Origin of the sequence: Falsibacillus albus (genome assembly GCF_003668575.1) — a bacterium.
In the GTDB taxonomy this organism is placed as follows: Bacteria; Bacillota; Bacilli; order Bacillales; family DSM-25281; genus Falsibacillus; species Falsibacillus albus.
The window spans coordinates 179,753-237,423 of record NZ_RCVZ01000003.1 but is presented as its reverse complement, the minus strand read 5'-3'; the positions used below and the strand labels follow the sequence as shown (position 1 = coordinate 237,423).

Below are 57,671 nucleotides of genomic sequence, written 5' to 3'. Positions count from 1 at the left end.
ATACTTATTGCCGATGGCAATGATGAACAGGAAGCAATCGATAAATTGGCAGCTTTCGTGGAAGAAGAAAATTAATCAATGATAATTTGGAAAACCCTTTCATTTATGTGAAGGGTTTTTTTGTTTGTCTAAGGAGAATACAGTGTCCGTTTCTTTGCGCTGCAATCTAATAAGGCATTTTCGTAATTAGGCATTGGCATTTATCAAAGGATGTGCAAAGTTGATTGTAGCGGAAGGATGCTCGCATTCCGAGGGGCCTCACAGGAAGTGAGGTCGTTCGATGTTGGCACACGAAGTGCCGAACTTAATCGAACATCGGCCAAATATCTCCTCGCTTCGCTGCGGGGTCTCACCTAGCCCGCTGATCCCTCAGGAGTCTCGCACCTTTCGCTACAATCAACCACAAATGATGAATAGTCTTAAAAAAGGATAACAAACATTTTCAATCGATTGATAAAGGATTGTATATAGTTTATTTCCGTTGCAAGTTGCTCGCTATTCGAGGGACTCACTGATCTGCTGATGCCTCCGGAGTCTCGTACTTCACGCCCCATTAACAAACATTCCATTTTTTCTTTTAAGGTTTTGCAGGAAAAGCAAACAGCAAAAAAACCTCCCCGGTTAAAGGGAGGTTTCGGATATTCTTACTTATTATTATTTTCAAGTTCGTTCTTTTGGATGATTTGATCGATCAAACCGTATTCTTTGGCTCTTTCAGCTGTCATGAAGTTGTCGCGGTCTGTGTCTTTCGCGATTACTTCAAGCGATTGGCCTGTGCGGTCGGCAAGGATCTGATTTAGTTTTTCACGAAGGAATAGAATGCGTTTTGCCGCGATTTCGATTTCCGTCGCTTGGCCTTGTGCTCCGCCGAGCGGCTGATGGATCATGACTTCTGAATTTGGAAGGGCATAGCGCTTGCCTTTTTCACCGGCTGCCAATAGGAATGCACCCATTGATGCTGCCATTCCGATACAGATTGTTGATACTTTAGGCTTGATGAATTGCATCGTGTCATAGATTGCCATACCCGCAGTGATGCTTCCGCCAGGGCTGTTAATGTAAATGGAGATGTCTTTTTCAGGATTTTCCGCTTCCAAGAATAAAAGCTGGGCAACGATTGAGTTTGCCACATTATCATCGATTGCGCTTCCCAGCATAATGATGCGGTCTTTCAAAAGACGTGAATAGATGTCATATGCACGCTCACCGCGGTTTGTTTGTTCAATAACCGTAGGAATTAAATTCATCCTTGTTCCTCCTTTGATATAAATGTTCATGTACTATTAGAAGCAAAAGCTTCAATGGTGAAACTTATGTACTGTAATCATACACTGATGGTCAATAAAGGTCAAACGAAACACTTATGTTTTTTTCGACAGTTTCTTTGCTTCTCCCCTATCCATCATACCCAATCATACCCAAATTAAACAAGAAAAGTTGTTGCAAACGCACCGATTCTCAATTATAATGATTTATCGTACGACACTTTCCCGCGTGCCCTCGTGGTGTAATGGATAGCACGTAAGATTCCGGTTCTTGAAATGGGGGTTCGATTCCCTCCGAGGGCGTTAAAAAACGGTTCTAAAACATCAACTGGCTCCATATTTTGCAGTATCTGCATATATGGAGCCAGTTTTTTGCATTTTTAAAAGGGAGGGTAATGGTTTACTAATTGATGAACTGCGGTTTGTTTCAAGTCGATATTGCAAACTTCAGTGAGGAATAGAGGAGTCAGAAAGTTTATCTTGCACGCCATATATTTATTGTTGACGATTGGAGTGGAAGGTGCGAGACTCCGGAGGGATTAGCGGGCAGGGTGAGACCTCGCAGCGGAGCGAGGATGAATTAGGCGGATGTCCGATTAAGGTCGGCACGTCCTCGAAAAATGCCAGGTATTTTTCTTCGTGCGATGTGTCGCTGTCGAAGCTTTCCTTGTCCTGTGCCAACATCGAACGACCTCACTTCGTGTGAGGCCCCTCGGAAAGCGAGCATCCTGCAGCGGAAATCGACATCGCACAACTTGTGAAGAACAGAAACTGTTTCCTGGAACAATTTATTTCCATACCCGAAAGGCATAAACTGTTGTAAAATGGTGAAAGGGGTGAAAAATGATGAATTTGAAAGCAGGCTTATGGCAGCAGCAAACATTGAAATTAAGCATGACGCAAGAGCTCTCACAAGCCATTGCACTTTTACAATATTCCACACAGGAGCTCGTTTCGTTCCTTGAACAAAAGGCTCTTGAAAATCCGTTCATTCAAATGGAGGCACCTAATATCCAATTGATGGACCCGCGCCACGACCGCCTTCGCAAAACCAGAATTCATAAACCTGATAAAACAAAACAAGAATGGCTTGAGCAAGTAGCCAGGAAAACTACCTCCATACAAGATTACCTTTCTTCACAATTAATAATGAAAGCGTTGTCAAATAAACAAAAGATGATCATTAACCAATTACTGTATAATTTAGATTCGAATGGATATTTGGCCGCTAGCTTGGATGAAATTGAAAGGGCAGCTGATGCAGCGCCTGCGGAAGTGAACCAGTGCTTAAGGATGATTCAGCAATTAGAGCCGGCAGGGGTGGGGGCAAGAAGTCTCCAGGAATGCCTGATGCTGCAGCTTGAAAGGAAAGGGGACGTCCCGCCTTTAGCGGCAGCCATCATCGAGGATCATTTCCAGGAATTCGCCGAAAAGAAGTGGAAACCTTTGAGCAAAAAGCTTTCTTGCAGTATGGCGTCCATTCAGGAAGTTTCAGATTATATTCGGACGTTGTCGCCAAGACCAGGGGCAGAATATTCAACGGAACCTTCCCCTTATGTCATACCTGAATTGATAGTCCAAGTCATTGGCGGTTCGATAGAATTGAGGATGAATGATGGGACAATCCCCGCCATTCAATTTCAAAAAGAATACTACCATGAGTTATCCAAAATACGCGATCCGCAGCTGAAATCCTTCATCAAAGAAAAATCACAGGATTTTCGATTTTTAATGAAAAGTCTTCGGCAACGGCATGAGACAATGATGAAGGTCGGAATGGCACTGGTCGAATTTCAGAGCGAATTCTTCTTGAAAGGATCGAAGTATTTGAAGCCGCTGACAATGAAGCAAATGTCGGAGGAAATTCAAGTTCACGAATCGACAGTCAGCCGGGCAGTAAGAGAAAAATATATTCAGACGCCATTCGGGACATTTGAATTAAAATACTTTTTCTCTGCAGCGCTTGAGACAGATGCTGACCAAACCTCATCCAACACGGTTAAAAACTTGATATCCGAATGGATTGATCAAGAGGATAAAGGCAAGCCAATTTCAGATCAAATGATTGCCGATCAATTGAAGCGGGAAGGAATAAGGGTCTCCCGCCGGACGGTTGCAAAGTACCGTGATCAGCTTGGGATCCTTTCTTCCTCCAAACGAAAAAGATTCGATGAATAGAAGGTGTATGGGTTGAAGCAGGAGATTACTTTTTATACAAGGGAACAATGCTCTTTATGCAGGGATGCAAAAGTGATTTTGGAGCTTTTGAAAGATCACCATGATTTCAATATAAATGAAGTGGATATCGAAGGAAGCGATGACTTGACAGAACGATTCGGGTTGTTGATCCCTGTAGTGGAAATCGAAGGGGAAATTATCCAGTATGGCCAAATTGACCCAATTGTTATAAGTAACCGTTTACATCAGAAATGTTGATATTTCTTAGTTGAATTACGTTTTTATCCTTGCTAGAATAAGAATTGAAGCAGGGATAAATTTTTTTTGCAGTAAGCGGGACATAATATGTCTTGCTGGGACTTTTTTAGTCCAACAGGAAATATTAAAGGAGTTTTTGCATGTATCAAATCATTGACATTCAAAAAAGATTATTGCCTGACCTGCTCTCAACTATGCAAAAACGCTATCAAATTTTAAGGACCATCCATTTCATGGCCCCGGTCGGAAGAAGGAGCTTGGCTCAAACGCTTAGCCTGACTGAAAGGGTGCTAAGGTCCGAAGTTGATTTTCTCAAAGATCAAAATCTTATCGAAGTGAAAACATCAGGAATGTCAATGACACCAGATGGATTGATGATTTTGGAGAAAATGGAAGACATAATGAGGGAAATTTCGGGTATTAACGAAATGGAAGCTCAAATCAAAAAACGGATGCAGCTTCAAGATGTTGTCATCGTTCCCGGTAATAGTGATTCCACGCCATGGGTGAAAGAAGAATTAGGAAGAGCTTGTGCAGTAAGTATGAAAAAACGGTTGATTGGAAAAAATATCATCGCTGTAACAGGCGGGACGACAATGGCGGCGGTCGCCGAAACATTGACTCCTGACTTCACTCAAAAAGAAGTCCTGTTTGTTCCTGCAAGAGGCGGGATCGGCGAGGATGTCAAAAACCAGGCCAATACGATCTGCGCCAAGATGGCAGAGCAGACTGGCGCCAAACATCGGGTGCTCTATGTACCGGATGAGGTCAGCAAGGAAGTCTATCAGTCATTTATGAGAGAGCCGGCCATCAAGGACGTCCTGAATTTAATTTCATCGGCCAACATGGTTTTACATGGAATTGGTGATGCTATCACTATGGCTGAAAGAAGGAAAACCAACCAGGAGAACATGAACAAGATTATCGAAGCAAAAGCTGTTGGAGAAGCGTTTGGCTATTATTTCAATGAAGAAGGGGAAGTCGTCCACAAAGTGAAGACGATCGGGCTCCAACTCAAGGATTTAGCCAAGACAGAGCATGTCATTGCTGTAGCGGGCGGCGCCTCTAAAGCAAAGGCAATTCGTTCATACTTAAGAAGTGCTCCACATGCTTCGGTGCTGATCACCGATGAAGGAGCGGCAAGAGAGCTTTTAAAAGGGTAATCCCTTTTGAAATAGATTTAAACAAAATACATCCTTAAACATTTGAAGGAGGAAGTTATTCATGGCAGTAAAAATTGGTATTAACGGTTTTGGACGTATCGGACGCAACGTATTCCGCGCAAGCTTAAACAATCCTAACGTAGAGGTTGTTGCAGTTAACGATTTAACTGATGCAAACATGCTTGCTCACTTACTTCAATATGATACAGTACACGGGAAATTAGACCAAGAGGTTACTGTTGACGGTGATACATTAGTAGTCGGCGGCAAATCAATCAAAGTTTTGGCTGAACGCGATCCAGCTCAACTTGGTTGGGGAGACCTTGGTGTAGAAGTAGTGGTTGAATCTACAGGCCGCTTCACTAACCGTGCAGATGCAGCGAAACATCTTGATGCAGGTGCGAAAAAAGTTATCATCTCTGCTCCGGCTAAAGAAGAAGATATCACAATCGTAATGGGTGTTAACGAAGATAAATATGATGCTGCAAGCCATCATGTTATCTCAAACGCTTCTTGTACAACTAACTGCTTAGCACCATTCGCGAAAGTATTGAATGAAAAATTCGGTGTAAAACGCGGAATGATGACGACAGTTCACTCTTACACAAATGACCAGCAGATCTTAGACTTGCCACATAAAGACTATCGTCGTGCTCGTGCGGCTGCTGAGAACATCATCCCTACAACTACTGGTGCTGCAAAAGCTGTTGCGCTTGTATTGCCTGAACTTAAAGGCAAATTGAACGGTATGGCTATGCGTGTACCAACTCCTAACGTTTCTGTTGTTGACTTGGTTGCTGAGCTTGACAAAACTGTTACAGCTGACGAAGTAAACGCAGCATTCAAAGAAGCGGCTGAAGGCGACCTTAAAGGAGTTCTTGCTTACAGCGAAGAGCCATTAGTATCTGTTGACTATAACGGCAACAATGCTTCTTCTACAATCGATGCACTTTCTACTATGGTTCTTGAAGACAACATGGTAAAAGTTCTTTCTTGGTATGACAACGAAACTGGCTACTCCACTCGTGTAGTAGACTTAGTTGACTACATCGCTAAAAAAGGTCTGTAAGAAACGACTTTCAAAGTGTTATCCTAATCTCACGAATGTGACACCATTTTAGGGTTTTTGTTGGATAAAAGCTATCCCAACATCTATAATGAAAGGGATAAAAGGGGAGCGGGGAGGATTCCCCTCTCTCCTTTTTCTCATTTAATCAGGGGAAAGCCCCCGTATAAGGAGGTCCTTCAGCAATGAATAAGAAATCAGTCAAAGATATTGATGTGAAAGGTAAACGCGTTTTTTGCCGTGTCGATTTCAACGTTCCGATGAAAGATGGACAAGTCACGGATGAAACAAGGATCCGCGCAGCAATCCCAACGATTCAATACTTATCAGAGCAAGGTGCAAAAGTTATTCTTGCCAGCCATTTAGGACGTCCAAAAGGGCAGGTTGTCGAAGATTTGCGCCTTACACCTGTTGCAGCACGTTTAGGCGAGTTGATGGGGAAAGATGTGAAAAAAGCGGATGAAGCCCATGGACCATCCGTTCAATCCAAAATCGACGAAATGAGCGAAGGAGATATCCTTCTTCTTGAAAATGTTCGTTTCTACCCTGGTGAAGAAAAGAATGATCCGGAGTTGGCGAAGGCTTTTGCTGAGCTTGCGGATGTATATGTCAATGATGCTTTCGGTGCAGCCCACCGTGCACATGCATCAACTGAAGGTATTGCAAATGATCTTCCGTCCGTTGCAGGCTTATTGATGGAGAAGGAGCTGGATGTGCTCGGCAAAGCACTTTCCAACCCTGAGCGTCCATTCACAGCCATCATCGGCGGGGCAAAAGTAAAAGATAAAATCGGCGTCATCGATAATTTGCTTGAAAAAGTGGATAACCTCATCATCGGCGGCGGCTTGGCTTATACATTCGTAAAAGCACAAGGCCATGAAGTGGGTAAATCCCTTTTAGAAGAAGACAAAATCGATCTTGCGAAATCCTTTATGGAAAAAGCGAAGGAAAAAGGCGTCAAGTTCTATATGCCGAAAGATGTCGTTGTAGCTGATGACTTCTCAAACGATGCAAACAAGAAGGTTGTCGCAATCGATCAAATCCCTTCCGACTGGGAAGCATTGGACATCGGACCAGAAACAAGCGAGCTTTATAAAGATGTGATTCAAAGCTCTAAATTGGTCATCTGGAATGGACCAATGGGCGTTTTCGAACTGGAAGCATTTGCAAACGGAACGAAAGCAGTCGCTCAAGCTTTAGCTGATGCCACAGATACATATTCTGTCATTGGCGGAGGAGACTCAGCAGCAGCTGTAGAAAAATTCGGCCTTGCAGACAAAATGAGCCATATTTCAACAGGTGGTGGCGCATCCCTTGAATTTATGGAAGGGAAAGAACTTCCTGGCGTTACGGCTCTTGACGATAAATAATATTCCAACCAGAAAGGATGATTTCACCCATGCGTAAACCTATTATTGCTGGAAACTGGAAAATGAATAAAACGTTATCCGAAGCGAAATCCTTTGCTGAAGAAGTAAACGGATTAGCTCCATCCAATGAACAAGTGGACACAGTCATTTGTGCGCCTGCTCTGTTTTTAGAGCGATTGGTGGATATCACAAAGGACTATCCGGTGGAAATCGGCGCTCAAACGATGCATTTTGAAGAGAATGGTGCCTTCACTGGCGAAATCAGCCCGAAAGCACTTCAAGATCTTGGTGTTAAATATGTCATCATCGGACATTCAGAGCGCCGAGAAATGTTCAACGAAACGGACGAGACGGTAAACAAGAAAGTCCTAGCTGCATTTAACTATGACTTGACTCCGATTGCATGTGTCGGTGAAACGCTTGAGCAAAGAGAAAATAATGAAACTAAAGAAATCGTCGGCTCACAAGTGAAAAAAGCATTGGCAGGCCTTTCAGAAGATCAAGTGAAACAGACTGTCATCGCGTATGAACCTATCTGGGCAATCGGAACTGGAAAATCCTCCACTTCAGATGATGCCAATGAAGTTTGTGCACATATCCGCCAAGTTGTGGCTGAAAGCTTTTCTCAAGAAGCAGCTGATGCACTCCGTATCCAATACGGCGGCAGCGTAAAGCCAAACAACATCAAGGAATATATGGCACAATCCGATATCGATGGAGCTTTAGTGGGCGGCGCAAGCCTTGAAGCACAATCCTTCCTGCAATTATTGGAGGCAGGTAAGAATGAGTAAATCTCCTGTAGCATTAATTATCCTGGATGGATTTGCATTCCGCGATGAAGAAAAAGGAAATGCAGTCGCACATGCAAAAAAACCGAACTTTGACCGTTATTGGAACAACTATCCGCATAACACATTGACGGCATGCGGTGAAGCGGTCGGCCTTCCGGAAGGACAAATGGGCAACTCCGAAGTCGGCCATTTGAATATCGGCGCCGGACGCATCGTGTATCAAAGTTTGACAAGGGTGAACCTGGCCATTCGCGAAGGCGAGTTTGCCGAAAATCAAACATTCCTCGATGCGATCAATCATGTGAAGGAAAAAGGAACAGCTCTTCACTTGTTCGGTCTATTATCGGACGGAGGCGTCCACAGCCATATTGAACATTTATTTGCATTGCTGAGACTAGCTGCAAAAGAAGGCGTTGAAAAGGTATATGTGCATGGATTCCTTGATGGCCGGGACGTCGGACCGCAGACTGCAAAAAAATACATCAAACAAACGCAAGAAAAATTCGAAGAATACGGTGTCGGTGAATTTGCCACATTATCCGGGCGCTATTATTCCATGGACCGCGACAAGCGCTGGGAGCGTGTAGAAAAATCCTACCGCGCGATGGTGTATGGTGAAGGCCCTGATTACAAAGATCCAATCGAGCTTGTCGATGATTCCTATGAAAATGGCATCTACGATGAATTCGTACTGCCATCTGTAATGACGAAAGACAACGGTGAGCCGGTTGCAACGATCAAGGACGATGATGCTGTTATTTTCTATAACTTCCGTCCTGACCGTGCCATTCAAATTTCCAATACGTTCACGAACAAGGACTTCCGTTCATTCGACCGCGGTCCGAAGCATCCAGAGAACTTGTTCTTTGTCTGCTTGACGCACTTCAGTGAAACGGTGGATGGATATGTTGCATTTAAACCGGTGAACTTGGATAATACATTAGGGGAAGTCCTTTCTCAAAATGGATTGAAGCAATTGCGCATTGCCGAAACAGAGAAATATCCTCACGTCACATTCTTCATGAGCGGCGGACGTGAAGAGAAATTCCCTGGCGAAGAAAGAATCCTGATCGATTCTCCAAAAGTCGCAACGTACGATTTAAAGCCTGAGATGAGTGCATATGAAGTCAAAGATGCCTTGGTGAAGGAAATTAAGGAAGATAACTTTGATGCGATCATCCTGAATTTCGCCAACCCCGATATGGTTGGACACTCAGGGAAGCTTGAACCGACAGTAAAAGCGATTGAAACGGTCGACGAGTGCCTTGGCGAAATTGTCGACTTGATCAATGAAAAAGGCGGAACTGCGATCATTACTGCCGACCACGGAAATGCAGATGAAGTGGTGACAGTCGAAGGTGATCCAATGACTGCCCACACGACTAACCCTGTTCCTGTCATTGTGACGAAGGAAGGCATAGAGCTCCGCGATGGTGGAAAACTGGGCGACTTGGCCCCGACAATGCTTGATTTATTAAAAGTTCAACAGCCAGAAGAAATGACTGGACAAACACTTATCAAAAAATAAATTTTAAAAATCAAAGGAGAGAATTTAAATGCCATACATTGAACAAATTTATGCACGTGAAGTATTGGATTCCCGCGGTAACCCAACAGTAGAAGTTGAAGTATTGACGATGTCAGGCGCATTCGGTCGCGCAATGGTTCCATCCGGGGCTTCCACTGGTGAATACGAAGCAGTTGAGCTTCGCGACGGCGACAAAGACCGTTTCTTAGGAAAAGGTGTCCTTAAAGCAGTTGAAAACGTAAATGAATTGATCGCGCCTGAACTTATCGGCTTCGACGTAACAGATCAAGTAGGGATCGACAAAGCGTTGATCGAGCTTGACGGGACAGAAAACAAAGGAAAATTGGGTGCGAACGCAATCCTTGGTGTTTCCATGGCAGCAGCTCGTGCAGCAGCAGATTTCTTGGGAGTTCCTTTGTATCAATACCTTGGCGGATTCAACTCCAAGCAGCTTCCAGTACCAATGATGAACATCATCAACGGCGGAGAGCATGCTGATAACAACGTTGATATCCAGGAATTCATGATCATGCCTGTAGGAGCACCTACATTCAAGGAAGCTGTACGCATGGGCGCAGAAATCTTCCACAACCTTAAAGCGGTATTAAAAGAAAAAGGCCTAAACACTGCTGTAGGTGACGAAGGCGGATTCGCTCCAAACCTTGGTTCTAACGAAGAAGCACTTCAAACAATCATCGAAGCAATCGAAAAAGCCGGCTACAAGCCAGGCGAAGAAGTTATGCTTGCTATGGACGCAGCATCTTCTGAATTCTACAACAAAGAAGACGGCAAATATCATCTTGCGGGCGAAGGCAAAGTCCTTTCATCTGCTGAAATGGTTGACTGGTACGAAGAAATGGCTTCTAAATACCCAATCATCTCCATCGAAGACGGTTTGGATGAAAACGACTGGGATGGCCATAAATTATTGACTGACCGCCTTGGCACAAAAGTTCAGTTGGTCGGTGACGATTTATTCGTAACAAACACAAATAAATTGTCTCAAGGAATCGAGCAAGGTGTAGGCAACTCCATCTTGATCAAAGTGAACCAAATCGGTACATTGACTGAAACTTTCGATGCAATCGAAATGGCGAAGCGCGCTGGCTACACTGCAGTCATCTCCCACCGTTCCGGTGAAACAGAAGACAGCACAATTGCCGACATCGCTGTAGCGACAAATGCCGGCCAAATCAAAACTGGTGCTCCATCACGTACAGACCGCGTTGCGAAATACAACCAACTTCTTCGCATTGAAGACGAATTGGCTGATTTGGCACAATATCTTGGCGTGAAAACATTCTATAACGTAAAACGCTAATAAGATTGAACTTAAATAGACCAATCCCTGGGCCCGGGGATTGGTTTTTTGTTTTGCTGGGAAGATGCGGGAAGTATAAGAAAGGGAACATTGCGCAATAAAGGATGAAAAGGACGCAAAAAATAGGATTTAGGCGCAAAAAACGAAAGTTACGCGCAATAATCCTGATTTAGGCGCAAAAAATCAAAATTGCGCGCAATTAAGGAGGCGGCAGCCAATTTGTCCGTCTGCCGCGGCTCGCCACGGCAGTTTTAATAATATTGTGCCCTCAATCGCTTCATGCACAAAATAAGAGAATCGCTCGCAAATCTAAATAATCTCTCTAAGGAGAAAGACTTCAAACTACAGATTTCGCACACAACTTCACCAAAGGACTTGCATAATGTTCTGCCTTCGCTTTTGTTATTGTACTAGAATTATCTGTATGTTAAGATTAGACTATCATTATGTTCGTTTCAGGAGGAGTAACTCGTGCATACTTTATTAACGGTATTATTGGTTATTGATGCAATCAGTTTAATTGTCGTTGTTCTATTGCAATCTGGAAAGAGTGCAGGATTGTCCGGCGCCATTTCCGGTGGGGCGGAACAGCTTTTCGGCAAGCAAAAAGCTCGTGGTCTTGATTTGGTCCTTCATCGAGTGACCGTTGTACTTTCTGTGTTATTTTTCGTTTTGACCATTGCAGTTGCATACTTTGGATTGTAAGGTTTACGCGATTTAAAATAAGGCTGACTCAAAAGTGCCTGGCACCCTCTTGCCATTTCTCATCATGGACATGATCCATGGAGAGACAAGCGGTGTGTCCGGCTCTTTGTTTTTGAGTCGGCCGTTTTTTCTATCCACCACCATTAAGCGGATTGGTGGAATGTTTTCTTACACTCTGTTAAAAATAAGTTAAGAGTGGTTCGTCCGATTTCAATTTCTAATCTTCATACATATCGATTAATTTTAAAAGGCAAGGAGAGGTTTTACATCATGAAAAAAGTCACACCAAAACCATTTACATTTGAGGGCGGAGAGAGGGCCGTCCTGCTGCTTCACGGATTTACAGGAAGCTCTGCCGATGTCAGGATGATCGGCAGATTTTTGGAGAAAAAAGGGTATACATGCCATGCCCCTCAATATAAAGGGCATGGGGTGCCGCCGGAGGAACTCGTTCATACAGGTCCTGAGGATTGGTGGAAGGACGTCATGGAAGGCTATGAATTCCTCAAAAGCAAAGGGCACAATGAAATTGCGGTCGCAGGACTGTCGCTAGGCGGGGTATTTTCCTTGAAATTAGGTTACACTGTACCTGTAAAGGGTATTGTACCGATGTGTGCACCGATGTATATCAAAAGTGAAAAAGTCATGTATGACGGGGTCGTTGAATACGCAAAAGAATATAAAAAATTTGAAGGGAAAAGCCCTGAACATATAGAAGAAGAAATCAATGAATTCAAGAAGACGCCAATGAATACGCTCGAAGCACTTCAAGGCCTGATCTCAGAGGTGCGGGATAATGTCGATATGATTTACTCCCCAACTTTTGTGGTACAGGCAAGGCATGACCATATGATCAATACCGATAGTGCCAATATCATTTATAATCAAGTGGAATCAGATGAGAAAGAGCTCAAATGGTATGAAGAATCCGGTCATGTCATTACGCTTGATAAAGAAAAAGAACAACTGCATGAGGACGTATATCAATTTTTAGAAAAACTTGATTGGACTGTGTAGCCCTATTCAAAGGAGGGATTATGATGGAAGAAAACATTGAAAAGCATGTAGAAAGACTGCTTACCTATATGAAGGACGAGGCATATAAGCCGCTTACCGTCCAAGAGCTGGAAGAGGCATTTGGGATCAAGGATTCCAGCGCATTCAAGGACTTTGTGAAAGCATTGGTCCATATGGAGGAAAAAGGACTTGTCGTCCGGACTCGCAGCAACCGCTACGGGCTTCCTCAAAAAATGAATTTGGTCCGCGGAAAGCTGACTGGACATGCGAAGGGATTTGCGTTTGTCATACCGGATGAGCCTGGAATGGATGATATTTTCATCCCGCCGAATCATACGAACAATGCCATGCATGGGGATATCGTCCTTGCCCGTGTCTCGTCTGAGAGTTCAGGAGCGAGAAGAGAAGGCGAAGTTGTCCGCATCGTGGAGCGCGGTGTTGAAGAGACGGTTGGAACTTATACGGAAAGTAAGCATTTTGGCTTTGTCGTGCCTGATGATAAAAAATTCGGCAATGATATTTTCATCCCGAAGAATGCCAGCATGGGAGCTGTGGAAGGACATAAAGTAGTCGTCAAAATCACCTCCTATCCGGAAGGCCGCAAAAATGCAGAAGGGGAAATCATACAGATCCTTGGACATAAAAATGATCCTGGTGTCGATATATTATCGATCATCCATAAGCACGGCCTGCCGCAGGAATTCCCTGATGAAGTCATGGACCAGGCGATTCAAACACCAGACTCAATCGATGAGTCTGAAATAAAAAATCGCAGGGACCTTCGCGATCAAACGATCGTAACCATTGACGGTGCAGACGCAAAGGATCTTGATGATGCCGTCACGGTGACAAAACTGGATAACGGAAATTACAAATTGGGTGTACATATCGCGGATGTCAGCTATTACGTTCAAGAAGGTTCACCGATCGATCAGGAAGCGGCCGAGAGAGGAACGAGCGTCTATCTTGTCGACCGTGTCATACCGATGATCCCGCACCGGTTATCCAACGGGATTTGTTCATTGAATCCAAAGGTCAATCGATTGACGTTATCGTGTGAAATGGAAATCACAGAACAAGGCGACGTCGTCCATCACGAAATTTTCCAAAGTGTCATCAAAACGACCGAACGGATGACATATTCCGATGTAAATAAAATATTGGTCGATAAGGATGAAGAACTGATCGATCGCTACAAGCCTCTTGTACCGATGTTTGAAAAAATGGAAGAGCTCGCTGCCATCCTTCGCCGCAAGCGGATGAACCGCGGCGCCATCGATTTTGATTTCAAAGAAGCAAAAGTGTTGGTGGATGATGAAGGGAAGCCTTCTGATGTCGTGCTACGTGAGCGTTCCGTTGCGGAAAAGCTGATCGAGGAATTCATGCTGGCAGCCAACGAAACCGTGGCTGAGCATTTCCATTGGATGGATGTCCCATTTATCTACCGTATTCATGAAGATCCAAAGGAAGATAAGCTCCAGCGGTTCTTTGAATTCATTACGAATTTCGGGCTGATTGTCAAAGGTACCGCTAATGCTGTCCATCCTCGTGCACTTCAGGAAATCATTGAGTCGGTTCAAGGGCAGCCGGAAGAAATGGTCGTTTCAACCGTGATGCTGAGATCGATGCAGCAGGCAAAATACGATCCTGATTCATTAGGACACTTCGGGCTTTCAACGGAATTCTATACACATTTCACGTCGCCGATCCGAAGATATCCCGATTTGATCGTCCATCGATTGATTCGAACATATCTAATCGAAGGCAAGCTCGATGAATCGACAAGGGCAAAATGGGATTCCCACCTGCCTGAAATTGCTGACCATTCTTCTAAAATGGAAAGAAGGGCAGTAGATGCAGAGCGTGAAACGGACGATTTGAAAAAGGCTGAATACATGGAAGACAAAATCGGTGAGGAGTACGATGCCATCATCAGCTCCGTCACAAACTTCGGGATGTTCGTCGAGCTTCCGAATACGATTGAAGGCCTTGTCCATGTCAGCTATATGACTGATGACTACTACCGCTACGATGAACGACAATTTGCGATGATCGGGGAAAGAACTGGCAACGTCTTCCGAATCGGCGATGAAATCACGGTCCGCGTCATTAACGTAAACAAGGATGAATACTCGATCGACTTTGAAATCGTCGGCATGAAAAATACGAAGCGCCGGGAACGCGGTGGAGAAGCAAAGGTCTTAAAAGCAAAGACAAGAGCGCGTAAGCCTAGGGAAAAACAAGGCAAGGCGAAGGGGCCGCAATCAGAAGGAACTTCAGATGGATGGTCAACACGTCCGCCAAAGGCCAAGAAGAAAGGCCGAAAATTTTACGAAGGCGCCCCAAATGGAGGAAAGCCAAACAAAAAACGCCGTAAAAAAAGATAAAGGAATGGCGTCGAGGTGAAAAGGCTTATACTTTTCACCTCGCTCAACTCCTTGTATAATAGTGATTCAGAGAGACAGAAGGGGGAGTCCGCATGCCAAAAGGGGAAGGAAAACTCATAGCACAAAATAAAAAAGCAAGGCATGATTTTTCAATAGAAGAAACATACGAAGCAGGCATGGTGTTGAAAGGTACAGAAATCAAGTCGATCCGCAACAGCCGTGTCAATCTAAAGGATTCTTTTGCCCGCATCCAAAAGGGTGAAGTATTTCTTTACAATATGCATGTCAGTCCGTACGAGCAGGGAAACATCCATAACCATGATCCACTTCGTACAAGAAAGCTATTATTGCATAAAAAACAAATCAGCAAGCTGATCGGCGAGACAAAGGAAGCAGGCTATTCTTTGATTCCATTGAAGCTCTACATCAAAAATGGTGTTGCGAAAGTACTCATCGGCTTGGCTAAAGGGAAAAAGAAATACGACAAGCGCGAAGACCTCAAAAAGAAAGAAGCCAAACGCGACATCGAGAGAGCCTTCAAAGCCAGGCAGCAAGACTGATTACAGTTATTTACAATTGAAAAATTACGCTTATGTGTTATAATAATAAACGTAGCAACAAAGTAACTTAAAGCTTATCTATCTAAGCTTTCCTAACGTCAGATAGCGCGGACAAGCTGATGCTGAAATAATGCTGAGTGCACCGGAGCGTATTTTAATACGTGAGGATGCGATCAAGCAAGCTGACGCCGAGATTCGCCGCCGATTTTTTCACAATGGGGACGTTACGGATTCGACAGGGATAGTTCGAGCTTAGGTTGCGAGTCGGAGGGATCGGCTCCGTCATCAACGTCAACGCCAATAATAACTGGCAAAACTAACAATAACCTCGCTTTTGCTGCCTAATTAAGGCCTAAAGCGGATCCTCCCTCCATCGCCCATGTGGTAGGGTAAGGGTCTCACTCTTAGTGGGCTACGCCGGATTCCACCGCCTGAGGATGAAGGAAGAGAACAACCAGGCTAGCTGCCCGGCCGCCTGTCGGTAGGCAAAAGGAGCAGCGAAACGCTAATATGCCGACTACACTCGTAGATGCTTAAGCGGCGTTATTTCTGGACGTGGGTTCGATTCCCACCGTCTCCACCAAATACATATTTGGTGGTTTTTTATTTTTATGCGAATTTTTTGCATTATTTGGTTATAATTTATAGATGATCCTCATTCATGCACCATAAAGAACACCACGAATTTTCTCAGCAAAAACAACTGGCTTCTCGATTTGCTGAACATAAATATAAGAAAGCATTGGCTGACTGCAAGGAAATCCCTCGACAAAATTACTGTAGAGTCCTTCTCGTGTTAATTTCAACATTACCTCATTTGCATCTTTAAGCTGAACAGGTATGCGTCCAATATTAAGCGCGCACCCTTGTGAATCCATACTGACAAAACTAAAGATTCCATCCGTCACCGTAGGCGATTGGGTGGCGCATCGACCTAATATTGTTATGGGATGGTATTGGGATAATGCGATACTACAGAAACTCTGCTGGGGGGGATAAGGTATTAAAAAACCACCGAGGATGTTACTTACTTGATTACATGTCTCATGCATATATATAGTAGTTGGCTTATTTGACTGATGGACTGGAATAGTCGGCAATGTGTTCAGAACAGGTAACAATCTATGGGCAAAGGAAATAGGGCACTCAATACTAGCCACATAAATGATTGGAAGATCTGGTTCACTAAATGAATATCCATTTACAACTTTGTATAAAATGCCTTGTCTTGCCAAAATCCCTGTGACTGTGGGGATTTGGCGGATTTCTACTGGGATGCGTCCAATAATAAGTGCTCTCCCTTGCGCATCGAAATTCCCAAAGTCAAAATATGCATCCGTTACCATAGTGGAATCAGCTGCCGATCTCCCTAGCATATTTACCTCAATGCATTGGGATAGCCCGATTGTGCAGAAGGGAAATTGCGGCGAAATGGGGAGAATTGTGTAGCCCCCAATGATGGATGCAAACGAGTGACAAAGTGATTGTGTTTCTATAAAATGATCCATTTTCACACCTCACATTTTCTGTATATCAATCAATAAGTGCAAAATTCACCTAACAGAAAAATCAGGATACATTTAATCTATTCATCTTCCAATTTCACTGTTCATTTAATTGTTATTTAATAAAGCACATGTGGAGTCTTAAAAACCACATGTGCTTTATTAAATAATTCATTACAGGAATTCACTCCCGCAGCGAACCTCTCGGGTGAGGAGGACCCGGGGTGTATATGGTTGAGACTCATTCATGTATTGATAATTAATATGCATATATAGTGCAAATAGTTCTACCGGCTGGAAAACCTATTATAAAAAACGGGATGTAGAGAGGGCCACCCTATGATATTTGCACTCCTTAAAAAGGCATCAATCGGTGTTTTATCCAGCTATGCAGAAGCAATGATTCGTAAATAGGTTATCCTCTTATCGAGATGGTTTAAAGATTAACTTGGACAAATACCGCTTATAAAAGTATTTTATAAAATGGATTATCCTGCTTGGAAAAAGCAAGAGCACAATGGGCAAATTGCTTTGAGTGAAAAGTCGATTCGTAAAATAAATGTAAAAGTAAACATTAAGAACACAGGAAAACTGCGTGAAAAACCAGCAACGTCAAGGTAAAGCGAAACCACATAATGGGGCTTGGATAGGATTGCTCTATGGTTTTATTGTCAGGCCATATTATTGCAATTTTGCAGTAATATGGCTTTTTTCTATTCATACTTGAATGGTAAATTCCAATATTCAAGCATCACTTGATAGGAAAACCACCAACGATTAGTTACATTTAATTTATACTAATGAAAGAGGTGATGGGCATGTTCGATATGAAAAAAGTAGGGAAGCAAATTGCGATGCTTAGAAAGGGACAAAAGATAACACAGATGGCGCTTGCAGATCAATTAGGGGTTAGCTTTCAAGCTATAAGCAATTGGGAACGAGGCGAAACGATGCCGGATATTTCTAAGCTCCCTGACCTTGCAAGAATATTCGAAGTCAGTATTGATGATATTTTGGATGAAGGAAAAGGAACGCGAATCGTCAAGGGGCTTATTGAAAATGAGACATTGATGGAGTCAGAGCCGATTGATGTAGATGAATTTATAAATGCAGCACCAATTATTACAATCGATCAGGCAGACAGAGTCTATCAAAATATACAGGGAGAAATATCTTCAAAAGAGCTCTCGATGATCGCCCCTTTCATCAGCCAAGAGTTATTCGATTCCTTGGCACGGAAGGAATTTGAATCGAGTGGTCTAGAAGGATTATCATCCATAGCCTCGTTCATCGGTCAGCATGTGATCGATCAATGCGCACGAATGGAGTTTGAAACAAACGGTTTGAAGGGTTTGACGGCTGTTGCGCCTTTTATCAGCCAAGAGGTCATCGATGAAAGTGCAAAAATAGAGGCTGAAGCAAATGGCATCGAAGGGCTGACATCCATGTCGCCGTTTATCAGTCAAGATATCTTAGACTTGTTCGCAGAAAAGGAATTCGAGACAAACGGTTTGCAAGCTTTATCATCGATGGCGCCATTTATTAGTGAAGATGTATTGAGTAGTTGTACGAAAAAAAGCTATGAATCAAAAGGAATCCATTCCATTGCTCCTGTCGCCCCGTTTATCAAGACAGAGCTCATTAATGAACTGGCGTTGGACGCTATTTCCAAAAAGGGTATCAAAGAAATAATGCCGATTGCTCCGTTTATTGATAAAAATTTGCTTGAGGGTGTTATCTCCAAGGAATTAATAACAATGTCTGTGAGTACATCAATATCGTTGACGTGATAGTCAATTCCCTTGAACTGTTGGAGGCGGGACTGCCGCTCTAACTTTTTGCCGCTTCATACAGATACAGCCTCCATGTTGTCATGGAGGCTGTTTTCGTAAAGATTATGGTTAAAATCTTACTGCCGGTTTTAACGCGTAAATAATGTTTAGCGCGTTGAAATATCGGATTTGCTGTATCCAGCTGTTGATTAAGCTGATTTCGTTTCTTTTTTCGGTTCGGCAGCTTTTGATTTAAAGCTGATGAAAAACAGGAAGCCCAAGATGAGAATGACGGCTGCGAAAACGGTCATATTGGATTTGACTATGTGGACAAGATTACCCAGTAATATTCCAACCACACCGAAGTCTGCATCTCCAAACGTTGTTCCCTGGAACCCCAATGAGCCTAAAACGGGCAGCAAGAGAGCAGGCAGGAAGCTGATAATTACCCCATTCGCCATTGAGCCGAAGATCGCCCCTCTTCGACCGCCGTTTGCATTGCCGAAGACTCCAGCTGCTGCACCTGTGAAGAAGTGGGGGACTAAGCCAGGTACGATTACTTTCAATCCTAATAAAGGTAAAAAGAGCATGCTCACAAGACCGGCGATAAAGCTGAATAAAAATCCGATGATCACTGCGTTACCTGCGAAAGGGAAAATGGCCGGGCAGTCAAGTGCCGGTTTGGCATTCGGGACGATTTTATCGGCGATTCCCTTGAATGCAGGGACAATTTCACCAAGGAGCATACGGACCCCTGCCAATATGATATAAACACCAGCGGCAAATGTAATTCCTTGCATAAATGCAAAGACCAGGAAGTTCTGTCCACCGCTTAACTTGCTTTCAACGAAGGCAGGACCTGCCGCACATGCAACGACAAAGAATAGGATGACCATGGTCAGCGATACAGAGACGGATGTGTCCCTGAGAAAACTGAGTGATTTCGGAACTTTGATTTCTTCTGTTGATTTTGATCCCTTGCCGACCGCTTTAGCGACCAGCGCAGAAGTCAAATAACCAATCGAACCGAAGTGACCGATGGCAAAATCATCCGACCCGGTGACTTTTCGTGTGAAAGGCTGGAGCATCGCGGGAGAAAGGACCATTAAGGCACCAAGGATAATCGAGCCCAAAATGATCAACGATATTCCGGAAAACCCTCCAGTGGTTAAGATTACAGCGATTAAACAGGCCATGAACATGGTATGATGTCCGGTTAAAAAGATATACTTAAAAGGACTGAATCGTGCAATGAGAATATTGACGATCATACCGAACAGCATGATCATCGCAGTCTCTGTTCCAAAGCTTTTTTGTGCAAGGGCGACGATCGCTTCATTGTTCGGAATCACTCCGTCCACTTCAAAGGCTTTATTGAACATGCTGCTGAATTGCCCAAGCGATTGGACAAGGACATTCGCACCTGCCCCTAGGATCACGAACCCCATTACTGTTTTAAGGGTTCCGGACACGACATCTCCTGAATTTTTACGTTGTACAAGGAGCCCGATTAAGGCGAATAGACCGACAAGGATTGCGGGTGTACCTAGGATGTCCTTCATAATGATATCAATCATTTGTATCGCTCCTTCCTTTTAAGTGGACTACATATTTTGTTCTAATGCTTCACGGAGTTCGTTTTTATCCACTAAGTTCTTCAATTTCACAATTTGTTTGCGGCCATCTTCCAGACTGCCTACAATATCCTCTGAACCGATGAAGAGGTCCGCCTGTTCTGTTTTGGCTGTTGTCAAATCGGTGTGGGAAACCTCGGCTTCTTTCCCCATTTCTTTCAGTGCCGCTTTCACATTCATTTCTACAATCATGCTGCTGCCTAGACCATTACCGCATACAACTAATACTTTTTTCATTATTTTTTCCTCCTCAATTTTAAACTTCTATTGTTTGGTTGATTAATTCAATTACGGTTGTACGATCACTTGCTGAGATTAACTGCTCCACATTGTTTTCATTTGATAGCAGTTCTGTAAGCTGTGCCAATGCTTTTAAATGGGTTTGATTATCAATCGCCGCCAGCACGATGATTAACTGAGCGCGATGTTTATCTTTTTCTGAGAAAAATACGGGTTCTTTGAGTCGTAAGAAACTCATACCCAGCTGTTCGACACCAGCCTCTGGACGGGCATGGGGGATGGCGATGTTTGGGGCGATGACAATATAAGGCCCCAACTCCTTGACGTTATCAATCATGGCCGCCACGTAATCCTGCCGGATCGATTGCTGGTCGATCAAGGGCTGGCTGGCTACCTTGATCGCTTCCTCCCAATTGGTTACCTGATCTTTGAGCTGTATCGTTTCTTCTGTCAAAAGTTCGTTGAGCATAGGCTTTCTGCGCTCCTTTATCCGGGAAGTATTTTGTTCTAATAGATGGATCAATTCTTTTTTCAGTGCATCTTCATGATGGATGGTCGCATGGCTTTTGATCACATCCATTAGGTGATCGGTCATATTCTTTTTCGATGGCTTAGAGTCGAAAAGCTCATTCATCCTTTGTATGACCCGTTCCTTTTCATGGTTGGTCAAGATGGCTGGCACATGGATAACTGGAATGTCCTTTTCTTTTATATAATTGGTGGAAAAGATGACATCTGCCTCGTAATCAGTTTTTCGATATTCCCTCATTGATAGCGTGGTGATGACACTTAACCCAGCAATCAAGTTTTCTAATTGGGTTCGGAGCATATTGGAAGTCCCGATGCCGTTTTCACAAACAATGATGGCTTTGAACTTCGTCTCAACCTTCTTTTTCTCTTTCGATAACCAGCCTCCGAAGTGCATGGTGATATAGGCAACTTCTTCATCGGGAATGGCCTTCCCGACATACAGTTCCAAATGGGTCATCACCCGTTTTGTCAAATGGAAGATGTCTGGATAGTTCCTTTGAATGCTGTCTGCAAGGTCATTCGCGATGTGCAATCCGTATTTGAGCCGATAAAACGTCGGTTTAATGTGGGAAATCAGATTTTCTTCCAGCCCATTTTTATCATCGAACACTATACAGGAATATAATTGAAAATCATCAATCATCCGTTGAACGACTTCTTTCAGGCCTGATAGTTCTCTTTCGGTATAGCGGGTAAAGTTATCATGTTGGACTTTGGATCCCAACAGATTCATGGTTATGAAACAAACTTCATCATCAGGAAAAGAGACGTTCTTTACATTTTTAAGTTTATTTGTGATATGGAGGGCTGCTTTGTATGCTTCTGTTTGCTGAAGGACCTGCTTTTCTTCTTCCGGAACAAGAATATACTTGTGCAGCTCTATACGCTTCAGGATCATCAAAATTTGCAGGGACAGAATCGCTACCATTTCATCTGTCAATGTTAATCCTAATTCGTTCTCAGCTTCAAAAAGAATCTCTCTAACCAAGCTTCTTTGAGCCGTTTCATGTGACCACGTGGAAGCTTCCGGCTGGATCATCTTATAAACTTCATTCCGAACGTTTTGCCAATCCGGATGAGAGAAGATGGTGGCCAGTATATTAGAGAGCATCGTTCTTTTTGCATCCTCCGGACCGCTCAAGCAGTATCCTGATCCTTTCTTGTAGTACAACTGTAATCCAGCTTCGTTGAACTCTTGCTTGATTACTTTAATCACCTGCGCAATCGTCCCTCGGCTCATGCTCGTTAGTTCCATGAATCTTTGCATGGAAGCGTCTTTTTCTTCTAATAGGATATTTGCTTTAATCAAAACTTCACGTTCCTGCTTCGATAATTGATACTGCCAATCTTCAAAACTTTGATCCCGATAATCGATCAGCTTCTCTTTCGATGCAGGAGGCAAATATAATCCATCTCCATGTTTACTTTCAATCGGTTCTAATTTCTGATTTCGCAACCAACTATTGATTTGATCGAGATCGTAATAAATAGTCCGTTGCGACAAGTGCATTTTCGCAGCTAGATCTTTCGTTGGGACCGGAACAGTCGAATGCTGAATGATGGATAATAAGTGTGCACGTCTTTTATCCAGTACCATGAGGATCCTCCTTGTTTTATCTCGTCAGTGCATTTTTGCATCTTTATATCATTGTTAATTTGATGATCATCTTATGAGTCTAGTATATAGGCTATTTGAAAGCATTGAAAGGGGTTTCAGTGTGCAGAGTTTGTATGGTTCATTTTTGCAAAATTGAACAGATGGAAAGATAAGCATCAGAATGAGGACTGATAACGCTAAAAAGCCCTTCAAGCAAATTTTTAGCTTAAAGGGCTTTCTCATGGATTATTCTGTATCTTATCTGGTTGCTCTATCGACATAAGGATAAATTGGATCTTTCAGGCTGAACTCATACGAGTATCCATCCACGATGCCCACTACCTTATCGCTGTCATAAAGGTCGAGCATGAAGCCGGCCATTTCTTTTGCAGTGTGGTATTGAGGAATAGTACCTTCGTATTTAAACTCGTCCAAGTCCATGGATCGTTCGGCAAATTCCGTTTCAGTAGCAGCAGGAGCCAATACTTTCGCCTGCATCTTTGCCCCTTGAGCTTTGAGTTCATTTGCCAAACCTTCAGTAAATGCACTCACATAGAATTTCGTTGCACAGTATGTGACGGCATTGGCGACGATCGTATAGCCGCCTCCGGATGAAACGTTGACCAGCTGAGTACCCTCAACTTGTGCATAATCGCGGACATATAGTGAGGATAGGACGGTCAGTGCCTCGATATTTAAATGAAGCATCGTTTGAATTTTGTTCAAATTTTGTTCTCCCACTGGGTCGAAGTTGCCGAAACCAGCGTTGTTGATCCAAGTCTCAATGTCATATTCCTTCAAATCATCATAAAACTGATGGACCTGGTCCATGTTCGATAAATCGACTGTTCGGACGATTATATCCAAATCAGCATTCAACTCGGCGATTTTTGCTTTCAATTCCTCAAGCTTCTCTTCTCTCCTGGCGGCAATGATCAAATTCTTTCCGCGCGCCGCAAATGCCAATGCCGTTTCATATCCGATCCCTGAGCTTGCTCCTGTAATCACAGTGTATTTCATATGAACGCCTCCTAAAATAATGAATGATTTAATTCTATATGGTGAGTATAAGGCTTAGAGTTTACTCTAAGTCAACTATTAACTTATAATAAATGTATCATTTGAAAAAGGAGATCGATTTATGTACGCCATCAGGGATGTTTCCAACATGTTGAATGTCAGTGCACATACGCTTCGATACTATGAAAAAGAAGAGATATTGGCTCCTGGGAGAAATGAGTATGGGGAACGTGTATACAATGATACAGATGTAAAGTGGCTGCGCTTTGTCATGAAGCTTAAAGAGACTCATATGCCCATTGCTCAAATAAGGGAATATGCCCGGTTGGTAAAAGAGGGTGACCATACTTCACAAGAGCGTCTGGAGCTGTTGGAAAAGCATCAGCAAGCCATCCAATCCCAAATCGAAAACTTGATCTCCACTGAAAAAATGCTTGAGGATAAAATTTCGTCCTATAAAAATTTTCTGATGGAAAACAGCAGAGGGGCAAAATAAGCGTTGGTCAACAAATTCCTATCATTTAGTCCATGAAATTATAGGTCGTCCAGCAGCGATTCATCGTGATCCCTTGCGTCTGTGCATACTCGTCTCCCCATTTACACATTTCAAATAGGGTGGATTGCAGTTTTTTTCCCATTTCCGTGGTTGCATATTCCACTCTTGGGGGAACTTCCTGATAAACGGTCCGTTCGACCAATCCGTGCTCCTCCAATTCACGCAGCTGCTGCGTGAGCATTTTTTGCGTGATATTTGGCAATGAGCGCTTCAGTTCATTGAATCGTTTGACCCCTTCATTTAAATTCCACAATATCAAGACCTTCCATTTTCCGCCGATGACGTCAATGACGAGGTCGATTGCACATTGGTAATCTGATTTTAATTCCTTCATTATTTATTCCTCCTGTAGGTCACCAGGTTTCCAAACGGTGACTAGGGCACAAAATAGTGCCTTCTTGTATGAAACAGTTACAGTATATATTATATACCGTATAAAGAAAATCAATTAATAGGAGCTGTTATAAATGAAAGCACTATTGCTTAATGATAAAGGACTTTGGAAGGAAATGAAGGTGGAGGAAATCGAAGCGCCGAAGCCGAATGAAGGGGAAATCCTCATCGAAGTCCATGCAGTCGGTCTGAATCCGGTTGACTATAAAACAGCAACCGGAGGAAATCCCAATTGGTCGTATCCACATATTATAGGTTTGGATGCAGCGGGAGTTGTGGCTGAAGTTGGTGAAGGCGTGACCCAATGGAAAAAAGGAGATCGAGTCGTGTATCATGGCGACCTAACGAAGAAAGGTGCATACGCGGAATTTGCCATTACGAAGGCTCATATGGTTTCGGAAATCCCTGATTCTGTATCCTTCGAAGATGCTGCTGCTATCCCGACTGCCGGGTACACCGCTTATCAATCCTTATTCCGTAAGCTGCCGTTCGACCAAATAGAAACCATCTTGATTCACGGAGGTGCAGGCGGCGTCGGAGGGTTCGGCATCCAATTGGCAAAGCTGGCGGGTAAAACCGTCATCTCAACCGCTTCTGCCCATAACCATGATTATGTGAAGTCGCTTGGTGCAGATTATGTGATCGATTATCGCGAAGAAGACGTTAGAGCCTGCGTTATGGAAATTACAGATGGACGCGGAGTCGATGCAGTCGTGGACGCCGTCAGCAGACAGAGCGCAACAGATTCGCTTGACTGCCTTGCTTACATGGGGCACATCGTTTACATTGCAGGAGCACCGGACTTTACGAAAATCAAATCATTCACGAAAGTTGTGTCGTACCATGAAATTGCGCTCGCTGCCGCTTATCAATCAGGTGATATGAGGGCGGAACAAGATCTTGCCGTCATGGGAGACGAAATGCTCTCGTTGATGGCTGAAGGAAAACTAGACTCCATGCTGAAGGAAGTCATCTCGTTGGAAGAAGCACCTGAAGCTTTAGTACGTCTATCAGAACGCCATGTAAAAGGAAAAATCGTTGCGAAATTAAAGTAATCATATATTTGTGGAAAAATGACCTGCCAGGTTGGCAGGTCATTTTTGATGGGGGAGAGTGAGGATCGAGATTGTGGAGGAAATCGTCTATCACGCTAAAAACTCGGGAATGGCGCAAAAAATCAGAGTTACGCGCAAAAAAAGTGGAGAATGGCGCAAAAACCCGAGTTGCGCGCAAAAAAAGTAGAGAATGGCGCAAAAACCGGAGTTACGCGCAAAAAAGTAGAGAATGGCGCAAAAACCGGAGTTACGCGCAAAAAAAGTGTAGAATGGCGCAAAAAATTAGAGTTACGCGCAAAAAATTGGGGAATGACGCAAAAAATCAGAGTTACGCGCAAAAAAAGTGGAGAATGGCGCAAAAACCCGGAATTGCGCGCAAAAAAAGTGGAGAATGGCGCAAAAACCCGAGTTGCGCGCAAAAAAGTAGAGAATGGCGCAAAAAACAGGAATTGCGCGCAAAAAAAGTGGAGAATGGCGCAAAAAACTGGAGTTACGCGCAAAAAATTGGGGAATGACGCAAAAAATCAGAGTTACGCGCAAAAAATTGGGGAATGACGCAAAAAATCAGAGTTACGCGCAAAAAAAGTGGAGAATGGCGCAAAAACCGGAATTGCTCGCAAAAAAGGATTTAAAAGTAAGTGTCCACCCGGCTGCTCCCCATAAATGAAAAAACAAAAAGGACTTTCTAATCAAATTTTAATGTTCGGCAATTTCTAGCTCTATTGACGCATCCCGAGGCTTACGGATGTTTCCGTTTACAATTGTTGCATTTCCGACAAATGTCCCCAACTGGAAATCGGGACGTTAGGCTATATTTGCCGATAAGTGCACACAGCCTGTCCTGAGGCGATTAAAATAAAGGAGGAATCCAATAAAAGGAGGAAAATTCATTGGAAAAGTTACCTACAGCAAACACGAAAAAAGAAAAGACTTATTTGTTTGAAATTCACTTCCTTCGTGCATTTGCTTGCCTGTTGGTCGTAGGCGTGCATGTATCGGCGACCAACTATTTCATGAACGGAGAGAAATACACATGGTTCACGTATTTTCTTAATCAAATCGGTCGTTTCGGTACACCGATTTTTGCAGTGATCAGCGGTTTCCTGCTGTTTTATCAGCTGCGTATGAGAAATAATTTTGATTTGGGTTATTTCTTCAAATCAAGAATGGCCAAGGTAATTATTCCATTTTTCATATGGAGTTTGGTTTATAGATTTTTACTTTATTACTACGATCACCAGGCATTCGGGAATTTCTGGCCGGAAGCTGAAAAGGTGATTACAGGTAATTCGTTCTATCACCTTTATTTTGTTCTTATAGTTGCGCAATTTTATTTGATTTTTCCATTACTGCAAAAAGTTCTGCGGACGCAGTCGCTCGTGCTTATTTTCACCGTGATTTCGTTCATCATCAGCTACAATCTATATGGGTTCCACCCGGATATCAAAGGCGGGCTTGGCGCATTTTTAGCAAGCAAATCGTTTATGCCGATCTGGATCGCTTATTTTGCTTTCGGTGCGTTCCTTGCTTACTTCTGGGAGGGAATCGTTAAGTATGCGACAAGCAGACCATGGAGGATGCTGCTGCTCGCATTGATCATTTCGGCAGGCGCCGTTGTTGAATATACGATGCATGGGTACGTATCGAACCGTCGTTTAACAAACTTGGCGAATATTCCTTTGCTTTCGATTGCGATCATCGGTACTTTTCCACTTCTTAGCAAATGGAATTTCATCAAGCAGCCAATGGTTTTGATCGGAAAATATTCAATGGGGATCTATCTTGTCCATCCATTGATCCTATATTTGATGGCTAGGCATTTGCCTGAACCATACTGGGATACGCGTGCCATTCTTGTCATGTTCGCGGCAGTGATGGTGATCGCGATGATTTTCATCCGAATCATTCAATTCATCCCATTCAGCACATTCATCATACCGGTTCCGAAAGTGAAGAAAATGAAACGGAGCGGTGTTAAGAAACAAGCACCAGAACCGATCAAACAATCTGCATAACGGAAAAGAGGTTGTTCCGAAATGGAACAGCCTCTTTTTTGTTGGTTTTTTTCGTAGTGTGCTGCTATATATCAAAGCGTGAGCTAGGTTGATTTGCGCTGCAGGCTGCTCGCTATCCGAGGGACCTTACACGAAGTGAGGTCGTTCGGTGTTGGCACACGATGTGCCGAACTTAATCGAACATCCGCCTTACATCTCCTCGCTCCGCTGCGGGTTCTTATCCGACTCGCTGTTCCCTCTGGAGCCTCGTCCCTTCCGCTGCAATCAACACTAAAAGATGAATTCTTTCAGAAAACCGCCAACAAAAAGAAGCAAGTTTTTCACTTGCTTCTTCCAAAGAGAGGAGTAGATTGGTATCCACTGCAGGATGCTCTCTTTCCAACGGGAGGGAATTGAGGAGCATCACCGCAGCATCTACCCCGTTTGTGTTTTAGTTAATCAATTTAAAATGTGTGTTGCTCTGCGATCCTTGAATTTCGGTAATCCCCCGTTTGTCCAGCCAGTTGGCGTTGGTGCCCTCTAGGTGACGGTTGACCGATACTTTAACAGGAGATTTATCATTCTTTGCTTCGACCGTTTTGATGGTCCAATTATTGTTTTCTCGTTTTAATAAAATGGAGCAGGGGGAATTTACATGTATTGCAAGTCCGTCCCCGGTTTTTAATGTTCCTTCTTTCCAGAATATAGCCTGTATATAATGAAGGTTGTTGTTTTCGACCGCTTGGATATCCTTTGTATTTTTTAGAATATTGATCGGATTATGGTTTTTGATTTGATCGAATTTTTCCTTTGAGACGCCTGGTACGACAATATATTCATAGCTGGAATTTTTCGGTTTTCTGCCATGGTTGATCCATAGTTCAAGCACTTTTTTATCGACCGTAGAGCTTTTTTCATAGCGGTGATTGATGGCGCTCCAGCTTGATTTTCGCTTGTTCAGCAGGATGTGGAGCCGGTCGTTTTTGCCAGGCAGGATATAGCCGATGTGATTATGAAATGCCCAGCTTGGCTTGTCGACTGTTTCATGAACATCTTTGTCCAATGTTCCATTATCGGAGGTTTGGACAGGTTCTTTCCATAATCTCTGATCAAGCGTTGTGACGATCGGGCTGCTGCTATTTGAATGGATGCCTGCACCCAGGGCGACCACTGTGTCTTTGAAAAAGAACCATGATTTTTTAGCCTTCAGGTTTTTGTAATTGATATACATGGCTGACATGCCGTACTTCCCATCGCTGTTTCCGAAGGTTGTATTTTCCTTGCCGGAAGCAGGTGTCGTTACCTTGCCGCTGTGCACGACTGTGGTACCGGGAATCTTTCTCCAATCCCACACAGGGAAAATATCGGCGTAGCCGCTTCCGTGAAGGTAGAAGAGATTTGCTCCGTCTGCCAAATGACGGTTGTTCACGCCTTCTCCGTTATAATAAGGCTCGCTTGAGTTCATTCCTTTCGGCAGCATGCGGACGGATGTATAGTAGTTCAGTTGATGGTGCACCATCAGTCCGGAGGTGCCATAATATCGATTCCCGCTGAAAGGAGGGAGCTTTCCATCAAGCCGTTCGATGAGCCGCCTGTAATCATCCTTCCTGGTCGTCGGCAGCCCCTCCATGATTTTGGCAGTTTGCATCAAGTCGCCCATTTCATTGCTCTTCCTGGTGATACCGCGGCCGAGAGTTGTATAGTCGATCGTTTGACCTTGCGTAAACCATTGAATGCCATCCAGGATAAAATGGGATAAAAGGTTTTCCTCATCGTGCGTAAACGCATAGGATGTGCCGTTAAGCAATTGTGCCATTCTTGCCGTTTCAAGCGCGTAGCGAATGCCATATGTCCCGACCTGAACAGCGTCTTGATGCTGGTGGAAGGTCATATCGGGCTGGATTCCGATGCTGCTCACTTTAATATTGCTTCTTACCGATTGGGCTGCTTGGTGGACTTGCTTTTTATTCTTTTCTACCAACGCCATCGTCAAGTCGATCTTGTCGGCCTGAACGAGGTTGACCCCTTCCAATACGGGGGCGTCGGAATGGATATAATGATTGATTTCTTTGACGGTTCCCGATTTTGTCTCATCAGTCAGATGATCATCCATCAGGAAAAGGATATTGCTCATCAGCATCGGGATCCGCAGTCTGTTCCACCACCAGTTTTCAGCCTCGACATCAAGGGAGTCCCAGTATTTTAGTCCCGATTCAATATCATAAAGCAATTTTTTATTGTGATAATCTGGGTTTTCTTTTGTACTATATGCCTTTGCCATCGTTTCAAGCCTCTGCAGGTGGCCGACCACGCTGCGTGGATTACTTTTGTTTCCATGATAGGAAATATCACTGAACTGACCGTCTTCCTTCATTTTTTGCAAAAAAGACTGGACTTTGATCGTCTTGGCTGATTCTGTCAATTGACTGTCAAGCCGCTTTTGGATATCTTCGATGACATGTTCCTGCGGATGACGTTTTTTCTTAGGTTCTTTAGGTTCTTCCTTGTGCTGCAGTTTGAAGATGCAGATTATTGCAAGTGAAAGTGCCGTTAAGAAAATAAGGATTTTTTTCCGTTTTTTATTCAATGATTGTTCACCCTAGTTGTCTAAGTTGTATTTATGTACGCAGCTTGTTAATAACCTATCATAATTTTGAGGTCAGCTGATTGCTGTGATGAAATTGAAAAGAGAATTTAATGGATTATTAGCATTGAAACTTGGTAGTAAAGAGAATGATTCGCTTTAACAGCTGAAGGCCCAATTTGCCAAAACGTATAGAAGGAAATATATGTGGAATATCGAAACTATAATAGGTTGCCATTTAAAACAAAGGGGATGAACGCATGAAGACTCATTTTAATAAAGTCCAGGACGTTTTGGGAAATTACAGATCTTCCATTTACGAACAGGATGTTGAGAAATTCCTATCTTCTTACTCACCTGATATTCATATTTATGACTGCTGGGGAAGCTGGGAAAGCAAAGGGGTTTCACAATGGAAGGAATCGGTGATTGGTTGGTTTAATAGTTTAAGAGAAGATGGTGTGCTGCTGAAAGTAGACTTTGCTGATTCAGTTGTCGAAGAAAACTTGGATATCGCCTTCGTTCATTGTGCGGTTACATTTGCAGCCCACAGTGAAGAAACGGGGGAGAAGCTTCGCCAGATGACAAATAGATTCACATTCTGTTTAAAAAAAGAAAACGATTCCTGGTGCATCACACATGAACATTCATCATTGCCGATCGATATGGAAACCGGAAAGGGTATGTTTAATTTAAGGTAAAAATATTGACAAGGGTGTTTTACAAAAGTTTATTAGTAATAATAAAAGTTGAGTAATGTTGGTTTCCGCTGCAGGATGCTCGCTTTCCGAGGGGACTCACAGGAAGTGAGGTCGTTCGATGTTGGCACACGAGGAGCCGAACTTAATCGAACATCTGCCCGATACATCTCCTCGCTCCGCTGCGGGGTCTCACCTTGCCCGCTAATCCCTCCGGAGTCTCGCACCTTCCGCTCCAACCAACATCAATGATCGATAACTTTAAAAACCGTTTGAATAACAACAATTTTGGTGAAAACAGCCATTCAAAAAAAACGAGTATGAAATCGCCATGATTCATACTCGTTCTTTTTTTAATTTATTTTGTTTCCGGATAGTCGCAGTATTCGATGATGGTTCCGTCTGTGTCAGCAGGATTTAAATAAATCAAACGTCTGCCGTGCTTGTTGATCCGCAGTGTGTCCTCGAGTGTCCGGATGCCTTTTGATTTCAATTCAGAAAGGGCGGCATCGAGGTCATGTACATGGTAGGCGATGTGGTGCACGCCTTTTCCTTTTTGCTTGATGAAGCGGGCGATCGGCGAAGTTGTGTTATTGGTCGGTGACAATAATTCAATCCTGCTGCCGTTTACTTCTATAATCGCAATCTCGCTTTCGACTCCCGGTGCTTCGCTTCGATAGCGGTCAAGCAATCTTCCGCCTAATACCGTAGTATAAAACGATATGCTATCTTCAATTCTGCGCACCGCAATCCCGATAGGGTCTAGTTCATATTCCATCGTATCCCCCCTAATTGAAATCGATCGCTTCTATTGCGGGATATTTGAACTCGTCAGGCTTTTGATTTTCGAGAAGTGATTTCCAGACACCTTCAATCCCTGAACATGAGCGACCATATTCACGCCATATCGGCCATTCATCAAAGAATTATTGATGACAGTAATGTTTTGGAATTGACTCGTACCGTCGTAGCCTTTGTTGATCCTGATCAAATCTAATGTGGAATCTGCAGAGTTTTCCGGGTTTGAGATGGCGTTCCCTGAAACATAAACGTCATTTCCGCCCGCAATGTCGATGGCCGCCGAGTATGTCCCGATCCCGCCGATGGTATTGTCTTCAACTTTTACATTGTCTGCATAGACCGAGATGGCTGACCACATATCGTATTGGCCGTTCTCTTTATACGTTTCGTAATGATTGTTTCCATGAAAGCTATTAAAAATATGATTGTTCTGGATGACGGCTCCTGGGGATTGGATTTTAATGGCTCTTTTATAAGTTTTTGAAAATGTATTGTTGATAATGCTCAAACCGACGTCTTCATTGAAGCCTTGGACCACGATCCCATCTCCATCATCCTTTGGGCCTATGTCCGATATGGAGGAGTTTTGAATCGTGATATTTTTACTGCCCGTTTGTGTATCCAATGCGGGACTGATTAAAATCCCCCTTGCCACCTTATGATACCATCCAACTTTGGAAGAAACATTTTTCGCGAATACATTATGAATTGTCAGTTTGTCCATCATTACATTTTCCACGCCTCCCTCGATTCTGATGGCAATCGGTGTGGAATAGGCGAGGGTCTTTGAATCAGGCTGTCCAAAGTTTTTGAAAACCGTGGAGCTGAGTGCCAGATCTTTTGTTCCGTCCATGATCGTCATACCCCGTAAAAATGTATGGCCCCCATCGATGGTCAGGTCGTGGATGCTGATTTGATCCCCTAAAACCCTGAACATCGTATCGCCATCCGTCTTTGCTTTGATGACGGCATTTGTGCCATATACTTCTGTGTTTTCTTTAACAATAATGGCACTTGATATTAAATAGGTTCCTTCAGGAAAAAAGACTTTATGTCCTTTTCCGTGGTAGAGTGCTTTCTTAATGGCGACAGTGTCATCTGTAGCTCCATCTCCCACAGCTCCAAAATCTTTCACGTTAAGAATCCGATTATCTGCAGAAATTGTATTGGATAGTCCAAAAAACAATAGTATCGACATAAGAAATAGTATAACGCCCTTTTTTGTACTCATAAAGCTTCCCTTCTTTTGATGAAATTTTAATTTACTACTTTAGTATCGGTTTCTTTATACCTATATTTACAAAAAAAGAGAAAAAATGATGAAGATTATACTAGTAAATTCTGGGTATAGATTCAGAAGGTGAGTAATTATGCACGTTTCAAGTCAGCTGCATGGAGTAAAAAGGAAATAAAATAGTGAATAATCAGTTTATATGCTGTTGTGAATTTTGTTAAAATTATGTAGGTGAAGTGAAAACGAAAGGATGAGAGGATACATGTTTAAGAAAATTGCTTCTGACGCTCTCGGATTATCAGATATCGGGACTATCATAAGCCCGTCAGACTACGATAAAACCGATGCGGATGACTATGTGATGCATGAAGATGATGAAAAAATCTACTTTTTGATTAAAACGAAAGCAGATGAATACTGCTTTACGAATCTAGCAGTTATCCATGTGGACGGTGAAAATGCGATTTCATCCAAAAGAACGCTTAAGCGCTATCCATATTCACAGCATAAAATCTCCAGCGTGTTCCTTGAGACTGCCGGCAAAATCGATATGGACGTTGAAATCAAATTCAAACTAGGGAACGAAAGCTTCGATATTGATGTGAGAAAGGATCAAATCGAGCAGTTGAAAGATTTATATAAATCCCTATTGCGTATTGCGGAAATCACACATGAAAATGGCATTTTCATGGATATGGCCTCCCAAAGTCTTGATAAAGCCGCTGCAGTTCTTCATAATTCCAGAACCGAAGACATCAACTTGGCCAATACCTACAAGGAGCTGACGGATTTCGGTTTCACATGGATGACTTCCGTGAGGGAGCAGTACCATGAAAAGGATTTTGGGGAAGTCTTTGAAAAATATATAAATAACTAATTTTTAGACTCGGAACCTGCACAATGTCATGCAGGTTCCTTTCAGCTTATCGGGACTATGATCCGAATTGTTGAGGAGGAAAAAAATGAACTTAAAGAAAATACACCATGTAGCCATCATTTGTTCCGATTACAAATCTTCAAAGGAATTTTATGTGGAAGTTCTAGGCTTGAAGATTAAAAAGGAAGTGTACCGGCAGGACAGAAAGTCTTATAAGCTCGATCTCTCTGTTGGAGGGGAATACCAAATCGAGCTCTTTTCTTTCCCGGATCCACCGGAAAGAAAGAGCTATCCTGAGGCGGCGGGCCTGCGCCATTTGGCATTTGAAGTCGATGACCTGATTGATGCAGTTGAGGAGCTCGTTCAAAAAGGGATTGAAACCGAGCCGATAAGAGTGGACCCTTTTACGGAAAAAAGATTTACCTTCCTAGCCGACCCCGATGGACTTCCGATAGAATTGTATGAAAGTTGATGTATCAAATCGTGGCTGTATAGGTGAACTTTTTCATTGGTATGTATTGATTAAATCGAGATAGTGGGAATTAATTCTTGGTGTTGGTGGGAGTGGAAGAAGCGAGACTTTGGAGGGCTCAACGCGCGCCACTCGGAAAGCGAGCATCCTGAAGCGGAAATCAACGTTATCCTATTGTGAATAGCAGCAAATTTCGAGAAAACATCTTAATAAAGCTCATAAAACCCTTCGATAAAAAGGAAATTTAAGCTCAAACGCGAATAAACTTACTTACCCCTTAATTTCTCCCGAGCAGAATCATGCAATCAATTTCATTGGAAACTCTTAAAGAATTGAATAAATCTATACGAAAATAGATACGCTTAATAATGTTTTATTGCTGATCTGCAGGGGTATTTTATAGAAAGCGGTCTCGATTTTCTGAAATTTTTTCAATAGAGAGGGGTTGTCAATGTGTCAGATAAACTGCACATAAAAATTAATGGCCATGAGATGGAAGCGGACGGTGAGCAAACGATTCTCGAAATGCTTCTGAACCGTTCAATCGAGGTTCCAAATGTATGCTACCACCCAAGCTTGGGGCCAATAGAAACGTGTGATACTTGCCTCATCAATGTGAATGGCGAGCTCGTGAGATCCTGCTCCACTACATTGAAGGATGGAGATGTCATCGATACAGAATCTCCCCATGTAAAGGAAGCCCAAGCAATCGGGATGAATAGAATACTAGGGAATCATGAGTTATATTGCACCGTCTGCGATTACAATAACGGATCGTGTGAAGTACATAATGCTGTAAAAGAAATGAATATCAATCATCAGACGATACCGTTTGAGCAGAAGCCATATGAAGTGGATGATTCGAATCCGTTCTATCGATATGATCCGGATCAATGCATCCTGTGCGGCAGATGTGTAGAGGCTTGCCAGGATGTCCAGGTGACCGAGACCCTCACGATTGACTGGGAGAGGGAGAAGCCAAGGGTCATCTGGGATAAGGATGTCCCAATCAACGAATCTTCTTGTGTTTCCTGCGGTCATTGTTCCACGGTATGCCCGTGCAATGCAATGATGGAAAAGGGGATGGAGGGAGAAGCAGGTTATCTGACCGGCATCGAACAGAAGACGCTGCGCCCCATGATTGAAATTACGAAAAACGTCGAGACAGGCTATGGTTCGATCCTGACGATTTCCGATATGGAATCGGTCATGCGTGAAGAAAAAATCAAGAAAACGAAGACGGTGTGTACGTTCTGCGGTGTAGGCTGCAGCTTTAATATTTGGACAAAGGGAAGGGAAATCCTCAAGGTGGAGCCGCAGCTCGAATCGCCTGCCAACGGAATTTCCACCTGTGTGAAGGGGAAATTCGGCTGGGATTTCGTCAATAGCGAGGAGCGACTGACAAAACCTTTGATCCGTGAAGGTGACACCTTCCGGGAAGCTGAATGGGAAGAAGCGTTGAGCCTTGTATCACGGAAGTTCAAGGAAATAAAAGAAGAACATGGTCCGGATGCACTGACCTTTATCAGTTCTTCCAAATGTACGAATGAAGAATCTTATTTAATGCAAAAGCTTGCCAGGGGAGTCATCGGAACGAATAACATCGACAACTGTTCCCGCTATTGCCAAACACCTGCGACGATGGGATTGTCCCGCACCGTCGGATATGGAGGCGATGCCGGGACGATCAAGGATATAGAAACAGCAGGGCTTGTATTGATCGTTGGCTCCAATACAGCTGAATCACATCCGGTCCTGGCGACGAGAGTAAAACGTTCACATAAATTGAAGGGACAAAAGCTGATCGTCGCGGATATCCGGAAGCATGAAATGGCGGAAAGATCTGACTTGTTCATCCAACCTCGCCCGGGTTCTGACATTGTATGGCTCTCAGCAGTAACGAAATATATCATTGACCAAGGCTGGGCAGACGAGCAGTTCCTGAGAGACAGAGTGAACGGGATGGAAGAATACGTAGAAAACCTTCAAAAATTCACATTGGAATATGCAGAAGAAACAACAGGGATCAGCAAAGAAACATTGATCAAAATCGCCGAAATGATACATGGAGCGAAAAGCGCCGTCATCCTCTGGGCGATGGGTGTCACCCAGCATTTGGGTGGAAGCGATACGAGCACGGCCATCTCCAATTTGCTGCTGGTCACAGGAAACTACGGGAAACCTGGTTCCGGCGCCTATCCATTACGCGGACATAATAATGTTCAAGGAGCAAGTGATTTCGGGAGCATGCCAAACCAGTTTCCTTCCTATGAAAAGGTGAAAGATGATAAAGTGCGTGCTAAATACGAACAGGCATGGGGCGTGAAAATCCCGGCTGAGCCAGGGTTGAACAATCATGAAATGATCAAGGGAATCCATGATGGAAATGTGAAGGCGATGTATGTGAAAGGAGAAGAAATGGGGGTTGTCGACTCAAACATCAACTTTGTCCATGAAGCCTTTGAAAAACTTGATTTTTTCGTCGTGCAGGATATTTTCTTTTCTCGGACCGCTCAATTTGCAGATGTCGTCCTTCCAGCAAGCCCAAGCTTGGAAAAGGAAGGAACCTTTACAAATACCGAGAGGAGGATTCAGCGGTTGTATAAAGTTTTCGAGCCGCTTGGAGACTCAAAACCGGACTGGGAGATCATCATGGCAATCGCAAATCAGCTGGGGGCGGAATGGGATTATAGCCATCCAAGCGACATCATGGCAGAAGCCGCTCAGCTTGCCCCTCTTTTTGCAGGGGTCAATTACGAGAGGCTGGAAGGGTATAAAAGCTTATGCTGGCCAGTCGACGCGGATGGTTCTGATTCTCCATTGCTCTTTAAAGAAGAGTTCCCATTTGATGATGGAAAGGCGAAGCTCTATCCGGTCGATTGGACCGAACCGCTGGAATATGCGGAAGAATATGATATACATGTAAACAATGGACGTTTGCTCGAGCATTTCCATGAAGGGAATTTGACTTATAAGTCTGAAGGGATCAAATCGAAAACGCCAAGCACCTTCCTGGAAGTTTCACCGGAACTTGCAGAAGAGAGAGGGCTGAAGGATGGTACCCTCGTCCGCCTCTCCACTCCGTATGGAAATGTGAAGGTAAAGTGCCACATAACCGATCGTGTAAAAGGGAAAGAAGTATATTTGCCAATGAATGATTCAGGTGAAGGGGCAATCAACCTGCTGACAAGCAGCCATGCGGATAAAGATACCGATACACCAGCCTATAAGGAAGTAAAGGCCAAGTTAGAGATATTGAGTCAAGAGGGCGTCAATCCGCTTCCTAAGATTAATCATCGATACGGCAACCCGCAGCCGCAAAAAGGTGTGGAGGTACAACGTAAATGGGAGCGTCTTGATTATGTATTTCCAGGTGAATTGGTGAAAAAGGAGCGGAAGCAGCATGGCTAAAGCCATTACCCAAGTCCATAAAAAACAAATGACAGATGAGGAAAAGCGGAAGAAAGATCTGCTCGAAATTGAAAATGCTTTGCTCGACAATAAGCAGGCGATCATGGAGTCCCTCCAGATTATCAATCACATGCAGGAAAGAGGAATCCTTTCCTTGCTGAGCGGACTTTTCGGCCAAGGAGATAAGGTGCTCGACGTTCTGGTAAAGGCAGTTGACAAACCAGAAAATACGAACACGATCAAAAATCTCCTGCTGCTCGTTGGCGTTTTAGGGAAGCTTGATGTCAAGCATCTCGAGCCAATCTTGCTTAAGGTGAATGCAGGAATTGAACGTGTTTATGAGCATGGTGAGGAAGACAATCAGAAGACAGGTTATTTTGATATGGTAAAGGCCTTAAAGGACCCGGAAGTGAATCGTTCGGTTACACTTATACTTAACTTCTTAAAGGGAATGGGTGCGGATACAGAACCGTTCGAACGGAACACACAACATCCTGTGGACCATATTAGAAACAGGGAAGAATCCGGGGATTAATTCCGATCAAACTGAAACAACGGACTTGCCGGCTGCGGTAAGTCTGTTTTTTATCAGGGATGATTCTTGAAAGGATTTCTTAAAGATCGTTCCTTTCCTCAAACCTTTCTGAGGAAACAAGCTTAATGAGTAGGAAGTTGAAGGAGACATAGCGATGAAACCGGTTGAAATAAAGAGAGAAATTATCCGCGTGGAAGATGGAATCAGTGAGCCCGTCGAGGACGTGATTGTCACCGAATATCCGATAACGGTGAAAATCAATGGAGAAGAGTTCGTGACGATGGTCTGTACGCCGGAGTACATAGAAGATATGGTGATCGGATATTTGGCATCGGAAGGAATCATTCGCCATTATGATGAAATCAAAGACATGTGGGTACAGGAAAAAGACGGATATATCCACGTGAAAACCGATAAACCGAACCCGTTTTATCAGCAGTTCCAAAATAAGCGATACATCACTTCCTGTTGTGGAGGGAGCCGTCAAGGTTTTGTATTTATCAATGATAAATTGACTGCTAAGAAAATGACGGAGAAAACAGTAATCCTTACACCGGAGGATTGTTTGACTTTGATGAAAAAGCTTCAGCAATCTGCGGTTACATTTCAAAACACAGGCGGAGTGCATAATGCAGCCTTATGTACACAGAATGATATCTTCGTTAGCCGGATGGATATCGGAAGGCATAATGCATTGGACAAAATCTATGGATATTGCCTGAAGAACGGCATTCCAGTCGATGATAAAATCATTGCGTTCAGTGGACGGATCTCTTCAGAAATATTATTGAAGGTAGCTAAAATAGGCTGTGAGGTCGTCCTTTCCAAATCTGCCCCGACCCAGCTTGCGTTGGAATTGGCGGACGAACTCGGTATTACCACGGTTGGATTCATCCGCCATCGATCCTTGAACATATACACACATCCACAAAGAATACAACTAGAAAAGGAGTGAGAGGATGCTTGAAAAAAGAAATCCGATCCCCGTCAGCCGGGCAGTTAGCTTGGTAATGGAGGCTGCAGGAACAGGGACTGTAGAAACCGTGTCCATATTGGCTTCACATGGAAGGGTATTGGCTAAGGACATCATCGCCGATCATGATATTCCGCTGTTTGACCGATCCCCGTATGATGGTTTTGCCATCCGTTCGATTGATACAGCTGATGCACGATCCGGGAATGGGGTAACTTTGGAAGTCATAGGAGAAATCGGGGCAGGAACGGTATTTCCCATAAAGGCAGGTCCATTTCAGACGGTCAGGATCATGACCGGGGCCCCGATACCGGATGGGTGCGACGCCGTCATCATGCTCGAATTAACAAAGGAAATAACCAAGGACAGCCAAACATTCATTGAAATAAAACGCTCGTTAAAAGCAGGCGAAAACATTTCTTTTCAAGGAGAAGACACGAAAAAAGGCACTATATTAGCTCAAAAGGGTGCATATATAAATGCAGGAATCACGGCTTTACTCGCAACGTTCGGCTCCCGTGATGTCCCCGTGGTTTCCAAGCCTGTCATCGGGGTTCTCGCGACAGGCAGTGAACTGGTTGAAGTGGAAGAACCGCTGGAGCCAGGGAAAATCCGGAACAGTAACGCTTATATGATCATAGCCCAAATTGAAAGGGCGGGAGGCAGAGGAGTCTATCTCGGTAAGCTTAACGATGATAAGGAGAAGTGCCTTGAAGCTGTCCAAAATGCTCTTTCCGATGTTGACCATTTGATCACAACCGGCGGCGTTTCCGTAGGGGACTATGATTATCTGCCGGAAATTTATAAAGAAATGGGCGCTGAGGTATTATTCAATAAGGTTGCGATGAGGCCAGGAAGCGTCACGACCGTAGCGAGAATGGGCAAGAAACTCCTATTTGGATTATCTGGAAATCCGTCAGCATGTTATGTAGGGTTCGAGCTCTTTGTACGTCCGATAGTCCGTTCGACCTTACTCAGCGAGCGGCCGCATCTTCGCAAGGTCAAAGGGGTTCTTGGAGAAGATTTTACAAAAGCAAACCCGTTTACTCGGTTTGTAAGGGGCAAAATAGAGATAGATGATAATGGGACACTCGTTGCCTCACCTACTGGATTCAATAAATCAAGCGCCGTTTCATCATTGGCGGATACGGATGTGTTCCTAGTCCTTCCTGGTGGGACAAGGGGTTATCAGAAGGGCATGCTTGTAGATATCTTATTACTGGATGATCAGCAAGGAAGTGAATGGCCATGGGGGAATATTGTCCCATCTTACAAATAGTTGGATATCAAAACAGCGGAAAGACCACACTGATGCAAAAGCTGATCGTACATGCAAAAGAAAAGGGTCTCTCCGCCGCTTCTATAAAACATCACGGACATGGCAGTGGGCTGGAAAATAGTGGCTCTTCCAAGGACAGTTCCTTGCATTTCCAAGCAGGAGCTTTGGTTTCAAGCGTCAACGGAGAGGGAGTCTTACAGCTATCTGCCAGAATCGAGCAATGGGGCCTTGATGACATCATTGAATTATATCGATTCTTCTTACCGGATCTCATTTTCATTGAAGGGTATAAAAATGCATCTTATCCAAAGGTTGTTTTGATAAGAAACGATGGAGATTTTCACCTATTGAAAACATTAAAAAATATTATGTGCATCATCAGTGAAGTGCCTATCTCCGAAGATGATATTTCTTTTGCCCCCATATTCTCAAGAAAAGAAGAAAAGAAGTTTTTCGAATATATCTGGAGGGAAATAACAAAATGAAAACCTTTTCCCGAATGAGGGAAAAGGATAATATTACCCCTTGAACATTAGCAATATTCTGATTAAGGTCGTGTTAGAAAGCATATTATTCATTTAATTAAAAATAGGCTATTAAACATAGTACGTTTTTACCGATATTAATATTAATCGAGCAAAATAGTCCAAACTGTTCAGTTCGAAATCCGCCTCATTCCCCTTTTATTCCCTTTGAAGGAAAGAAGGGTCAATGAATCTATGGTCGGAATGAGGCATATGGATACGAACCTATATGGAAGAGGCAAGATTAATTAAAATGAAAGTGAGTGAATAGCATGTCCGCGATTATGGATATTTGCAAATCAATTTTTACATGGATGCACATTGGTGTCCTGACAGTTACAACATCATTTATTTATTATCATGTTTTCAAGCGCCAAAAAAAAACTGATGGATATCATAACTGAAATGATCAAAGGATATCCCGAAGATTATGTTTGGCTGCTTTCATGACCGGAAGAATACTAGAACATACTCCAATGAATAAGCTGATTAACAACCACACAATGCACCCTCTTGTAGATAAGATCGGTGGAATCCTTGTGTGTATTAAAGCCTCTCCAATCTTCCATCCCAATATCATGTCCAACGGATAAGACATGGCTGCTGCCAGCATCCAGCTAATCAGGGATATGATAATGCTTTCCCCCATGAATAACTGCACAATCTTTCGGTTTGTTCCGCCAAGGCTGCGGATGATTCCGATTTCCTGAATTCTTTCATACACACTCACACTCATCGCAGTCATTAAATTAAAGACCCCGACAATGCCGAATATAGCTCCGCTGATGGTTAACGTTCTAACGATTAATGCAATGATTTCTCTCGGCCTCGAATTCATTTCCTTCACAGTATCTGAACCTTCGATATAAATATCATTCTTCTGTAAAAAAGTTTCTCCATCTGTCAGGACTTTAGAAGGGGAGGAATGGTCCTTAACTCCCACCAGGAGCCGATTGAAGGATTGGGCTGAAAGCCACTCGCTATACGCACCTTCATCCATATAAACAGCAGGTCCTTTTAAATCGCTTGATATGATCCCACGTACTTTTACCTTTTTTTGATTGTTCCCTATCTTCAATGTCACGGATTCTCCTGGCTGTAAATTGCCTGCGGTAGCGGCGAAATCCGAATTCACAACGATTGAATCTGTGTTTTTTCGATTGAGCCATTCCCCTTTTAAGAGCTTAGGCTTAATAAACACTGTGTCATGAGGAAGGGCGTAAAGAAGGGCATTATTATTTTCGCCTGATGCGGAAACAACTTCTGTATTCCTCGTAGTCCATCCTTCCACATTTTTTACACCGTCAATCTTTTTCGTCAATGATAAAAGATCGTCTTTATTTAATGAACTTTTTACATCCCATTCGATATCGTATTTCCAAACTTTGTTCATATCATTCATGATGGTGCCCAATGATTGATTCAAGGCCATACATGCAACGATGATGGCACCACCGAAAGAAAGCATGACAATATTTGTGATGACCTGTGTCTTTTTCGAAAAAGCATTTCTGAAAGATAAAAGACTGTAATGAAAAAACAAAGCCTTCTTCTTTTTCTTTTTGGAAGACTCACTTAAACTCGATATGCCATTAAGTCCATGAATAATCGGCTTTTTGGCTGCCTTCAAAATTGGAAGGGCAGATGCAATGAAGGGAATGGTGAAACAAAGGCCAACCATCATTGCCAACAAGTATTCCGAATAGTAATAGGCCGTTGATATTGGATTTAGATTCAGCTTTGTTGCCAAATAAGAAATTGCGTAATTGGAAGCGTAATAGCTAATAGGAAGTGAACAAAGCGTTAAGATCAACCCGATGATAAAAATCATAAATCCATATTGCTTCCATATATGCGTACCTTTTGCGCCAATGACCTTCTGGATGCTCAAGGAGTAGATATTTTCTTTGACTAATCGATGGAATAAATGAGTAATCAGGATAAAACCGAGCAAAAAGGCTAATATTCCAAGTATGATGAGCAGACTCAAAATCGAGTGCACCATTGTTTTTCGGATGAAGAAGGTCGGGCTGCCGTTTTCAGTCCTGTAAATGGAAATGTCCTTGGCTTTTAATTCTTCCTTGGCTTTATTTAGAGCCGTCTTCTTCTGCTTGGCTGACAATCCATGGTCATAAGCCAGTTGTACTTGATTATAGAAGAATGGCTGTCCGATGTTGGAAAGCGTCGATTTTTTGATATAGCCATATCCCAGTCCGCTAAAGGATGTCGGAATCTTCGAGGCATCATCTATGAATCCATCCACTGAAAGAGTCGTATTTTTACTTCCAGGGAATGTAATCGTTACTTTATCGGATTTTGCAAGTCGATAGGTCTTCCCTGAAGCCGAATCAAACCACATTCCGTCCTTACGGATCCCGGTTCCTTGTACAAGGTTGATTTTATTGATTGTTGTCTGAGTATCATCCGGTAGTACAGTCAATTCAATATTATGGAATATTCCATTGATTTTTGCTCTGCTTCTCAACACTGATTTGGATTCAGCGGCTGATATTCCCTCAATTTTATTAAGGGAAGAGATATCCTTATTGAACTTGGCAGTATAAATAGTAGCATCCGCGGCATTGGATGCTTTTTCGCTGTATTGCATCTGGTGTTCGAAACCGCTGCTTGTATTCAATAGTATACCGATGGAGGACAGGCAGAAAATGAGTGAAAAAATCATCAGTCCTGCTTTTGCCTTTTGCTTCAGAAAACTTCTTATCGCAAGCCTTAAATAGATTGGCATTACAGGATCCCCAATTTCCGGGCTTCTCTCACTTGTCCATCCTTCACAAGCAGGGTCCTATCGACTTTATTTGATAAATCCTGATCATGTGTGACCATCACCATGGTTTTACCTTGAGTCACCAATTGTTCAAATAAGGTGAATATTTCCTTTGCGGTTTCTGAATCAAGGTTGCCTGTCGGTTCATCTGCCAGAATGAGCGGTGGATTGTTGGCCAATGCCCTGGCAATGGCTGTACGCTGCTTTTCCCCTCCAGACACCGAATCGGGAAAGAAATCCGCTTTTCGCAAAAGTCCGACATCCTCCAATAGCTTTAATGCACGTTGCCGCTTCTTTTTGCGAAATTTAGAAAACTCCATTGGCAGCATTACGTTTTCTACCAAAGTCAGCGTTGGGAGAAGGTGAAAAGATTGAAACACGATTCCTATTTCCCGATTGCGCCATTTGGCTAGCTTTCTTGAACTTAAACGTGAAATATCTGTTCCGTTGATGATGACTGATCCAGCTGAAGGGGCATCAATCCCGGACAGGATATTCAATAGAGTCGATTTCCCGCTTCCGGATTTTCCAACGATCCCGACAAACTCTCCTTCTAATATTTCAAAATTCACTTGATTCAAAGCATAGTCTTGCTGCTCTCCATTCGGGAAGATCTTCGTGATGTTTTCGATTTGAATCATCTTCTTCCTCCTTCCGAAGACATCCAATTCTATTTTGATAGAATGTCCCCCCATATATAGCATGACGGTATGGCGCCTGCAATAGGAGATAAAAGGGATAGTTCTAATTGTTTCCGGAGCATAATGCAAATGGCATGCATAGTTTCCGTGACTTTCAAGTACATTTATCATTTTTTTACTTTTCCAACTAATCAACTGTGAAATCTTACTCATGAATTCGGCCTTAATATGGAAAAAGAATGGGAAAAAGTCGTTTTTATTAGCTCGCATGACTTATTTTTTTTATGTTCTGCAAGAAAAAAGCTGTAGTGAAGCCTTAAACCAAAAATTTCTAAAATTATTTTTCTAGTTGGAAATTATTATGTTACAAGAATGTTAAGAATATTAATTCCATAGTTTACTCAATATCATCAAGCGTTCAATTGTTTGAAAATTTGATATTTCTCCTAAATCCTCAATAATTATTTCAAAATCATTACATTATGAATGTTATTTGTTGAATAGTTTTGATACCGTTTCCATTGTTGATTTACTAGAATTCCGTAAGAAAACATCGAAAAAGCATGAATTTTGTCACAGGAACAATGACAGATTGCAAGAGGTGGCCAGCTTTCTTAATCTAAACGTGTTGGAACAAGGCATGACGAAAGGAAATCAGGTCAAGAAATTGGCCATCAACATTTTTATAAAAAGAGAGGAGATTGAGAATGGCTAAAGTCGAACAAGATCTGTCCAATGTGACAGATGGAAAAACTATTCAGACTAAGAAGAAGTTTTCCACGAAAGAAAAAGTTTTTGTCATCACATTATTTTTACTTACTGTAACAGCCCTTTTCTATGTAAACTGGACCGCCTCGAGCAAGTTGAATTTGACGATTGGTGTTTATGGATCCGTCATGATCGCTTACTTGCTTGGTAAAATGCTTCTTTCTTTTAGATATCAAGAAGTGTTGGCAGATCCTCCGGATTTAAGTGTTTCGGTCGTTATTCCTTCTTATAATGAAGAACCACAGGCAGTACTGGGAACGATCGAAAGCATCATTAAACAAGATTATCCGGTTCACGAAATCTTCGTAATCGATGATGGGAGTAAGGATGTTTCCGCCTATCATGCTGTTCAAAAGTTTAAAGAAGACTTATTGGCAGGAAGAGGTTCATTTGCAGCTTCATTAAAAAATGATCCTTCATTTAAAATGCCAAACTTGATTGTTCATCGCCTTCCGCAAAACAAAGGAAAACGCCATGCGCAAATCTGGGCATTTGAAAGAGCAACTGGAGACGTTTATATTACCGTTGATTCTGACTGTACAGTATTCTCCAATGCTGTCAGAGAATTGTTGAAACCATTGAATGATCCTGAAGTGACAGCCACTACAGGGCATGTGAATATCCGAAATCGCGAGGACAATGTCCTTACTCGTTTAATCGATATGCGTTATGATAATGCGTTCCGTGTAGAGCGTGCTGCTCACTCGGTAACAAACAATGTTCTTGTCTGCAGCGGGCCATTGAGTGCCTACAGACGTGAAGTCGTTATGAAAAACCTAGACCATTATGGAAATCAAAAATTCCTTGGCCAGCAGGTTCAGCTAGGGGATGACCGTTGTCTGACAAACTATGCAATCCGAGAAGGAAAAACTTTATATCAATCTACAGCACGCTGTATCACGGATGCACCGACTTCCTTAAAAACGTTGATTAAGCAGCAAAACCGCTGGAATAAATCTTTCTTCAGGGAAAGTATGATTGCTTTGAAAATCGGCTTGACGAAACCGAACGTTCTTGTTTGGGTCATGCTTGAAATGTTCTTATGGATCGCATTTGGCGTATCACTTGTATTCTCTATTTATATGACGTCCACTACGATGGGCTGGGTCATGCTCATTTACTACTTGGCCTATGTTGTGATATCCGCTTATGCACGAAATGTGTTCTACGCCTATAAGAAGCCATTTACCTTCTTGATGGCACCGATATACGGAATTTTATTCTTGGTAATCCTTTGCCCGATGCGTTTCTGGGCACTGCTTACTCTTCGTTCAACATCTTGGGGAACACGCGGATAAGCACCATCTATCAAACTATTAACTTCTAAAAAGGAGATGTTCAAATGAGAGTTCGTAAAGCGATTATTCCTGCAGCTGGTTTAGGTACAAGGTTCCTTCCTGCCACAAAGGCACAGCCGAAAGAAATGCTGCCAATCGTCGATAAACCGACCATTCAATATATCGTAGAAGAAGCCATCAATTCAGGAATTGAGGACATCCTTGTCATCAGCGGCAGGGGGAAACGGGCGATTGAAGATCATTTTGACAAATCCTATGAATTGGAAGAAACCCTTTATAAAAAGGAAAAGTATGGACGACTTGAAGAAATCCAGTCCATTTCAAACTTGGCGAACATTCACTATGTGCGTCAAAAAGAACCAAAAGGATTGGGACATGCCATCAATTGTGCAAGCAGTTTTATCGGCAATGAGCCGTTTGCGGTCCTTCTTGGAGACGACATCGTCCGTTCCGAGAAGCCGTGCTTAAAGCAATTGATCGATGTGTTTGATAAATATCAATCCTCTGTATTAGGTGTACAGGAAGTAGACCCTGAAATGGTATCAAAATATGGAATCATTTCACCATTGGAAAACCGTACATTGGATCCAAACCTGCTCGCACTTTCATCTGTAGTTGAAAAACCTGCTGCAGAAGACGCACCATCGAATTATGCCATCATGGGCCGTTATATTCTAACACCTGAAATTTTCAGCATCCTGGAAACATTGCCTCCAGGTTCAGGCAATGAAATTCAATTAACCGATGCCATCAAAATCTTGAATGAAACTCAAAATGTCCTTGCCTATAACTTTTCAGGCAAAAGATATGATGTTGGGGATAAATTCGGTTTTATTAAAGCAACCATTGACTTCTCCCTCGAGCGTCCAGATCTTGGGGACGATGTAAAAGCATATTTGCACGAACTAATCAAAAGTGAGGAATTTGCTTTTTAAAAAGCAGATTCCCGCTCCTTTTTTAACAAGTAAATAGCTATTAAGTTCGTCGAATGAAAGTTTTCCAGCTCTTTTCTTCCTATCTACGCTGCGTTGAAGTGGAAACGTTGCTTAAACAATCCTGCTTTATCAGCTAAATATGAGAAAAGAGCCTTTAACAAACATCACCTAATTACTTCTCATGAGGAGGAATATTCATGAAAATTGCGATCATTGGAACAGGATATGTAGGGCTGGTAACAGGTGTTTGCCTATCTGAAATCGGGCATGACGTTACATGTCTAGATATCAATCCTCAAAAAATCGAGCTTTTGCAAAAAGGAATTTCTCCCATCTATGAACCGGGCCTTGAAGATTTAATGACCAAAAACATTGAAGCAGACCGTCTGCACTTTACTACAAGCCATATTGTCGGCTTAAAGGACAAAGACGTCATCTATATTGCGGTCGGTACACCACAAGGTGAAGATGGTTCAGCAGATCTCACATATATTTACAATGCAGCAAGAAACGTTGGTCAAAACATTACCAACGATGTCGTAGTCGTGACCAAAAGTACAGTTCCATTAGGGACCAACCACAAAGTCCGCGAAGTTGTCTTGGCAAACCTTGAAGGGAACCACTGTGTTGAAGTTGTTTCAAACCCGGAATTCCTTCGTGAAGGTTCAGCCATCCACGACTCTTTCCATGGTGACCGCATTGTCATCGGAGCTGACAAGGAAGAAGCTGCCAACATCATCGAAGAAATCAATAAACCGTTCGGTCTGCCAATCTTAAAAACAAGCATCAGCAGTGCCGAAATGATCAAGTATGCAGCAAATGCTTTCCTTGCAACAAAAATCTCGTTCATCAATGAAATCGCCAACCTATCTGAAAAGGTCAGCGCCAACATTGAAGAGGTTGCTTCAGGCATTGGAATGGATACCCGCATCGGCGATAAATTCTTGAATGCCGGCATCGGATACGGCGGATCATGCTTCCCGAAAGACACACATGCACTTGTTAAAATTTCCGAGGATAATGAGCATGATTTCCATCTACTGAAATCCGTCATTCAAATCAATGATACTCAGAAGACGCTATTAGTTAAAAAAGCCATCGAGCGATTGGGATCATTGGAAGGCAAGAGAGTTGCCATGCTTGGACTTGCATTTAAACCGGAAACGGATGACATGAGGGAAGCTGCTTCCATCGTAGTGGCAGAAAAGCTCGTTGCAGAAGGTGCGGAAGTCGTAGCATACGACCCGATTGCCACTGAAAATGCAAAGAACATCCTGCCTGAAGAGGTCATTTACGCTGAGCAGATCGAAGACGCCATCATGGACTCTGACGTTGTGTTCATCTTGACTGATTGGAAAGAAATCGTGGAAAAAGCACTATTCTTATCCAGTCTCTTCATGAAAAAACCAATCATCTTCGATGGCAGAAACTGCTATAAAGCTGAGGATGCATTGAAAATGCAGGTAGAATATATTTCTGTGGGCAGAGATTCCATTCAGCCGACAGAAGAAAAAGAAGAAGAGTATGTCGTTGCTTCATCATATTAATCAGGACTAGGGAAATGGATGGGAGAAAAAAACAATTAGAGGGAGTGTATTTTGTATGAAAAAAACAGCTTCTATTTTATTATCTGCCGCATTGGCGCTTAACGTAACAGGGGTGGCATCTGCACATGGCTACCAGCATCACCACAAATGTGATGGCCATAACCATGGTGAACACGCAAAAGCTTGGAATGCCGTACATCAATTTGAAGGACAAGCCGTACTTACAGATGGCACTAAATACATGGTTCAGTACAATGAGCATTCCGGTGCTGTGAATGTTATGGTCAAGAAGGAAGATGGAAACAAGAAGTATGTCTTCACTGAAAAAGAAGCGAAAGAACGCGTTGCTGAATTCGTGAAAAGCCTGGATCTTTCAACGAAATTAAGCAAAGAAGAAGTTGTCCAGCGTCTATCTGATGCTTTGGGCATCAAACCTTCCGATGTAGAACAAGTGAAAGCGAATGTAAAATTCGGTCACCATTCACATGTTGCACTTTCTTATAAAAAAGGCGAGAACACGGACCTGCATCTAAATAACATTAAAGATGCAAATGTCCTATTGAAAGGGAAAGATGGCTATTTCTATCATGTTACATATAATATGGAAGAAAACGGTCAATTCCACGCTGTCGTTGAAAAGAAAACAGCAGATGGAAAGCAGGTCCTAAAAGACCAAGCCGCTCTTCAAGAGCTCGCACGCGTGCAGGAAGGCTTGACGCCAAAAGCAGGCACAACCTTGAAAGCTTACATCGACCAAGCAGCTGCCGTTCTCGGCGTACAACCCGAAGATGTCGAACAAGCTAAGTTGGACCTCAACTTCGACCAAGGCACAAAAATCCACTTCGATTATAAAAAATAAGATTGTTTTATGGAACTGCCGGGGATTGCCCCCGGCAGTTTTTTGATGTGTGAGGGTGGAGCTTCGTGGCGGTTTGCCGGTTTGCGCAAAAAAGGAAGCGTTGGACGCAAAAAATCGGAGTTGCGCGCAAAAAAACCGAAGAATCGCGCAAAAAAACAAAGTTAGGCGCATAAATACAGATTTGCGCGCAAAAACAAAACCGGGAGACCTTTAATTAGGTCCGGTTCAGGTATGTCCATAGGAGTTTTGAAAGTTTGAAGTGTTTCTAGAAGCACAACATCTCCACAAAAATGAAAATTTGAAAAGGAATTTAGCGTAAAATATCGAATTAGGAATATAATTTGTTGCTAGGAGTGATGCTTTGTTAGTTAAAGAGCTGGAAAAACCTATTCTTCTTGATCAACTAGAAGCGTTTATCAGTCGTATTCTAAATACATATCCTTCTTGGGATCGGGCTAATGACGATTTTAAAAAAGTTAAAGCAGGTTATAAAGGCGAATTATCTCTTCAATACCCACTTAGTTATCTTCATCACGATAAATATTTCATTCTCCATGATCTTCGTTTATTCACCGGAACACATTTTTTCCAAATTGACGTCTTAATTCTTTCATCGAGGTTTTTCTTAATTCTTGAAGTAAAAAATATGGTAGGACAGATCTGCTTTGACACGCAGTTTGAACAACTCGTTCGTACAATAGATGGAAAGGAAGAGGGATTTCCAAATCCAATAAAACAAATCCAGATGCAGTGCTACAACCTTCAAAAATGGTTGAATCGGACGAAGTATCCAAAGGTTCCTATTGAAACTTTAGTGGTTTTTTCAAATCCCCGTTCCATACTTAGGACGACCAAACATACAGATGACCTCTCAAAAATCATTATTCATACCCCTTCTCTTTTAACCAAAATTCATGAATTAGAAGCAAAATATCAACGAAATTGCCTAAGTTTAAATAAAGTTAAGCACCTCTCGTCAATACTCCTGGAAAACCACATTCCTAATGAAATTAATCTTTTAGAGCGGTATCAATCAAGTAAAGATGATTTGATTAAAGGGGTGCAATGCCCTGGTTGCAAAAAGTATCCCATGTTAAAGATAAAACGTGGTTGGCATTGTCGTTATTGCCAACTAATTAGCAGGGATGCTCATTTGCAAGCACTAAGAGATTACTTATTGCTAGTTAATAAAAAAATTACCAATAATGAAGCGCGGGATTTTCTAAATATCAATTCAAGACACTCTGTGAGGGGGTTATTCAGATCACTATCTATCAAAAGTATAGGTACCAAGAAAGCAGCCAGATATGAATTAGCATTTGAGAAACTCCAAATAAAAGAATAAATTATTATTTGTCCAACTGCCGGGATTGCCCCGGCAGTTTTTTGATGTGTGTATGTGTAGCTTAGTGGCGGTTTGCGCAAAAAAGGCAAAGTTGGACGCAAAAAATCGGACTTACGCGCAATAAATCGAAGAATGGCGCAAAAAACCAAAGTTAGGCGCATAAATACAGATTTGCGCGCAAAAACGAAATTGGGCGATTTTCAATTTGTCTGGCTGCCGGGGATGCCCCCGGCAGTTTTGAAGTGTGAAGGTGATGCGTCGGAGCGGGTACGCGCAAAAAAGGCAAAGTTGGACGCAAAAAATCGGAGTTGCGCGCAAAAAAACAGAAGAATGGCGCAAAAAACCAAAGTTAGGCGCATAAATACAGATTTGCGCGCAAAAACGAAATTGGGCGGTTTTCAATTTGTCTGGCTGCCGGGATGCCCCCGGCAGTTTTGATGTGTGAGGGTGGTGCGCCGGAGCGGGTTTGCGCAAAAAAGGAAGCGTTGGACGCAAAAAATCGGAGTTGCGCGCAAAAAAACAGAAGAATGGCGCAAAAAACCAAAGTTAGGCGCATAAATACAGATTTGCGCGCAAAAACGAAATTGGGCGGTTTTCAATTTGTCTGGCTGCCGGGATGCCCCCGGCAGTTTTGATGTGTGAGGGTGGTGCGCCGGAGCGGGTTTGCGCAAAAAAGGAAGCGTTGGACGCAAAAAATCGGAGTTGCGCGCAAAAAAACAGAAGAATGGCGCAAAAAACCAAAGTTAGGCGCATAAATACAGATTTGCGCGCAAAAACGAAATTGGGCGGTTTTCAATTTGTCTGGCTGCCGCCCCCGGCAGTTTTGAAGTGTGAAGGTGGTACTCCGTGGCGGATCGTGCAAAAAATCGGAGTTGTGTGCAAAAAAACAAATTTTCATACGCAAATTGCAATATTCTCGCACAAGACACTTTTTAACGTGCAGAAACCCAAATATCCGTGCGGAAATAGGCATTTTCTCAAGAAAACTCCATTTTCCGAACATATCCTCCTTCCGGTGCATGACCTAAGTCGTTTTACTTAAAAATCCTCTAACGAAGTAGTATACTTCTCCCTGTTGCAAAAAAATTTACTAGCATGTCAGGCATAATTCGATCGGCGCATTCCAACGTTAGGATGTGCCCGATTACAGTGGAGGTATGTACGATGGACGCAATGACGTTTGTCTTGTTTGGCGCAACAGGGGATTTAGCGAAAAGGAAGATATACCCTGCGCTGTATAATTTATTTTTAGATGAAAAACTTCCTTCTTCTTTTTCCTTAATTGGATTAGGAAGAAGGGAAATATCGAATACTAACTTTCAAAAGCATGTGGAGGAGTCCATTCAAACATTTTCTAGACGAAGCTTGTATGAAAGTGAAGATATTAAAGGGTTTTTACAGGCCTTTCGCTACGAAAGTCTGGATGTCAATCAATTGGGGGATTATGAGCGTCTCAGAGCCGCCGTTGAAGAACTGGAAACAGAGATGAACCTGCCGCAGAATCGGATGTTTTATTTGTCGGTTGCACCGGATTTCTTTGAGATGATTGCGATCAATCTGCACAAGAGCGGGCTGTCTTCTACAAGCGGCTGGAAGCGCCTGATCATCGAAAAGCCGTTCGGAAGGGACTTGGCTTCGGCGCGTCATTTGAATGCCACTTTAAGCCGAGCATTCGAGGAAACTGAAATTTTCCGGATTGACCATTACCTCGGTAAGCCGATGGTGCAAAATCTTGAAGCGTTGGAGTTTGGTAATCCAGTGCTCAAGGCGCTTTGGAACAAGGAGTTTATATCCAATGTGCAGATTACGGCAAGTGAAACGGTCGGTGTAGAGGATCGGGCTGGATACTATGACCAATCCGGTGTCATAAGGGATATGGTACAAAATCATATGATGCAGCTGTTCATGATGACAGCGATGCAGCCCCCGGCATCCAACTCGCCGGAAGAAATCCGAAAAGAAAAAAGCAAGGTGATGGAGGCATTAAGGACAGTCCCGAAAGAGGAAATGGCTGATTATATTGTCCGTGGCCAGTATGAATCTGGCGAGATGAATGGCCACCAAGTTCCGGGTTATACAGAAGAGCACGGTGTCAGTTCAGATTCCATGAATAATACGTTCATGGCGGCAAGGCTTCTTGTGGACAATCCATATTGGGAAGGTGTTCCATTCTATATCCGAACAGGGAAAAGAATGACGGAAAAATCGACGAAAATTGTCATCGAGTTCAAACAAGAGCATAAGCAGGAGAATTTATCGCCGAACCTTCTTGTTATCACAATCAATCCAAATGAAAGTGTCACATTGACCCTGAACAGCAAGAACCCATTGAATGATGGGAAAATCGAACCGATTCATATTGGACATTCGACAAAAACGGAAGAAGTGCCGGAAGCATACGAGCGGCTCATCTTTGATGCGATGAAGGGAGATGCGACCTTTTTTGCACATTGGAATGAAGTAGAGCTTTCCTGGAAGTGGATCCAGCCCATACTGGAGGCCTTTGATAAAAATGCCCTCGCATTGCATAAATACCCAGCAGGTTCGATGGGACCGGATGCTGCAGAAGAATTATTGAAGAAAGATGGCTTCAACTGGTGGTAATCTTCAGGGCATTTCCTATATAATCGTAAAGGGAATAACTCTTGGTTTAAATTATATGTAAACATGAAACATCAACTGCCAGAATCAGCATTTAAGGAGGAAACAACACATGAAAGTAGGATTAATCGGTTTAGGGAAAATGGGTCTTAATTTAGGACAAAATTTAATTGACCATAATCACGAGGTTGCCGCATTCGATTTAAATCAGGATGCAGTAAAAGAATTAAGCAGTTATGGTGCACAGGGGGCTTCCAGTTTAAAGGAATTGGTGGAGTCATTGGATAAACCGCGTGTGCTTTGGGTAATGGTGCCGCATTCAGTGGTTGATTCCGTTCTTGAAGAAGTTACGCCGCTTTTAAGCGAAGGCGATATCGTCATAGAAGCAGGAAATTCTCACTATAAAGAATCCGTTCGCCGCTACAATCAGCTGAAGGAATCAGGAATCAGCTTCATGGATTGCGGGACTTCAGGTGGAATGGAAGGCGCTCGAAATGGAGCATGCTATATGATCGGCGGAGATGAAGAAGCGTGGAGCGTCGTTGAGCCAATCTTCCGTGACACAGCTGTGGAAAACGGCTACCTTTATGCAGGAAAAGCTGGAAGCGGGCATTTCTTGAAAATGGTCCATAACGGCATTGAGTACGGTATGATGGCCGCTATCGGAGAAGGCTTTGAAGTATTGGAAAAAAGTGAATTCGACTATGATTATGAAAAAGTTGGACGAGTTTGGAACAACGGATCTGTCATTCGTTCCTGGTTGATGGAATTGACGGAGCGTGCATTCTCCAAGGATGCCAAACTTGATGACATCAGAGGTGTCATGAATTCTTCTGGTGAAGGTAAATGGACCGTTGAAACTGCGCTTGATCTTCAAGCCGCTACTCCGGTAATAGCCATGTCGCTTCTTATGCGCTACCGCTCACTCGACAATGATACGTTCACAGGCAAAGTGGTTGCGGCGCTGCGCAATGAATTCGGCGGACATGCAGTCGAGAAAAAATAAATTTCTTTTTAAAACGGGGCTGAAAAAGCTCCGTTTTTTATTTTGGCTCTTTTCGAAAATATTTAACTATATCTAATTATTGACAGCTAAAAAAATATACTCTAAAGTATTGTTTATGAATTATAGTTAAACAATTGAACTATTAAACAGTAGAACTTTTATTAAAGGTGGCAATGATCATGACGAATCCAACGATCAAAGAACTGGTCGACCGGTACATAGAGCTTTCATTTTCGGTGAATAAAAAAGCCGAAAGCTTGATTAAATGTCAAATCGGAGATGATTTGACCAATGACCAGCATTATATTCTCCGGTATATCGAAAAAAAGGAAGTGTGTACTTCGACAGAGCTTGCCGAAGTGTTTGAAGTGAAAAAAAGTGCAATCACTGCGATCATCAACCGAATGTGGGAAAAGGGGCTCATTCAGAGAAACCGCGATGAAAAAGACCGCCGCGTCATTTATCTGACATTGAGCGATGAAGGGAAGGAACTATTTGAGAAGACTGAGACCCGGATCCATAAGCTTGTCGAACATCTGATCAAACAATTTGATCAACATGAAATCGAGCAATTCATCAGGACGTATGAAAAATTGGAACATGTCATTGCGGAGAGCAAAGATTTTCAACTGGAGGATTGAACATGAGAGCGATCATTAAAGGGAAATGGTTGGTTGTTGCTGCATGGATTGCCATTATTGTCGGACTATTCATGATTTCACCTAATATGGCTGATCTGGTCAGGGAAAAAGGTCAGGTGGATGTGCCGAATGGATATTCTTCGAAACTGGCGAATCAAATCATGAAAGATGTCCAGGAGCAGGAAGGCGGAGGGGATGCGACTCAGGTCGCGCTTGTCTTTCATGATGATCACAAGCTGAGCGGGACAGAAATCGATGAAGCGGAAAAAGCGATTCGTGAGCTGGAGAAACATAAAAAAGAATTGGGCATCACCAAGATTTTGACACATTTTAATGATGAAAATTTAAAGGATCAGCTCGTCTCCAAGGATGGCAAATCCATTTTGGCATCCATCAGCCTCCGCTGGGATGACAGGCAGACTGGAGAAGTGAGCGATGAGCTTTACAATACGATAAAAGATGTAAAAGTCGACCACTATTATACGAGCAATTGGATGATCAACGACGCTTTAACGAAAAGTTCAGAGGAAGGTTTGAAGAAAACGGAAGGAATTACGGTCGTCTTTATTTTGGGCGTGCTGTTCCTTGTATTCAGGTCAGCCATTGCTCCCCTGATTCCTTTGTTGGCAGTCGGATTCACTTATCTCGTTTCACAATCGGTTGTGTCCATCCTGGTTGACAAGTTGGACTTTCCAATATCGAACTATACACAAATCTTTTTGGTGGCCGTACTGTTCGGAATCGGTACGGACTATTGCATCTTGCTGCTAAGCCGCTTCAAGGAGGAATTGGGGCAGCATGAAACGATGACGGAAGCCATAGTTGCAACGTATCGGAATGCTGGAAGGACCGTCTTTTTCAGTGGTGTGGCGGTCATGATCGGATTTGCTGCAATCGGCTTCTCCCAGTTCAAACTGTATCAATCTGCATCGGCAGTTGCCGTTGGAGTCGCAGTTTTGCTCATCGCACTGTTTACGATCGTGCCATTTTTCATGGCGGTGCTTGGCAGGAAGCTTTTTTGGCCATCTAAAAAGGTGGCAGAGCATGGGGAAAGCAGGCTATGGGGAGCTGCCGGAAGATTTTCATTGGGCAGGCCGCTTCTAGCCCTTCTCATCGTGGCGGCGATTTGTGTCCCTTTCCTGGTCACTTATGATGGAAAGCTTTCCTTCAACTCGCTTGAGGAAATCAGCGGGGACGTCCCGGCAATCAAGGCCTTCGATGCCATTGCCGACGGGTTTGGACCTGGTGAATCGATGCCTACCCAAATCGTCATCAAAAACGATGAGCGAATGGACTCTGCCGATTATATCGCTGTCACGGAGAAAATCAGCCAGGAGTTGAAGAAGGTGGATTCAGTTGATACTGTCCGCTCCGTCACGCGTCCAACCGGGGATCCGATCAAGGAACTGTATGTGCCCAACCAAGCAGAAAACCTTGGTGAAGGATTGGGAAAGGGAAAGACAGGATTGGATAAAATAAGCGATGGATTAGAGGAGGCGGGGAGCAAGCTCTCGAAATCGAAGCCGGAATTGAATGGCGCTGCCGACGGCGTAAATCAATTAATCGATGCGACCAGCCAGGTTAAGTCGGGAATATCGACTGTCCAATCGAACCTTTCCAAGATTGAAGACGGGATCAGACAAGGATCTGCCGGTTCTACAGAAATCAAACAAGGTTTGGAAAAGGCAAAAGCCGGTGCAGAGCAGTTATCGGAAGGCTATGGAAAGCTTCAAAACGGATATACCAAAATCGGAAGTCAATTGAATACCGCTCTAGTGAGTTATCAGAAAATCGGGAATGGAGTAGAAGGTTTATCCAGCGATTTTGACAAAATTTCCGATAAAGATTTCACGGATTTAGAAAGCAAATACAGTGGCTTGCAAGGTGAAGATCAGTATAAAAAGATAAAAGGAACCGTTCAAAAAGCCAAGCAGCAGCTTCCAGGTCTGGC

At 43.1% G+C, this 57,671-nt stretch carries 47 protein-coding genes, 1 tRNA gene and 1 other RNA gene (2 of these 49 running past the window's edge); 37 read left to right on the top strand and 12 right to left on the bottom strand.

The window, feature by feature from the left end; all coding sequences use genetic code 11:
• On the top strand, positions 1 to 75 hold the end of the coding sequence (locus D9X91_RS06155; protein WP_121679704.1) for an HPr family phosphocarrier protein. 183 nt of this gene lie to the left of the window's left edge; the window shows 75 of its 258 coding nt (coding positions 184-258); the start codon falls outside the window, past its left edge; its stop codon occupies positions 73 to 75.
• A gap of 569 nt (positions 76 to 644) precedes the next feature.
• On the opposite strand, the gene clpP is transcribed toward D9X91_RS06155, so the two are convergent.
• Positions 645 to 1,247 carry an ATP-dependent Clp endopeptidase proteolytic subunit ClpP gene (gene clpP, locus D9X91_RS06150; protein WP_121679703.1) on the bottom strand — a complete coding sequence of 201 codons (603 nt, stop codon included), beginning with the start codon at positions 1,245 to 1,247 and terminating at the stop codon, positions 645 to 647.
• Positions 1,248 to 1,496: 249 nt separating this feature from the next.
• Between clpP and D9X91_RS06145 the strand changes: the two genes are divergently transcribed.
• The 14 genes from D9X91_RS06145 (at position 1,497) to ssrA (ending at position 16,192) form a co-directional block, all read left to right on the top strand.
• Positions 1,497 to 1,568: transfer RNA gene (locus D9X91_RS06145), tRNA-Arg, on the top strand.
• A gap of 543 nt (positions 1,569 to 2,111) precedes the next feature.
• The gene (rpoN, locus tag D9X91_RS06140; RefSeq protein WP_121679702.1) at positions 2,112 to 3,443 is read left to right on the top strand and encodes an RNA polymerase factor sigma-54; all 1,332 of its coding nucleotides are present in this window, start codon (positions 2,112 to 2,114) and stop codon (positions 3,441 to 3,443) included.
• Between the two features lie 12 nt (positions 3,444 to 3,455).
• On the top strand, positions 3,456 to 3,701 hold the full coding sequence (locus tag D9X91_RS06135) for a glutaredoxin family protein (RefSeq protein WP_121679701.1): 246 nt from the start codon (positions 3,456 to 3,458) through the stop codon (positions 3,699 to 3,701).
• A 140-nt stretch (positions 3,702 to 3,841) separates the two neighbouring features.
• A complete protein-coding gene (locus tag D9X91_RS06130) occupies positions 3,842 to 4,864 on the top strand; it encodes a sugar-binding transcriptional regulator (RefSeq protein ID WP_121679700.1) in 1,023 nt (340 codons plus the stop codon).
• A gap of 61 nt (positions 4,865 to 4,925) precedes the next feature.
• A complete protein-coding gene (gene gap / locus D9X91_RS06125) occupies positions 4,926 to 5,933 on the top strand; it encodes a type I glyceraldehyde-3-phosphate dehydrogenase (RefSeq protein WP_121679699.1) in 1,008 nt (335 codons plus the stop codon).
• Positions 5,934 to 6,115: 182 nt separating this feature from the next.
• Entirely contained in the window at positions 6,116 to 7,300 is a 1,185-nt protein-coding gene (locus D9X91_RS06120) for a phosphoglycerate kinase (RefSeq protein WP_121679698.1), read from the top strand.
• Positions 7,301 to 7,329: 29 nt separating this feature from the next.
• On the top strand, positions 7,330 to 8,091 hold the full coding sequence (tpiA, locus tag D9X91_RS06115) for a triose-phosphate isomerase (protein ID WP_121679697.1): 762 nt from the start codon (positions 7,330 to 7,332) through the stop codon (positions 8,089 to 8,091).
• Positions 8,084 to 9,619 (top strand): 2,3-bisphosphoglycerate-independent phosphoglycerate mutase, encoded by a 1,536-nt coding sequence (gene gpmI / locus D9X91_RS06110; protein WP_121679696.1) that lies wholly within the window; start codon positions 8,084 to 8,086, stop codon positions 9,617 to 9,619. The genes tpiA and gpmI overlap by 8 nt, the downstream gene beginning before the upstream one ends.
• A 28-nt stretch (positions 9,620 to 9,647) precedes the next feature.
• Complete coding sequence (gene eno, locus D9X91_RS06105) at positions 9,648 to 10,940, top strand: phosphopyruvate hydratase (protein WP_121679695.1); 1,293 nt, start codon at positions 9,648 to 9,650, stop codon at positions 10,938 to 10,940.
• A 471-nt stretch (positions 10,941 to 11,411) separates the two neighbouring features.
• On the top strand, positions 11,412 to 11,645 hold the full coding sequence (gene secG, locus D9X91_RS06100; protein ID WP_121679694.1) for a preprotein translocase subunit SecG: 234 nt from the start codon (positions 11,412 to 11,414) through the stop codon (positions 11,643 to 11,645).
• 270 nt (positions 11,646 to 11,915) lie between these two features.
• Entirely contained in the window at positions 11,916 to 12,662 is a 747-nt protein-coding gene (locus D9X91_RS06095) for an alpha/beta hydrolase (protein ID WP_121679693.1), read from the top strand.
• 23 nt (positions 12,663 to 12,685) lie between these two features.
• Positions 12,686 to 15,049, top strand: a complete 2,364-nt coding sequence (rnr, locus tag D9X91_RS06090; RefSeq protein WP_121679692.1) for a ribonuclease R — start codon at positions 12,686 to 12,688, stop codon at positions 15,047 to 15,049.
• A 92-nt stretch (positions 15,050 to 15,141) separates the two neighbouring features.
• Positions 15,142 to 15,609, top strand: coding sequence for an SsrA-binding protein SmpB (gene smpB, locus D9X91_RS06085; RefSeq protein ID WP_121679691.1), 468 nt, complete (start codon positions 15,142 to 15,144; stop codon positions 15,607 to 15,609).
• Between the two features lie 217 nt (positions 15,610 to 15,826).
• Positions 15,827 to 16,192, top strand: a transfer-messenger RNA (tmRNA) gene (ssrA, locus tag D9X91_RS06080).
• Between the two features lie 76 nt (positions 16,193 to 16,268).
• Here ssrA and D9X91_RS06075 read toward each other — a convergent pair.
• The gene (locus tag D9X91_RS06075) at positions 16,269 to 17,117 is read right to left on the bottom strand and encodes a DUF1259 domain-containing protein (RefSeq protein WP_121679690.1); all 849 of its coding nucleotides are present in this window, start codon (positions 17,115 to 17,117) and stop codon (positions 16,269 to 16,271) included.
• Positions 17,118 to 17,932: 815 nt separating this feature from the next.
• Here D9X91_RS06075 and D9X91_RS06070 point away from each other — a divergent pair.
• Positions 17,933 to 18,904, top strand: coding sequence for a helix-turn-helix domain-containing protein (locus D9X91_RS06070; protein ID WP_158598249.1), 972 nt, complete (start codon positions 17,933 to 17,935; stop codon positions 18,902 to 18,904).
• A 191-nt stretch (positions 18,905 to 19,095) separates the two neighbouring features.
• Here the strand turns inward: D9X91_RS06070 and D9X91_RS06065 are convergent, their stop codons facing one another.
• From D9X91_RS06065 to D9X91_RS06050, 4 genes are all read right to left on the bottom strand, one after another.
• Complete coding sequence (locus D9X91_RS06065; protein WP_121679688.1) at positions 19,096 to 20,463, bottom strand: PTS ascorbate transporter subunit IIC; 1,368 nt, start codon at positions 20,461 to 20,463, stop codon at positions 19,096 to 19,098.
• 27 nt (positions 20,464 to 20,490) lie between these two features.
• Positions 20,491 to 20,757 carry a PTS sugar transporter subunit IIB gene (locus D9X91_RS06060; RefSeq protein WP_121679687.1) on the bottom strand — a complete coding sequence of 89 codons (267 nt, stop codon included), beginning with the start codon at positions 20,755 to 20,757 and terminating at the stop codon, positions 20,491 to 20,493.
• 19 nt (positions 20,758 to 20,776) lie between these two features.
• Positions 20,777 to 22,888 carry a BglG family transcription antiterminator gene (locus D9X91_RS06055; RefSeq protein ID WP_121679686.1) on the bottom strand — a complete coding sequence of 704 codons (2,112 nt, stop codon included), beginning with the start codon at positions 22,886 to 22,888 and terminating at the stop codon, positions 20,777 to 20,779.
• A gap of 258 nt (positions 22,889 to 23,146) precedes the next feature.
• Positions 23,147 to 23,908 carry an SDR family NAD(P)-dependent oxidoreductase gene (locus D9X91_RS06050; RefSeq protein ID WP_121679685.1) on the bottom strand — a complete coding sequence of 254 codons (762 nt, stop codon included), beginning with the start codon at positions 23,906 to 23,908 and terminating at the stop codon, positions 23,147 to 23,149.
• Positions 23,909 to 24,029: 121 nt separating this feature from the next.
• Between D9X91_RS06050 and D9X91_RS06045 the strand changes: the two genes are divergently transcribed.
• Positions 24,030 to 24,404, top strand: coding sequence for a MerR family transcriptional regulator (locus D9X91_RS06045; RefSeq protein WP_121679684.1), 375 nt, complete (start codon positions 24,030 to 24,032; stop codon positions 24,402 to 24,404).
• A 25-nt stretch (positions 24,405 to 24,429) separates the two neighbouring features.
• On the opposite strand, the gene D9X91_RS06040 is transcribed toward D9X91_RS06045, so the two are convergent.
• Complete coding sequence (locus D9X91_RS06040; protein WP_121679683.1) at positions 24,430 to 24,798, bottom strand: winged helix-turn-helix transcriptional regulator; 369 nt, start codon at positions 24,796 to 24,798, stop codon at positions 24,430 to 24,432.
• A 133-nt stretch (positions 24,799 to 24,931) separates the two neighbouring features.
• Between D9X91_RS06040 and D9X91_RS06035 the strand changes: the two genes are divergently transcribed.
• The 3 genes from D9X91_RS06035 (at position 24,932) to D9X91_RS06025 (ending at position 27,927) form a co-directional block, all read left to right on the top strand.
• Entirely contained in the window at positions 24,932 to 25,912 is a 981-nt protein-coding gene (locus D9X91_RS06035; protein ID WP_121679682.1) for a zinc-binding dehydrogenase, read from the top strand.
• 150 nt (positions 25,913 to 26,062) lie between these two features.
• A complete protein-coding gene (locus D9X91_RS06030; RefSeq protein ID WP_121679681.1) occupies positions 26,063 to 26,467 on the top strand; it encodes a hypothetical protein in 405 nt (134 codons plus the stop codon).
• Positions 26,468 to 26,802: 335 nt separating this feature from the next.
• Complete coding sequence (locus tag D9X91_RS06025; RefSeq protein ID WP_121679680.1) at positions 26,803 to 27,927, top strand: acyltransferase; 1,125 nt, start codon at positions 26,803 to 26,805, stop codon at positions 27,925 to 27,927.
• 430 nt (positions 27,928 to 28,357) lie between these two features.
• On the opposite strand, the gene D9X91_RS06015 is transcribed toward D9X91_RS06025, so the two are convergent.
• Positions 28,358 to 30,493, bottom strand: coding sequence for a polysaccharide lyase family 8 super-sandwich domain-containing protein (locus D9X91_RS06015; protein ID WP_121679678.1), 2,136 nt, complete (start codon positions 30,491 to 30,493; stop codon positions 28,358 to 28,360).
• A gap of 257 nt (positions 30,494 to 30,750) precedes the next feature.
• Here D9X91_RS06015 and D9X91_RS06010 point away from each other — a divergent pair, with 257 nt between their 5' ends.
• On the top strand, positions 30,751 to 31,191 hold the full coding sequence (locus D9X91_RS06010; protein ID WP_121679677.1) for a YybH family protein: 441 nt from the start codon (positions 30,751 to 30,753) through the stop codon (positions 31,189 to 31,191).
• A gap of 355 nt (positions 31,192 to 31,546) precedes the next feature.
• Here the strand turns inward: D9X91_RS06010 and D9X91_RS06005 are convergent, their stop codons facing one another.
• Positions 31,547 to 31,966 carry a VOC family protein gene (locus D9X91_RS06005; protein ID WP_121679676.1) on the bottom strand — a complete coding sequence of 140 codons (420 nt, stop codon included), beginning with the start codon at positions 31,964 to 31,966 and terminating at the stop codon, positions 31,547 to 31,549.
• A gap of 30 nt (positions 31,967 to 31,996) precedes the next feature.
• Complete coding sequence (locus tag D9X91_RS06000) at positions 31,997 to 33,220, bottom strand: glycosyl hydrolase family 28-related protein (protein WP_121679675.1); 1,224 nt, start codon at positions 33,218 to 33,220, stop codon at positions 31,997 to 31,999.
• A 265-nt stretch (positions 33,221 to 33,485) separates the two neighbouring features.
• Here D9X91_RS06000 and D9X91_RS05995 point away from each other — a divergent pair, with 265 nt between their 5' ends.
• From D9X91_RS05995 to mobB, 7 genes are all read left to right on the top strand, one after another.
• Positions 33,486 to 34,100 (top strand): PH domain-containing protein, encoded by a 615-nt coding sequence (locus tag D9X91_RS05995; RefSeq protein WP_121679674.1) that lies wholly within the window; start codon positions 33,486 to 33,488, stop codon positions 34,098 to 34,100.
• A gap of 85 nt (positions 34,101 to 34,185) precedes the next feature.
• Positions 34,186 to 34,572, top strand: a complete 387-nt coding sequence (gloA2, locus tag D9X91_RS05990) for an SMU1112c/YaeR family gloxylase I-like metalloprotein (RefSeq protein WP_121679673.1) — start codon at positions 34,186 to 34,188, stop codon at positions 34,570 to 34,572.
• Between the two features lie 453 nt (positions 34,573 to 35,025).
• Positions 35,026 to 37,983, top strand: coding sequence for a formate dehydrogenase subunit alpha (gene fdhF / locus D9X91_RS05985; protein ID WP_121679672.1), 2,958 nt, complete (start codon positions 35,026 to 35,028; stop codon positions 37,981 to 37,983).
• On the top strand, positions 37,976 to 38,518 hold the full coding sequence (locus D9X91_RS05980; protein WP_121679671.1) for a DUF1641 domain-containing protein: 543 nt from the start codon (positions 37,976 to 37,978) through the stop codon (positions 38,516 to 38,518). The genes fdhF and D9X91_RS05980 overlap by 8 nt, the downstream gene beginning before the upstream one ends.
• Positions 38,519 to 38,672: 154 nt before the next feature.
• Positions 38,673 to 39,473: a formate dehydrogenase accessory sulfurtransferase FdhD gene (fdhD, locus tag D9X91_RS05975; RefSeq protein ID WP_121679670.1), complete on the top strand. Its 801-nt coding sequence runs from the start codon at positions 38,673 to 38,675 to the stop codon at positions 39,471 to 39,473.
• A 4-nt stretch (positions 39,474 to 39,477) separates the two neighbouring features.
• Entirely contained in the window at positions 39,478 to 40,770 is a 1,293-nt protein-coding gene (locus D9X91_RS05970; RefSeq protein ID WP_121679669.1) for a molybdopterin molybdotransferase MoeA, read from the top strand.
• Positions 40,740 to 41,255 (top strand): molybdopterin-guanine dinucleotide biosynthesis protein B, encoded by a 516-nt coding sequence (gene mobB, locus D9X91_RS05965; RefSeq protein WP_121679668.1) that lies wholly within the window; start codon positions 40,740 to 40,742, stop codon positions 41,253 to 41,255. Before D9X91_RS05970 ends, mobB begins: the two co-directional genes overlap by 31 nt.
• Before the next feature lie 448 nt (positions 41,256 to 41,703).
• Here mobB and D9X91_RS05960 read toward each other — a convergent pair whose 3' ends face one another.
• Both D9X91_RS05960 and D9X91_RS05955 read right to left on the bottom strand, forming a co-directional pair.
• Positions 41,704 to 44,040: an FtsX-like permease family protein gene (locus D9X91_RS05960; RefSeq protein WP_121679667.1), complete on the bottom strand. Its 2,337-nt coding sequence runs from the start codon at positions 44,038 to 44,040 to the stop codon at positions 41,704 to 41,706.
• On the bottom strand, positions 44,040 to 44,720 hold the full coding sequence (locus tag D9X91_RS05955; protein WP_199738080.1) for an ABC transporter ATP-binding protein: 681 nt from the start codon (positions 44,718 to 44,720) through the stop codon (positions 44,040 to 44,042). Before D9X91_RS05955 ends, D9X91_RS05960 begins: the two co-directional genes overlap by 1 nt.
• A gap of 707 nt (positions 44,721 to 45,427) precedes the next feature.
• On the opposite strand from D9X91_RS05955, the gene D9X91_RS05945 reads away from it, so the two are divergent.
• The 9 genes from D9X91_RS05945 to D9X91_RS05890 form a co-directional block, all read left to right on the top strand.
• Positions 45,428 to 46,786 (top strand): glycosyltransferase, encoded by a 1,359-nt coding sequence (locus tag D9X91_RS05945; protein WP_121679665.1) that lies wholly within the window; start codon positions 45,428 to 45,430, stop codon positions 46,784 to 46,786.
• Between the two features lie 44 nt (positions 46,787 to 46,830).
• Positions 46,831 to 47,721 carry a UTP--glucose-1-phosphate uridylyltransferase GalU gene (galU, locus tag D9X91_RS05940; RefSeq protein ID WP_121679664.1) on the top strand — a complete coding sequence of 297 codons (891 nt, stop codon included), beginning with the start codon at positions 46,831 to 46,833 and terminating at the stop codon, positions 47,719 to 47,721.
• Positions 47,722 to 47,918: 197 nt separating this feature from the next.
• Positions 47,919 to 49,268: a UDP-glucose dehydrogenase family protein gene (locus tag D9X91_RS05935; protein WP_121679663.1), complete on the top strand. Its 1,350-nt coding sequence runs from the start codon at positions 47,919 to 47,921 to the stop codon at positions 49,266 to 49,268.
• A gap of 55 nt (positions 49,269 to 49,323) precedes the next feature.
• Positions 49,324 to 50,127 carry a YusW family protein gene (locus D9X91_RS05930; protein WP_121679662.1) on the top strand — a complete coding sequence of 268 codons (804 nt, stop codon included), beginning with the start codon at positions 49,324 to 49,326 and terminating at the stop codon, positions 50,125 to 50,127.
• 361 nt (positions 50,128 to 50,488) lie between these two features.
• Positions 50,489 to 51,472 carry a nuclease-related domain-containing protein gene (locus tag D9X91_RS05925; RefSeq protein ID WP_121679661.1) on the top strand — a complete coding sequence of 328 codons (984 nt, stop codon included), beginning with the start codon at positions 50,489 to 50,491 and terminating at the stop codon, positions 51,470 to 51,472.
• A 1,164-nt stretch (positions 51,473 to 52,636) separates the two neighbouring features.
• Positions 52,637 to 54,076: a glucose-6-phosphate dehydrogenase gene (gene zwf / locus D9X91_RS05905; protein WP_121679657.1), complete on the top strand. Its 1,440-nt coding sequence runs from the start codon at positions 52,637 to 52,639 to the stop codon at positions 54,074 to 54,076.
• A 109-nt stretch (positions 54,077 to 54,185) separates the two neighbouring features.
• Entirely contained in the window at positions 54,186 to 55,079 is an 894-nt protein-coding gene (gene gnd / locus D9X91_RS05900) for a phosphogluconate dehydrogenase (NAD(+)-dependent, decarboxylating) (RefSeq protein WP_121679656.1), read from the top strand.
• A gap of 179 nt (positions 55,080 to 55,258) precedes the next feature.
• The gene (locus D9X91_RS05895) at positions 55,259 to 55,720 is read left to right on the top strand and encodes a MarR family winged helix-turn-helix transcriptional regulator (RefSeq protein WP_121679655.1); all 462 of its coding nucleotides are present in this window, start codon (positions 55,259 to 55,261) and stop codon (positions 55,718 to 55,720) included.
• A gap of 2 nt (positions 55,721 to 55,722) precedes the next feature.
• Positions 55,723 to 57,671, top strand: the 5' portion of a protein-coding gene (locus D9X91_RS05890; RefSeq protein ID WP_121679654.1) for an MMPL family transporter. The gene runs 1,180 nt beyond the window's last position; only the first 1,949 of its 3,129 coding nucleotides appear in the window; the start codon lies at positions 55,723 to 55,725; the stop codon falls past the right edge of the window.

What these genes read in the sequence shown, in the direction of transcription:
- clpP (WP_121679703.1), bottom strand. Translation starts at nt 1,247, where the DNA reads ATGAATTTAATTCCTACGGTTATTGAACAAACAAACCGCGGTGAGCGT.
- rpoN (WP_121679702.1), top strand. Translation starts at nt 2,112, where the DNA reads ATGAATTTGAAAGCAGGCTTATGGCAGCAGCAAACATTGAAATTAAGC.
- D9X91_RS06130 (WP_121679700.1), top strand. Translation starts at nt 3,842, where the DNA reads ATGTATCAAATCATTGACATTCAAAAAAGATTATTGCCTGACCTGCTC.
- gap (WP_121679699.1), top strand. Translation starts at nt 4,926, where the DNA reads ATGGCAGTAAAAATTGGTATTAACGGTTTTGGACGTATCGGACGCAAC.
- D9X91_RS06120 (WP_121679698.1), top strand. Translation starts at nt 6,116, where the DNA reads ATGAATAAGAAATCAGTCAAAGATATTGATGTGAAAGGTAAACGCGTT.
- tpiA (WP_121679697.1), top strand. Translation starts at nt 7,330, where the DNA reads ATGCGTAAACCTATTATTGCTGGAAACTGGAAAATGAATAAAACGTTA.
- gpmI (WP_121679696.1), top strand. Translation starts at nt 8,084, where the DNA reads ATGAGTAAATCTCCTGTAGCATTAATTATCCTGGATGGATTTGCATTC.
- eno (WP_121679695.1), top strand. Translation starts at nt 9,648, where the DNA reads ATGCCATACATTGAACAAATTTATGCACGTGAAGTATTGGATTCCCGC.
- D9X91_RS06095 (WP_121679693.1), top strand. Translation starts at nt 11,916, where the DNA reads ATGAAAAAAGTCACACCAAAACCATTTACATTTGAGGGCGGAGAGAGG.
- rnr (WP_121679692.1), top strand. Translation starts at nt 12,686, where the DNA reads ATGGAAGAAAACATTGAAAAGCATGTAGAAAGACTGCTTACCTATATG.
- smpB (WP_121679691.1), top strand. Translation starts at nt 15,142, where the DNA reads ATGCCAAAAGGGGAAGGAAAACTCATAGCACAAAATAAAAAAGCAAGG.
- D9X91_RS06075 (WP_121679690.1), bottom strand. Translation starts at nt 17,117, where the DNA reads ATGGATCATTTTATAGAAACACAATCACTTTGTCACTCGTTTGCATCC.
- D9X91_RS06070 (WP_158598249.1), top strand. Translation starts at nt 17,933, where the DNA reads ATGTTCGATATGAAAAAAGTAGGGAAGCAAATTGCGATGCTTAGAAAG.
- D9X91_RS06065 (WP_121679688.1), bottom strand. Translation starts at nt 20,463, where the DNA reads ATGATTGATATCATTATGAAGGACATCCTAGGTACACCCGCAATCCTT.
- D9X91_RS06060 (WP_121679687.1), bottom strand. Translation starts at nt 20,757, where the DNA reads ATGAAAAAAGTATTAGTTGTATGCGGTAATGGTCTAGGCAGCAGCATG.
- D9X91_RS06055 (WP_121679686.1), bottom strand. Translation starts at nt 22,888, where the DNA reads ATGGTACTGGATAAAAGACGTGCACACTTATTATCCATCATTCAGCAT.
- D9X91_RS06050 (WP_121679685.1), bottom strand. Translation starts at nt 23,908, where the DNA reads ATGAAATACACTGTGATTACAGGAGCAAGCTCAGGGATCGGATATGAA.
- D9X91_RS06045 (WP_121679684.1), top strand. Translation starts at nt 24,030, where the DNA reads ATGTACGCCATCAGGGATGTTTCCAACATGTTGAATGTCAGTGCACAT.
- D9X91_RS06040 (WP_121679683.1), bottom strand. Translation starts at nt 24,798, where the DNA reads ATGAAGGAATTAAAATCAGATTACCAATGTGCAATCGACCTCGTCATT.
- D9X91_RS06035 (WP_121679682.1), top strand. Translation starts at nt 24,932, where the DNA reads ATGAAAGCACTATTGCTTAATGATAAAGGACTTTGGAAGGAAATGAAG.
- D9X91_RS06030 (WP_121679681.1), top strand. Translation starts at nt 26,063, where the DNA reads ATGGCGCAAAAACCCGAGTTGCGCGCAAAAAAAGTAGAGAATGGCGCA.
- D9X91_RS06010 (WP_121679677.1), top strand. Translation starts at nt 30,751, where the DNA reads ATGAAGACTCATTTTAATAAAGTCCAGGACGTTTTGGGAAATTACAGA.
- D9X91_RS06005 (WP_121679676.1), bottom strand. Translation starts at nt 31,966, where the DNA reads ATGGAATATGAACTAGACCCTATCGGGATTGCGGTGCGCAGAATTGAA.
- D9X91_RS06000 (WP_121679675.1), bottom strand. Translation starts at nt 33,220, where the DNA reads ATGAGTACAAAAAAGGGCGTTATACTATTTCTTATGTCGATACTATTG.
- D9X91_RS05995 (WP_121679674.1), top strand. Translation starts at nt 33,486, where the DNA reads ATGTTTAAGAAAATTGCTTCTGACGCTCTCGGATTATCAGATATCGGG.
- gloA2 (WP_121679673.1), top strand. Translation starts at nt 34,186, where the DNA reads ATGAACTTAAAGAAAATACACCATGTAGCCATCATTTGTTCCGATTAC.
- D9X91_RS05980 (WP_121679671.1), top strand. Translation starts at nt 37,976, where the DNA reads ATGGCTAAAGCCATTACCCAAGTCCATAAAAAACAAATGACAGATGAG.
- fdhD (WP_121679670.1), top strand. Translation starts at nt 38,673, where the DNA reads ATGAAACCGGTTGAAATAAAGAGAGAAATTATCCGCGTGGAAGATGGA.
- D9X91_RS05970 (WP_121679669.1), top strand. Translation starts at nt 39,478, where the DNA reads ATGCTTGAAAAAAGAAATCCGATCCCCGTCAGCCGGGCAGTTAGCTTG.
- mobB (WP_121679668.1), top strand. Translation starts at nt 40,740, where the DNA reads ATGGGGGAATATTGTCCCATCTTACAAATAGTTGGATATCAAAACAGC.
- D9X91_RS05960 (WP_121679667.1), bottom strand. Translation starts at nt 44,040, where the DNA reads ATGCCAATCTATTTAAGGCTTGCGATAAGAAGTTTTCTGAAGCAAAAG.
- D9X91_RS05955 (WP_199738080.1), bottom strand. Translation starts at nt 44,720, where the DNA reads ATGATTCAAATCGAAAACATCACGAAGATCTTCCCGAATGGAGAGCAG.
- D9X91_RS05945 (WP_121679665.1), top strand. Translation starts at nt 45,428, where the DNA reads ATGGCTAAAGTCGAACAAGATCTGTCCAATGTGACAGATGGAAAAACT.
- galU (WP_121679664.1), top strand. Translation starts at nt 46,831, where the DNA reads ATGAGAGTTCGTAAAGCGATTATTCCTGCAGCTGGTTTAGGTACAAGG.
- D9X91_RS05935 (WP_121679663.1), top strand. Translation starts at nt 47,919, where the DNA reads ATGAAAATTGCGATCATTGGAACAGGATATGTAGGGCTGGTAACAGGT.
- D9X91_RS05930 (WP_121679662.1), top strand. Translation starts at nt 49,324, where the DNA reads ATGAAAAAAACAGCTTCTATTTTATTATCTGCCGCATTGGCGCTTAAC.
- zwf (WP_121679657.1), top strand. Translation starts at nt 52,637, where the DNA reads ATGGACGCAATGACGTTTGTCTTGTTTGGCGCAACAGGGGATTTAGCG.
- gnd (WP_121679656.1), top strand. Translation starts at nt 54,186, where the DNA reads ATGAAAGTAGGATTAATCGGTTTAGGGAAAATGGGTCTTAATTTAGGA.
- D9X91_RS05895 (WP_121679655.1), top strand. Translation starts at nt 55,259, where the DNA reads ATGACGAATCCAACGATCAAAGAACTGGTCGACCGGTACATAGAGCTT.